This window comes from Kitasatospora sp. NPDC001660 (assembly GCF_053596725.1).
Window position 1 is genome coordinate 113927 of sequence record NZ_JBSFGU010000018.1, and the last position, 40935, is coordinate 154861.

The window sequence follows — 40935 nt, forward strand, 5'->3', positions numbered from 1 at the left end:
GCCCGGATCAGCCGGGCCAGCTCCTCGCGCTCGCCCGGGCGGCCGGGCACGGGCAGGCCGCCGTTCTGCTGCTTGGCGACGGCCTTGCGGACGCCGTAGCTGAAGGCCGCGACCTTCACCAGCGGGCCGCCCAGGGTGGCCGCGACGGTGGAGGAGAGCGCGTTGGCGTTGGCGGCGGCGTCCTGGACGTTCGCGGTGATCTCGTCGACCCGCTCCAGCTGCTCGTTGGCGCTGCGCACCGCGGCGCCCGCCTCGGTCAGCAGCGGCACGGCCTGCTCGGTGACGGCGCAGACCAGGACGGTGGCCTCCTTGAGCACCCGCGAGAGCCGGACCAGCACCACGGCGAGCAGGGTGACCAGGACCGCCCAGAACACGGCGACGAGCAATCCGGCCAGCTCTCCCACGGACACCTTTGCGCGCTCCCTCGCCTTGCTGTTCTCCAAACGGAACCCTATCGCGCCCACGCCCGCATCCCGGACCGGGATGGCGGTGGCGCAGCGGGCCGCGATCCGGTCGGGTGTGCGAACCGCCCGCGTAACCTACCGGCCGGTCACCCCGTTCTGCCAAGCGGGCGCGATCCCGCCGGCCCCGGCGCCCTCGCCGGCGCGGAATAGCTGAAGCTTGCGGATTGCTTGAGGAGGCAAGCATCCAGCCGGAAGGAGCCACCGTGGCCGTCCACACCACCGCCGACGAGTACCGCCGGGCGGAGCTCTACTTCGAGTCCAAGGCGTACCGCGACGCCGCCCTCATCCTGGAGGGCGTGCTGGCCGAGGAGCCGGGCAACCTCTCGGTCCGGCTACTGCTGGCCCGCAGCTACTACCACTCCGCCCAACTCGGCCGCGCCGAGGCCGAGTTGCACCGGATCCTGGCGGCCGACCCGGCCGAGGACTACGCCCGGCTGCTGCTCGGCCGCACCCTGGAGCGCCAGGGCCGCGCCGAGGAGGCCCGACCGCACCTGCGGCTGGCCGCCGCGATGACCGGCGAGACCTTCTGAGCCGGCGCGGCGACACTCGAACACAAAAGGGCGAGCCCCCACCACCCCGAAGGGCGGTGGGGGCTCGCTGTGGTTTCGCGAGGTGCGGAACCGCTCGCGGGTCAGCGCGAGTAGTACTCGACGACCAGCTGCTCGTCGCAGATCACCGGGACCTCCTTGCGCTGCGGCGCACGGTCCAGGCGGAAGGCCAGGGCCTTCAGGTTGACCTCGAGGTACTTCGGGGTCTGGCCCTCGCCCGCGTAGCCACCCTCACGGGCGACCTGGAAGGGGACCTTCTCCTTGCTGCGCTCGCGGACGGTCACCACGTAGCCCGGCTTCATCTGGAACGACGGCTTGTTGACCTTGCCACCGTTGACCTCGATGTGGCCGTGGACGACCATCTGGCGGGCCTGGTAGATGGTGCGGGCGATGCCCGAACGCAGCACCAGCGAGTCCAGACGGGTCTCCAGCTCGGCGACGAGCGCCTCACCGGTCTTGCCCTCGGCCTTCTTGGCGCGGTCGAACGCGCGCGACAGCTGCTTCTCGCTCAGGTCGTACTGGGCGCGAAGACGCTGCTTCTCCAGCAGACGGACCTTGTAGTCCGAGTTCTGCTTGCGGCCACGGCCGTGCTGGCCGGGCGGGTACGGGCGGGCCTCGAAGTACTTGACGGACTTCGGGGTCAGCGGCACGCCGAGCGCACGCGCGATCTTGACCTTGGGACGCTTCTGGTTCGCCATGAACCAAACCTTCCTTGCTTACGAATACGGCTTCACCAGGTGTTGACGGAGGTCGCATCTCGCGACCCGGAGAAAACCCCGCCGCCTGCGCGGTGGGATCAGCCGCTCTCCGGAGCCGGGCACGGACGTGCTTGTCACACGGATGACCCGGAATCCCGGGCCGTCCGCGACACCGAAACGGTGCGCGACGCTCCTGGTGCGGGCCCCCGGAAGGGGCCTACGGCCGATGTCCCGCTGGTGCGGCCGGTCGGTGGGGTCTCCCCCGCCGCCGTCCCGGGACGTGGCACTCCGATCGAGTATACCGGCGCGCAAGCGGCCCGATCACGGAGGGCCCGTCGTCACGCTGCCGCCCGCGCACCGGCGCCGAGGCCTAGCTGTTCTGTCCCCTGAGCCGAGCCCGCGTCCACTCCACGGTGTCCGCGTAACGGGCCTCGCCGCCGCGCCGCGTCGGCTGGTAGTACTCCTTGCCGTGCACCGCGTCCGGCGCGTACTGCTGGGTCGCGATGCCCTCCGGCAGGTCGTGCGGGTACTGGTAGCCCTGGCCGTGGCCGAGCTTGCCCGCGCCGCCGTAATGCGCGTCCCGCAGGTGCGGCGGCACCGCGCCGGCGAGACCCTGCCGGACGTCCGCCAGCGCCGCGTCGATCGCCAGGTAGGCCGCGTTCGACTTGGGCGCCAGGGCCAGCGCGATCGCCGCCTGGGACAGGATGATCCGCGCCTCCGGGAAGCCGATCATCGCCACCGCCTGGGCCGCCGCGACGGCCGTCTGCAGCGCCGTCGGGTCCGCCAGCCCGACGTCCTCGCTGGCCGAGATCATCAGCCGCCGCGCGATGAAGCGCGGGTCCTCCCCCGCCTCGATCATCCGGGCCAGGTAGTGCAGCGTGGCGTCCACGTCGCTGCCGCGGATCGACTTGATCAGCGCGCTCGCCACGTCGTAGTGCTGGTCGCCGTCCTTGTCGTAGCGCACGGCCGCCTGGTTGACGGCCGTCTCCGTGGTGGCCAGCGTGATGCTCGACTCGCCCTTCTCCAGCGCCGCCCCGGCCGCCGCCTCCAGCGTCGTGAGCGCCCGCCGGGCGTCCCCGCCGGCGAGCCGCACCAGGTGGTCCTCGGCCTCCGCGGTCAGCTCCAGCGCGCCCTCCAGGCCGCGCTCGTCGGCCACCGCGCGACGCAGCAGCGCGCGGACGTCGTCGTCGGTGAGCGACTCCAGGGTGAGCAGCAGCGAGCGCGACAGCAGCGGCGAGATCACCGAGAAGTACGGGTTCTCGGTGGTCGCCGCGATCAGGGTGACCCACCGGTTCTCGACGGCCGGCAGCAGCGAGTCCTGCTGGGCCTTGGAGAAGCGGTGGATCTCGTCCAGGAAGAGCACCGTCTCCCGGCCGGACATGCCGACCGCCCGTCGGGCGCCGTCGATGACCGCGCGCACCTCCTTGACCCCGGCGGTGATCGCGGACAGCTCGACGAAGCGGCCCTCGACGGCCTGGCTGATGACGTGCGCGAGCGTGGTCTTGCCGGTACCGGGCGGTCCCCAGAGGATCACCGAGCTGGTCGCCGCCGGTCCGCGCGAACCGGCCACCAGCCGGCGCAGCGGCGAGCCGGGCTTCAGCAGCTGACGCTGCCCGGCGACCTCGTCCAGGGTGCGCGGGCGCATCCGTACGGCCAGCGGGGCCCGGCCGGGCTCCTTGGCCTGGCGTTCCTCGGCGGCGGCGGTGAAGAGGTCCGGTTCGTCCACACCGGAAGCCTATGCGAGGGCGCCGACACGCCCGCCGGGCAGCGCTACTGCACGGGCCCCCTGCGGCGGTCCAGCAGCACGACCTCGAACTCCTCCAGCGACACGACGGTGGCGCCGACGGCGGCCGCGGCCTGCGCCCGGGCGTCGGCCTGCGGCCCGCGGGAGGCCTCCAGGCCGGCCCGGTCGGCGAAGATCGAGCCCACCGCGACCCGGCCGCGCGACCGGTCGACGAGCATCGCGCCGGTGACGAACCCCCCGGTCTTCTCCAGCACGGGCAGCGCCCGTTCCCGGAAGACCCCGGCCAGCCGGTCCACCTTGGCCGGGTCGACCTCGGCCCGCACCAGCCGGAACCCGGCGCCCGGCCCGGCCTCGCCGGGCGGGGCCGCCGCCACGACCTCCCAGACGTCGGTGGTCACCGTGCCGGCCAGCGGCGCCAGCAGCTCGGCCCGGCGCTCGCCGAGCTCCTGGTCGCTGTCCCGCTCGGCCTGCGCGGACGCCCACCACGAACTCATGGCGATCTTGCCCAGTGCCCGGTCGGCGTACAGCCCGTAGCCGAGGTAGCCGGGCAGCACGGAGAGCAGCCCGACGGCCTCGGCGCGGAGCCCGTCGAGGGTCCGGTCGATCCGGTCCGGGTGCCCGGTGGCGTAGACGGTACGGACGAACATGAGCGCGCCTCCCGACGTCGCCCGGGCGCCACGGGGGCGGGTCGCAGGAGTGCGGCACCCGGAGGAGCCCCGTCTACTCCAGTCTGGCAGCGTGGTCCGGAACGTACTTCTGGAGGTCGCGCGGGGGCCGCTGGTAGCCGCGCGGGGCCGGGCGGGGCGGCAGGTCGATCCGCGGCGCCCTGATCTCGTGGTACGACACGGTCGACAGCAAGTGGGCGATCATGTTGATCCTGGCCCGGCGCTTGTCGTCGCTCTCCACCACGTGCCAGGGCGAGTCCGGGGTGTCGGTGTAGACGAACATCTCGTCCTTGGCCCGCGAGTAGTCCTCCCAGCGGGTGATCGACTCGACGTCCATCGGGGAGAGCTTCCAGCCCTTCATCGGGTCCTCCAGCCGCTCCCGGAAGCGCCGCTCCTGCTCGGTGTCGCTCACCGAGAACCAGTACTTGCGCAGCAGGATGCCCGCCTCGATCAGCATCCGCTCGAAGGTCGGGCACTGGCGCAGGAACTGCCAGTACTCCTCGTCCGTGCAGAAGCCCATCACCCGCTCGACCCCGGCCCGGTTGTACCAGCTGCGGTCGAACAGCACGATCTCCCCGGCCGCCGGCAGGTGCTCGACGTACCGCTGGAAGTACCACTGGCTCTTCTGCCGCTCCGTCGGCGTCGGCAGCGCCGCGACCCGGGCGATGCGCGGGTTCAGATACTCCGTCACCCGCTTGATCGCGCCGCCCTTGCCCGCCGCGTCGCGCCCCTCGAAGACGACCACCAGCCGGGCGCCCTCGACCCGCACCCACTCCTGGAGCTTCACCAGCTCCTGCTGGAGCCGGAGCAGTTCGCGCTCGTACGACCGCTTCGCCAGCCGCTGCACCTTGGCCACCCGGGATCCTCCGTCCGCCCGCTGATGATCCCTCACCGTAGGCGCTGCGGACCGGATCCGCAGGTCGTGGGCACGTAAGGGCGGCAGCGGCGGCCCCCTGAACCGCCGCTGCCGCACTCCCCCGATCATCGGCCGCAAGACCGAACGATCAACCTTCACCCACACCTGCCGGACCGGTCCAATTTCCGGTTCCATAACCTTGGGGAATGGATATCGACACCCGCCTGCTGCGCAGCTTCGCCGCGGTCTGCGAGGAGGGACAACTGACGGCCGCCGCAGCCCGCCTGTTCGTCTCCCAGCCGACGCTGACCAAGCAGATCCGCCAGCTGGAGACGCTGCTCGGGGTCGAGCTCTTCGAGCGCTCGCGCCGGGGCATGGCCCCCACCGCCGCCGGCCGCGCGCTCGCCGAGCACGCCGGCGCGATGCTGGCCGGCTGGGACGACGCGCTGCGCGCCACCAGGGCCGCCGCCGCCGAGCAGGTGGCGACGCTGCGGGTGGGGTTCGAGGGCGGCATCATCAACCTGATGACCCGCAGCACGGTCGCCGACTTCACCCGCCGCATGCCCGGCTGGCAGGTGGAACTGCGGCAGAACAACTGGTTCGACCCGACCTCGGGCCTGGCCACCGGCGAGATCGACCTCACCCTCTGGCACGCGCCGCCGTACATCTCCTCCCAGTACAACGTCGCCGTGCTCGGCGAGGAGCCGAGGGTGGTGGCGATGCCCGCCGGGCACCGGCTGGCCGCACTGGCGCACCTGCGCCTGGAGGACCTGCTGGACGAGCCGTTCGTGGCCATCCCGCACGAGGCCGGGCACTGGCGCGAGTACTGGCTCGCCGGCGAGGAGCGGCGCGGGCGTCCGGTGCGGATCGGCGCGGTGGCGCACAACACCGACGAGTGGCTGGCCGCGGTGGTGTGCGGCCAGGGCATAGGCATCGCGCCGAGGACGATGAGCCGGCTGGCGCCGCGCGAGGACGTCGCGTACCGGCCGGTGCAGGACCTGAGCCCGAGCCAGGTCGGGCTCTACTGGCCGAAGGACCGCGAACTCACCCCGGCGATGGCCGCGTTCGTGCACAGCTGCCGGGCCACCCTCGGCTCCGGGAGCAGGGACCGGTTCTGACGACCCCGCTAGACCGCCTCGAAGGGCTTGGGGTAGCGGCACAGCCCGCGCGGCCCGCCGTCGTACGCGGGCAGCGCGAGCGCCTGGAAGTACTCCTCCGGTACCTCGAACGGGCCGGTCACCTCGTGCAGTTGAGCCGGCGCGAAGCCGAACCGCTTGTAGTAGGCCGGGTCGCCGAGGACGATCACGAGCTTCTCCCCGGCCTCATCGGCCGCCGACAGCGCGGCCCGCACGACGAGTTCGCCGACGCCCTTGCGCTGCCACTCCGGCGCGACCGCGACCGGCGCGAGCGCCAGCCCCTCGCCGTCCTCACCGACCCGCAGCCGGGTCAGCAGCGCGTGCCCGATCACCAGCCCGGCGCCGTCCACCGCCACCAGCGACAGCTCCGGCAGCCAGGCCGGATCGCGGCGCAGCGCGTCCACGAGGTCCGCCTCGTCCGGGCCCGGGAACGCCGCCATGTGGACCCGTCGGGTCGCCGGGGCGTCGTCCGGACATTCGACTCTGGTACTGACCGTCATGAGTGGGTCAACCCTCCCTGTGTCACACGTCGTTGTGGACCGGCCCCGGACGGCGGGTGGACCGTCCGGGGCCGTTGCAGGTTAGCCGATGGCTCGTCAGCCCTTGGGCTGCGCCTCGGACTTGGCGTCCTCGCGAACCTTGGGCTGGGCGTCCACGCCGGCCTCGCGGCGCTGCGCCGGGGTGATCGGGGTCGGGGCGCCGGTCAGCGGGTCGCCGCCGGTGGACGTCTTCGGGAAGGCGATGACGTCCCGGATGGTGTCGTACCCGCCGAGGAGCGTGACGATCCGGTCCAGGCCGAAGGCGACGCCACCGTGCGGCGGCGGGCCGTAGTTGAAGGCGTCCAGCAGGAAGCCGAACTGCGAGGAGGCCTCCTCCTCGGAGAGGCCGATCGCGTCGAACGCGCGCTTCTGCACGTCCCGCTGGTGGATACGGATCGACCCGCCGCCCAGCTCCGAACCGTTGAGCACGAGGTCGTAGGCGTTGGACAGGGCCGAGCCCGGGTCGGTGTCGAAGGTGGCCAGCGACTGCGCGGTCGGGGCGGTGAACGGGTGGTGCACCGCGTGCCAGCCCTGGAACTCGCCCTTCTCGTCCTCGATCGGCTCGAACATCGGGAAGTCGACGACCCAGAGGAAGGCCCACTGCGACTCGTCGATCAGCTCGCAGCGGCGGCCGATCTCCAGGCGGGCGGCGCCCAGCAGCTCCTGCGAGGCGCGCTGCTTGCCGGCCGCGAAGAAGATCGCGTCGCCGTTCTTGGCACCCGCGGCCGCGGCGAGGCCTGCCAGGTGCTCCTCGGAGAGGTTCTTGGCGACGGGGCCGCGCAGCTCGCCGGTCTCGGCGTCGATGATGACGTAGGCGAGGCCGCGGGCGCCGCGCGCCTTGGCCCAGTCCTGCCAGGCGTCGAGGGCCTTGCGGGGCTGCGAGGCGCCGCCCGGCATGACCACGGCGCCGACGTACGGGGCCTGGAAGACGCGGAACTCGGTGCCCTTGAAATACTCGGTGAGGTCGGTGAGTTCCTGGCCGAAACGGACGTCCGGCTTGTCGGAGCCGTAGCGGCCCATGGCGTCCGCGTAGGTCATCCGGGGCAGCGGGTTGGGGAGCTCGTAGCCGTGCACCTCGCGCCAGATGGCGCCGACGATCTTCTCGCCGAGGGCCAGGATGTCCTCCTGGTCGACGAACGAGGCCTCGATGTCCAGCTGGGTGAACTCCGGCTGCCGGTCGGCACGGAAGTCCTCGTCGCGGAAGCAGCGGGCGATCTGGTAGTAGCGCTCCATGCCGGCCACCATCAGCAGCTGCTTGAACAGCTGGGGCGACTGCGGCAGCGCGTACCAGTGGCCGGGCTGCAGGCGGACCGGGACGAGGAAGTCGCGGGCGCCCTCGGGGGTGGAGCGGGTGAGGTACGGCGTCTCGATGTCGAGGAAGTCGTTCTCCTCCATCACCCGGCGGATGATGTTGTTGACCTTGGAGCGCAGCCGCAGGCCCTTGGCCGGGCCCTCGCGGCGCAGGTCCAGGTAGCGGTAGCGCAGCCGGACCTCCTCGTTGACCGTGCCCGGCTCGTACTCGGCGACCGGGAAGGGCAGCGGCGCGGCCTCGGAGAGGACCTCGATCTCGCTGACCACGACCTCGACCGCGCCGGTCGGGATGTCCGGGTTCTCGTTGCCCTCGGGGCGCACCCGGACGTCGCCGACGACCTTGACGCAGTACTCGGCGCGCAGGCCGTGCACCGACTCCAGGTCGCGGACCACGATCTGCACGGTGCCGGAGGCGTCGCGCAGATCGATGAAGGCCACGCCGCCGTGGTCGCGGCGGCGGGCGACCCAACCGGCCAGGGTGACGGTGGTGCCTGCGTGCTCCGGGCGGAGCGTGCCCGCGTCGTGCGTGCGGATCACAGCTGCTTCTCCTTCAGGGTGGTGACGAGTGCGTCGAGGGCGACGGGGGTCTGCTCGCCGGTGCTCAGGTCCTTGAGCTGGACGACGCCCTCGGCGAGGTCCCGGTCCCCGGCGATCAGGGCGAAGCGGGCGCCGGACCGGTCGGCGGACTTCATGGCGTTCTTGATGCTCTTGACGCCGAAGGCGAGGTCGGTGGCGACGCCGGCCCGGCGCAGCTCGACCACCTTGGCGAACAGCAGGTTCTTGGCCTCCTCGCCGAGCGCGACGGCGTAGACGGAGGTGGCGGCCGGCAGGTCGAGGACGACGCCCTCGGCCTCCAGCGCGAGGTAGGTGCGGTCCACGCCGAGGGCCCAGCCGACGGACGGCAGCGCCGGGCCGCCGATCATCTCGGACAGGCCGTCGTAGCGGCCGCCGCCACCGATCGCGGACTGGGCGCCGAGGCCGTTGTGCACGAACTCGAAGGTGGTGCGGGTGTAGTAGTCCAGGCCGCGGACGAGCTTCGGGTCGTCGGTGAACGCCACGCCGTTGGCGGTGAGCAGCTCGCGGACCTTCTCGTCGTACGCCTTGCAGTCCTCGCACAGGAAGTCGCGCAGCATCGGGGCGCCGACGAGCTGGGCCTGGACGGACTCGCGCTTGTCGTCGAGGACGCGCAGCGGGTTGATCCCGGCGCGGCGGCGGGTGTCCTCGTCCAGGTCGAGGCCGGAGAGGAACTCGATCAGGGCGGCGCGGTAGACCGGGCGGCACTGCTTGTCGCCGAGGCTGTTGAGCAGCAGCGTGTAGTTGTTCAGGCCCAGCGAGCGGAACGCGTCGTCGGCGAGGATGATCAGCTCGGCGTCCAGCGCCGGGTCCTCGGCGCCGATCGCCTCGGCGCCGACCTGCGAGAACTGGCGGTAGCGGCCGGCCTGCGGACGCTCGTAGCGGTAGTACGAGCCGGAGTACCAGAGCTTGACCGGCAGGTTGCCCAGCTTGTGCAGGTTGGCCTGGAGCGCGGCGCGCAGCACCGAGGCGGTGCCCTCGGGGCGCAGCGCGAGGTCCTCCTTGCCGCGCTTGGTGAGGGAGAACATCTCCTTGGTCACGATGTCGGTGGACTCGCCGACGCCGCGGGAGAACAGCTTCACGTCCTCGAAGACCGGGGTCTCGATGTAGCCGTAACCGGCCCGGCGGGCGGGCGCGGCGATGCGCTCGCGGATCGCCAGGAAGGTCGCGGAGCTGGGGGGCAGCAGATCGTAGGTGCCCTTGGGGGCGGTGAAGGTGCTCAACTTCTCTTCCGTCACATTCCTCGTCGCGGGAAAGCCGGGGCGCCGGCCGCCCCCGCTGCCTGTCGGAGGTAGGGGTTGGTGGCGCGCTCGCGGCCGATGGTGGTCTGACCGCCGTGGCCGGAGAGGACCACGGTGGAATCGTCGAGGGGCAGGCACACCCGGGCCAGCGAGCGCATGATCGCCTCGCTGTCCCCGCCCGGGAGGTCGGTACGCCCGATGGAGCCGGCGAACAGCAGGTCGCCCGAGAACAGCACCGGGGGGAGGTCCTCGGCGCCGGGCGTCCGGAAGGTCACCGACCCCCCGGTATGGCCCGGGGCGTGGTCCACCGTGAGCTGCAGGCCGGCCAGCTCCAGCACGCTGCCGTCGGTGAGCTCGCGCACGTCGTCGGGCTCGCCGACGGTGATCTCGCCCATCAGCTGGGTGCCCATGGAGCGGCCGAGCGCCTTCTCCGGGTCCGACATCATGTAGCGGTCCTCGGGGTGGATCCAGGCCGGGACGCCGCGGGCGCCGCAGACCGGGACCACCGAGGCGACGTGGTCGATGTGGCCGTGGGTGAGCAGCACGGCGACGGGCTTCAGCCGGTGCTCGCGGATCAGCTCCTCGACACCCTGGGCCGCCTGGTGGCCGGGGTCGACGATGACGCACTCCTCGCCCTGCGCCGGCGCGACCAGGTAGCAGTTGGTGCCCCAGGCTCCAGCGGGGAATCCGGCGATGAACACGCGCGTCCTTCGGGTGTGCGGCGACAGGCGGCGGCTACCAGTGATGGTGACCTGGATGACCTGGATAACTCAGATAAGGCAGCCTACCGGCGGTCCGGCTCCGGTTGCGAACCAGATAGCGGGCGCGCGCCCGGCCGTCTGACAGGTTCACCGCGTTCTTACGGGCCCGGTCCCTACACTTGGCCGCCGATGGATGCGATGATCCGCTCCGGAAACCATCCACTCTTCCCGCACATCCTCAGGAGACACGGCCGGTGGTCAGCAGCGAACAGCGGCGGCGGCAGCTCGCCCGCGAGAAGTACGAGCGCCAGATGGAGCGCCGCGTCGCGGCGGCGGCCGCCCGCAAGCGCCGGAACACGATCCTGGGCGCCTCGCTCGCCGTGGTCGTCCTGGCCGGCGGCGGCACCCTGATCGCCACGGGCGCCTTCAGCTCGGACGACAAGGACAAGACGAACACCGCCCAGGCGGCGCCGACCCAGCCGGCGACCGACGCCTCCCAGCCGACCGCCCCGCCGACCCGCAAGCCGGTCGAGGGCTGCGCGGACCCGGCGCCGGGCAAGCCCAACGGCAAGCAGTGGCAGGCCGAGCCCGCCATGACGATCGACACCGCCGGCACGTACACCGCGACGCTGGACACCAACTGCGGCAAGGTGACGATCGCCCTGGACGCGGCCAAGGCCCCGCACACGGTGAACTCCTTCGCCTTCCTGTCCGGCGAGCAGTACTTCGACCACACCAAGTGCCACCGCCTCACCACCGGCGGCATCTTCGTACTCCAGTGCGGCGACCCGACCGCCAGCGCGACCGTGCCGGGCGGCATGGGCGGCCCCGGCTACAAGTTCGCGGACGAGAACCTGACCGGCGCGACCTACCCGGCGGGCACCGTCGCGATGGCCAACTCCGGCCCGGGGACCAACGGGAGCCAGTTCTTCCTGGTCTACAAGGACACCCAGCTCGACTCGAAGTACACCCCCTTCGGCAAGATCACCGGGGGCCTGGACGTGCTGCAGAAGATCGCCGCCGCGGGCACCCTGGAGGGCAGCCCGGACGGCCACCCGATGGCCGACGTCACCTTCAACTCGGTTACCGTCTCGAAGGGTTGACAACCCCCGGGGCCTGCCGGAACGCGTGCCAGAGCGCGTTCCGGCGCGGCCCCGGCCCGAAATCGCCCGGCCCGGATGCGGACAGCACCGGGCCTGGTCGCCTATGTTGGCGTTGTGTAGGGTGCCCGGACCCGCCTTAGCCGTCACCCTCGGCAGCAAGACACGGCGGACGGGGACGGCGGACTCTTTCGGTCCGCCGCACATCAACTGTGGACGACGGACGCGCGCCGCCCCGGCGCGGGCGCGACGTCATGTGGAGGACGCGCTATGAGCAGCGACCCGTGGGGCCGTGTCGACGAGCAGGGCACGGTCTACGTCAGGACGGCCGACGGAGAACGCGTCGTGGGTTCCTGGCAGGCCGGCTCGCCCGAGGAGGCCCTGGCCTACTTCGAGCGCAAGTACCAGGGCATCGAGGTGGAGATCGGCCTGCTGGAGAAGCGGGTGCGCACCACCGACCTGGCCGCCAAGGACGCCCAGACCGCGCTGGAGCACCTGCGCGCGCAGGTGACCGAGGGGCACGCGGTGGGCGACCTGGACGCCCTGGCCAAGCGACTGGACACGCTGGCCGGTGAGATCGAGACCCGGCGCGAGGAGCGCAAGGCCGCCCGGGCCAAGGCCCAGGACGAGACCCGCACCGCCAAGGAGGCGCTGGTCTCCGAGGCCGAGCAGCTCGCCGGCTCCACCCAGTGGCGGGAGGCCGGAGACCGGCTGCGCGCCCTGGTGGACACCTGGAAGGGCCTGCCCCGGCTGGACCGCAAGAGCGACGACGAGCTGTGGCACCGCTTCTCGCACGCCCGCTCGGTCTTCTCCAAGCACCGCAAGGCGCACTTCGCGGCCCTGGACGCCGAGCGCGAGCAGGCCCGGCAGACCAAGGAGGCGCTGGTCGCCGAGGCCGAGGCGCTGTCCTCGTCGACCGAGTGGGGCGACACCGCGGCCGGCTACCGCGACCTGATGGCGCGCTGGAAGGCCGCCGGCCGGGCCCAGCGGGACGTCGAGGACGAGCTGTGGGCGCGGTTCCGCGGCGCGCAGGACGTCTTCTTCCAGGCCCGTTCCGCGGTGTTCAGCGAGCGGGACGCCGAGCAGGTGGCCAACCAGAAGCTCAAGGAGGCGCTGGCCGTCGAGGCCGAGGCGATCCTGCCGATCACCGACCTGAAGGCCGCCAAGGCCGCGCTGCGCGAGATCAACGAGCGCTGGGAGGCGATCGGGCACGTACCGCGCGACGCCCGTCCGAAGCTGGACGGCCGGCTGAACGCGGTCGAGCGGGCGATCCGCGAGACCGAGGACGCCGAGTGGAAGCGCTCCAACCCGGAGGCCAAGGCCCGCGCCGCCGGCATGGTCGGCCTCTTCCAGGCCAAGGCCGACAAGATCCAGGCCGACCTGGACAAGGCCCGCGCCGCCGGCAACGCCTCCAAGGTCGCCAAGCTGGAGTCCGAGCTGGCCGGCGTCCAGGAGCTGCTGGAGCAGGCCCACAAGAGCCAGGAGGAGTTCAGCGGCTGATCCCTCGGCCCGCTGGACGGCGAAGGCCCCCGGAGCGCTTGAACACAAGAGCTTCGGGGGCCTTCCTCATGCCCGTGGCACGTGCGTCACTTGCGGGCCGAGGTGACGCGATAGACGTCGTACACGCCCTCGACCCCGCGGACGGCCTTGAGCACGTGGCCCAGGTGCTTCGGGTCGCCCATCTCGAAGGTGAACCGGCTCATCGCGACCCGGTCGCGCGAGGTCTGCACCGCCGCGGACAGGATGTTGACGTGCTGGTCGGAGAGCACCCGGGTGACGTCCGAGAGCAGCCGCGAGCGGTCCAGCGCCTCGACCTGGATCGCGACCAGGAAGACCGAGGACTGGGTGGCGGCCCACTCGACGTCGATCATCCGCTCGGGCTGCTGGCTCAGCGCCTCGACGTTGACGCAGTCGGCGCGGTGCACCGAGACGCCGTTGCCGCGGGTCACGAAGCCGACGATCGGGTCTCCCGGCACCGGGGTGCAGCAGCGGGACAGCTTGACCCAGACGTCCTCGACACCCTTGACGATCACGCCCGGGTCGCCCTTGGCCCGGCGGCGGATCGCCCTGCGGGTGTCGTGCGTCGGGGTCGCGGTCTCGGCCAGGTCCTCGGTGGCGCCCTCCTCGCCGCCGAGCGCCTGGACCAGCTTCTGCACGATGTTCTGCGCGGCGACGTGCCCCTCGCCGATCGCGGCGTAGAGCGAGGAGATGTCGGGGTAGCGCATCTCGTGGGCCAGCGTGACCAGCGAGTCGCCGGTCAGGATCCGCTGGATCGGCAGGCCCTGCTTGCGCATCGCCCGGACGATCGCCTCCTTGCCGTGCTCGATCGCCTCCTCGCGGCGCTCCTTCGAGAACCAGGCACGGATCTTGTTGCGAGCGCGCGGCGACTTGACGAAGCCCAGCCAGTCCCGGGAGGGGCCGGCGTTCTCCGCCTTGGAGGTGAACACCTCGACGGTGTCGCCGTTCTCCAGGGTCGACTCCAGCGGCACCAGCCGCCCGTTCACCCGGGCCCCGATGGTCCGGTAGCCGACCTCGGTGTGCACCGCGAAGGCGAAGTCGACCGGGGTCGCGCCCGCCGGCAGGGCTATCACGTCGCCCTTGGGCGTGAAGACGAAGACCTCGTTGCTGGCCAGGTCGAAGCGGAGCGACTCCAGGAACTCGCCCGGGTCGGCGGTCTCCTTCTGCCAGTCCAGCAGCTGCCGCAGCCAGGCCATCTCGTTGACGGCGCCGGCCTTGTCGTCCTTGCGGACCTGGGTCGGCGTGTCGGTGCGCACCTTGGACGCGCCGGCCACCGCACGCTGCTTGTACTTCCAGTGCGCGGCGATGCCGTACTCGGCCCGCCGGTGCATGTCGAAGGTGCGGATCTGGAGCTCGACGGGCTTGCCGCCGGGCCCGATCACCGTCGTGTGCAGCGACTGGTACATGTTGAACTTGGGCATCGCGATGTAGTCCTTGAACCGCCCCGGCACCGGGTTCCACCGCGCGTGGATGGTGCCCAGCGCCGCGTAGCAGTCGCGGACGGTGTCGACCAGGACCCGGATGCCCACCAGGTCGTAGATCTCGGCGAAGTCCCGGCCCCGGACGATCATCTTCTGGTAGACCGAGTAGTAGTGCTTCGGCCGGCCCGTGACGGAGGCGGTGATCCGGGCGCCGCGCAGGTCGCCCTGGACCTGGTCGATGACGGTCGCCAGGTACTCGTCCCGCTTGGGGGCGCGCTCGGCGACCAGCCGGACGATCTCGTCGTACATCTTGGGGTAGAGGATCGCGAAGGCGAGGTCCTCCAGCTCCCACTTGATGGTGTTCATGCCCAGCCGGTGCGCCAGCGGGGCGTAGATCTCCAGCGTCTCGCGGGCCTTCTTCTCCTGCTTCTCCCGCTTGAGGTAGCGCATCGTGCGCATGTTGTGCAGGCGGTCGGCGAGCTTGATCACCAGGACGCGCGGGTCCTTGGCCATCGCGACGACCATCTTGCGGACGGTCTCGGCCTGCGCGGCCTCGCCGAACTTGACCCGGTCGAGCTTGGTGACACCGTCCACCAGCAGGGCCACCGAGTCGCCGAAGTCCTTGCGCAGGGTCTCCAGGCCGTAGTCGGTGTCCTCGACGGTGTCGTGCAGCAGCCCGGCCATCAGGGTCGGGGCGTCCATGCCCAGCTCGGCCAGGATGGTCGCGACGGCCAGCGGGTGGGTGATGTACGGGTCGCCGCTCTTGCGCTTCTGCCCGCGGTGCCACTTCTCGGCCACCGCGTAGGCGCGCTCGATGTCGCGCAGCAGCGCCGGGTCGGCCTTCGGGTCGTTCGCCCGGATCGAGCGGAACAGCGGCTCGAGGACGGGGTTGAGCACGCTGGAGCGCTGGCCGCCGAGGCGGGCCAGGCGGGCGCGCATGCCGCCGGCGGCGGAGCCGCGGCCGGTGGGCGGGAACGAACGCGAGGAGGTCGGCGCCGGACGTGCCGGGGTGGCCCCCGAGGGCGTGGGACGGTTTTCGGGGGCGGCCGCTGCGGCCGTGGGCACAACCTCGTCGGGCAAGGACACTCCTCGGGGCACCGGGGCCGGCCCCTCGCGGGCCGCGCCGCCAGCGCACAACCGGGAGGGGATGAATCTTCATGGTACCGAGCCGGGCGCTCCGGTGTTCAGCCGCCCGGGTGCGGACACGCGAAGGCGGCGGTCAGATGATCCGACCGCCGCCTGTCGCTCAGGTCCCGCAGGCCCCTCAGACCGTGACCAGCGTCTCCAGCGGGGCGCCGTCCAGGTGCCCGGCCAGCCGCTCGCGGCCGTCCAGGAAGCCCAGCTCCATCAGCACCACGACGCCCGCCAGCTCGGCGCCCGCCTCCTTCACCAGGTCCAGCGCGGCGCCGATGGTCCCGCCGGTGGCCAGCACGTCGTCCACCACCAGCACCCGCTCACCGGGCGCGAAGGCGTCGCACTGCACCTCCAGCGTCGCCAAGCCGTACTCCAGCTCGTACGAGCGCCGGAACACCTCGCCGGGCAGCTTGCCGGCCTTGCGGATCGGCACGAAGCCCAGCCCGGCCGCGAAGGCCGCCGGAGCCGCCAGCACGAAGCCGCGCGCCTCCAGACCGACCACCTTCGTCGCCCCGAGCGCCTGCGCCCGGTCCGCGAGCGCCCGGGTGAGGGCGCCGAAGGCCTCGGCGTCGGCGAGCAGCGGCGCGATGTCCTTGAACAGCACACCCGGCTTCGGGTGGTCCGGGACGTCCCGGATCCGGCTGTTCAGCAGATCGGCCAGTGCGGTGTCGGCGGTGGTCACGGTGTCCTGTCCTTCGGGTCGGGGCTCAGCGCTTGGTGGACGGACGGCCCTTGGCACGCGAGGTGCCGGCCGACCGGCCGCGCTGACCGACCATACCCGTCGGCTCGTCCGCGATCTCCTCGCCCTCCGAGCCCTCGCCGTCCTCGGCCGAGGCGGCCTTGGCCGCCTGGCTCGCGCGGTGCTGCAGGACCCGCTTGCGCAGCGCCTTCATCTGCGGCTGCTCCTCCTTGAGCTGCGCCAGCAGCGGGGTGGCGACGCAGATCGAGGAGTAGGCACCGGCCGCGAGACCGATGAACAGCGCGAGCGAGATGTCGTTCAGCGTGCCGGCGCCCAGGATGCCGCCACCGATGAACAGCAGCGCGGCGACCGGCAGCAGGGCGACCACGGTGGTGTTGAGCGAACGCACCAGGGTCTGGTTGAGGCCCGCGTTGGCCGCCTCGCTGTAGGTGAGCTTGTTCTGCTTGGTGAGCCCCTTGGTGTTCTCCTTCACGGTGTCGAAGACGACGACCGTGTCGTAGAGCGAGTACCCGAGGATCGTCAGGAAGCCGATCACCGTACCGGGGGTGACCTCGAAGCCCACCAGGGCGTACACGCCGATGGTGATCAGGAGGTCGTGGATGAGGGCGACCAGGGCGGCCACCGCCATCCGCCACTCGAAGGCGATCGCCAGGTAGGCCGTCACCAGGATCATGAAGACGATCAGACCGGTGAGCGCCTTGTCGGAGATCTGCTTGCCCCAGCTGGGGCCGATCACCTGGGCCTCGACGGTGTCCAGCGGCACGCCCAGCTTCTGCGAGAGCTGCGCACGGATGTCGTCCGAGCTCTTCTGCTCGTCGGTGCTGACCTGGACGCGGATCTTACCGTTGTCCGTCGACTGCACCAGCGGGTGCGAGGACACGATCTCGTTGGCGGTGGTCTGCGCCTGCGAGACGGTCAGCCCCGGCTTGTTGACGGTGTAGACCGAACCGCCCTTGAACTCGATGCCCAGGTGCAGGCCCATGGCCAGGCCGATCGCGGCGACCAGGACGATGACACCGGAGATCGAGTACCAGATCTTGCGGCGGCCGACGAAATCGAAGCTGATCTCGCCCTGGTAGAGCCGGTGGCCCAGATTGGAGAAGCGTGACACGGTGTCAGGCCTCCTTCACGGCGGCAGAGGAGGGGCTACGGCGACGGCTGCTGCGCAGCGGCGGGCGAGCGCCCAGCCGCTTCGGGTCCAGGCCGGACCACGGGTGGCCGTCGGCGAAGAACCTGCGCCGGGCCAGCAGCGTGATCAGCGGCTTGGTGAAGAGGAAGATCACCACGACGTCGAGCGCCGTGGTCAGACCCAGGGTGAAGGCGAAGCCCTGCACCTTGCCGACCGAGACGATGTAGAGCACCGCGGCACACAGGAAGGACACGAAGTCCGACACCAGGATGGTGCGCCGGGCGCGCGGCCAGGCCCGCTGGACCGCCGGGCGCAGCGGGGCACCCTCGCGGACCTCGTCGCGGATGCGCTCGAAGTACACGATGAACGAGTCGGCGGTGATACCGATCGCGACGATCGCACCGCAGACCGCCGGCAGGTTCAGCGCGAAGCCGATCCCGCCGCCGAGCAGGCTCATGATCGAGTAGGTCAGGATCGCCGAGACGACCAGACCCGCGATCGAGACCAGGCCGAGGCCGCGGTAGTAGATCACCGAGTAGGCGACCACCAGCAGCATGCCGATCGCACCGGCGATCAGACCGGCCTTGAGCTGGTCCGAGCCGAGCTGCGGGGACACGGTGGTGATGTCGCCCTTGCTGAACTCCAGCGGCAGGGCGCCGTAGCTCAGCACGTTGGCCAGGTCCTTGGCCTCGGTCTGGCTGAAGGTGCCGGAGATGACGGCGCTGCCGCCGGGGATGGCGTTGCGCACGTACGGGTGGGAGACGACCTCGCCGTCCAGCACGATGGCGAACTGGTTGGTCGGGTCGGGCATGGTGGCCAGCTTGCCGGTGACGTCGGCGAAGGCGCTGGTGCCCTTGTCGTTGAACTGGAGCTGGACCTGCCAGCCGCCGCCCTGCTGGGTGTCGATGGACGGCTGGGCCTTGGAGACGTCCGATCCCTTCACGGCCACCGGGCCGAGGGCGAGCTTGGCGTAGGCGCCGCCGCGCTCGGGGTTCTGGGTGCAGGCGACGACCGGCTTGTCCTCGGGCTGCTGACCGAACTGCTGACGCAACTCGGGCTTGGTGCAGTCGAGGTCGCTGAACGCCTTCTGCAGCTCCGGCGGCACGGTGCCCTGGGTCATCGCGGCGGAGAGGTCGGCCGGGTTCGGGGCCGTGGCGGGGGCGCTCGGGGTGCCGGAGGCGGCCGCGGACGGCGCGCCGGAGGCCGGGGCGCTGGCGGTGCCGCTCGGGTTGGCGGCCACGCCGGTGGCGGCCGTGGAGGGGCTGGCGTCGGCCGCGAGGGCCTCACCGACGGCGCGGCCCTGCTTGGTGGCGCTCGCGCTCGCGCTCGGGGTGGCGGAGGCGGCGGCGGACGGCGTGCCGGAGGCGGCGGCGCTCGGGGCGGCCGAACCGGTGGCCGACGGGGCCGCGCCCGGGGTGCCGGAGGCACCGGCGGACGGGGTGGCGGTGGGGGCCGGGACCTGGAGACCGCTGGGCGCCACGGCCAGGACCGGGCGGAAGTAGAGCTTCGCGGTGGTGCCGACCTGTTCCGCGGTGTTCTGCCGGTCGCCGCCCTTGGGAATGTTCACGATGATCGTGTCCGAGCCCTGGGTCTGGACCTCCGCCTCGGAGACACCCATCCCGTTGACCCGGCGCTCGATGATCCCGGTGGCGATGTCCATGTTGGACTTGTTGATCGCCTTGGGGTCGGTCGACTTCGCGGTCAGCGTGATGCTGGTGCCGCCGGCGAGGTCGATGCCGAGCCTGGGCTTGGTGTTGCCCGTCCCGAACATGAGGGCGACCAGTCCGACGGTGACGACCAGGATGAGGGCCAGTGCCCGCCCTGGGTAGCCGTCGCGCGGGCGCGACTTGGGTGTTGCCACCTTGCTCGTTTCTCCCTGTCCATGCCACCTCCCCGACCGGACCCCCGTCCGGCTCGTGGCGGGACGGGGGCATGGCGGTCTGGCGGCCCTGAAGTCCTGTGGGCTCGCGGCACTGCGCCGCGCGGCCGGGCGGGTTGCCCGGCCGTACTACTTGCTCGCGGGAGCCCCGCCCTCGGCATCGCCCTTCTCGGCGCTGTCCTTGGTGAGCGTCAGCGGCTTGTCCTCGACCGGCGCGGCGTCGGCGTCCACGTCCTCCGGCTCGGGCAGCTCGTCCTCGGCGGGGCGGCCGTTGATGATCGCGTCGTACTCCTGGGGCTCCAGGACGGCCGCGATCGCGCTCTTGGTGAAGTGGGTGACCACGCCGGGCGCGATCTCCAGCTCGACGGTCTCGTCGTTGACCGCCTTCACCTGGGCGTACAGACCCCCGATGGTGCGCACTCCCGCCCCGGGCTCCAGCGAGGTCTGCATCGACTGCATCTGCTGCTGGCGCTTCTTCTGCGACCGGAACATGAGCACGATCGCGATGATGGGGAGGAGAAGGATGATGAAGTTCACTGCAGCCAGGGTCCTTTACGGGTCGCCGGTCGGCGGCCTGTGTGGTATTGGTCGGCCCGTCAGGTGAGAGGGGCGGTCCGGCGGAGTCTAGGCGACCCCGAACTGATCGGACAACGCCAAGCATCGCATCCTGCCGCCGAAAGTGGCGACCCTCCGCCTGCACGGTTTCCCCGGACTTCGTCCTTGGCTTCTCCGCCGGCTTCCCCGCGCGGCGCGTCGCCGGGCCCCTCGGGAACCGGGGACGCACGTCACCCGTTCAGCCCTCGTCGGGCGGGAAGAGTTCGGCCTGGGCCGGGACGATGCCGCGAGTGGGCTGGACCGGCGGGGTCAGCCCGAGGTGCTGCCAGGCGGCGGCGGTGGCGATCCGGCCGCGCGGGGTGCGGGCGAGCAGGCCCTCGCGCACCAGGAAGGGCTCGGCGACCTCCTCGACCGTCTCGGCCTCCTCACCGACTGCGACCGCCAATGTCGACAAACCGACCGGGCCGCCGCCGAACAGCCGCAGCAGCGCGTCCAGCACCGCGCGGTCCAGCCGGTCCAGGCCGCGGGCGTCCACCTCGTAGACGTCCAGCGCCTGGGCCGCGATCCCGGCGGTGACCACGCCGTCGTGCCGGACCTGGGCGTAGTCGCGGACCCGGCGCAACAGCCGGTTGGCGATGCGCGGCGTGCCGCGCGAGCGCCCGGCGATCTCGGCCGCGCCGGCCGGGTCGATCTCGACGTCCAGCAGTGCGGCCGAGCGGTGCACCACCCGCTGGAGCTCGGCCGGCGCGTAGAACTCCATGTGCCCGGTGAAGCCGAACCGGTCCCGCAGCGGCGGCGGCAGCAGGCCGGCCCGGGTGGTGGCGCCGACCAGGGTGAAGGGCGGCAGCTCCAGCGGGATGGCGGTGGCGCCCGGGCCCTTGCCGACGATCACGTCGACCCGGAAGTCCTCCATCGCCATGTAGAGCATCTCCTCGGCGGGCCGGGACATCCGGTGGATCTCGTCGAGGAACAGCACCTCGCCCTCGGTGAGTGAGGAGAGGATCGCCGCGAGGTCGCCCGCGTGCTGGATGGCCGGCCCCGAGGTGATCCGGATCGGCGCGCCCAGCTCGGCCGCGATGATCATCGACAGGGTCGTCTTGCCGAGCCCGGGCGGGCCGCTCAGCAGCACGTGGTCCGGTGCGGCCCCGCGCTTGCGGGCGGCCTGGAGCACCAGGGACAGCTGCTCGCGCACCCGCTCCTGGCCGATGAACTCGTCCAGCAGCTTGGGCCGCAGCGCCGCCTCGACCGCCTGGTCCTCGCCGTCGGCGGCGGCCGTGACCAGCCGGTCGGCCGCCGGGTCGGAGTCGTACGGGGTCATCAGCGAGGGCTCCAATGTCGACAAACGGACAGATCGTCAGATGGGCTTCAGCGGGCGCGGTTCAGGGTGCGCAGCGCGGCCTTGAGCAGGGCGCCGACGTCGGTGACGGCCTGCGCCTGCGCCTGCGGGGCGACGGCGTCGACCGCCTCGTCCGCCTCCTTCGGCGCGTACCCGAGGCCGACCAGCGCGGAGTGCAGCTGCTCGCTCCACGGCGCGGGCCCGGCGGCGAGCGGCTTCTGCGCCGGGACGCTGCCGTGCGGGGCGCCCAGCTTGTCCTTGTACTCCAGCAGCAGCTTGGCCGCCTTGGCCTTGCCGATGCCGGGCACGGCCACCAGGGCTTTCTCGTCCCCGTTCGCCACGGCCAGCCGCAGCGCGTCGGGGCTGTGCACGCCGAGGATCGCCTGCGCGAGCTTCGGCCCGACCCCCGGCGCGGCCTGCAGGATCTCGAAGACGGCCCGCTCGTCGTCGTCCGCGAAGCCGAACAGCGTCAGCGAGTCCTCCCGGACGACGAGCGAGGTGGCGAGCCGGGCCGGCTCCCCCAGCCGCAGCCCGGCCAGCGTGTTCGGCGTGCACTGCACGGCCATGCCGACCCCGCCGACCTCGACGACCGCGAGCCCGGCGGAGATGGCCGCCACGGGTCCTTGCACGAAGGCGATCACCGGCTACTGCCTTTCACGGGAGTGGATCGGGCTTTTCTGGGGGGTGGCGCGGGCCGCCTGGATCGCGGCCTCCAGGCGGTTCGTCGTCCGGCCGCGCCAGATGTGGCAGATGGCCAGCGCCAGCGCGTCGGCGGCGTCGGCCGGCTTCGGCGGGGCGTCCAGCCGCAGCAGGCGCTGCACCATGGCGGTGACCTGCGCCTTGTCGGCCCGGCCCGAGCCGGTGACGGCGGCCTTGACCTCGCTCGGGGTGTGCAGGGTGACGGGGATGCCGCGCCGGGTGGCGCACAGCATCGCGACGGCGCTGGCCTGGGCGGTGCCCATCACCGTCCGGACGTTGTGCTGGGCGAACACCCGCTCGACGGCGACCAGGTCGGGCCGGTGCTCGTCGAGCCAGCGCTCCATGCCCTGCTCGACCAGCAGCAGCCGCTGCCCGATCTCCGCGTCCGCGGGCGTGCGCACGACGCCGACCCCGGCCATCCGCAGCGGCCGCCCCGGCGCGCCCTCGACCACGCCGACACCGCACCTGGTCAGCCCCGGGTCCACGCCCAGTACCCGCACGTCACGCCCCGCCTCTCGTCCTCGACCTGCGAAGGCTACCGTCCCGGTCGGACAACCCGACCGACGACACCGGCCCGGTGGTCCAGGGACCACCGGGCCGGGCAGTGAGAACGGTCACCCGCCGTCGATCAGGCGACGGTCGGTCACTCGGCGTCGAGCTGCGCGCCGACCTCGTCCGAGATGTCGAAGTTGGCGAAGACGTTCTGCACGTCGTCGCTGTCCTCCAGCGCGTCGATCAGCTTCAGGATCTTGCGGGCGCCGTCGACGTCCAGCTCGACCTGCATGCTCGGGAGGAAGTTGGCCTCGGCCGAGTCGTAGTCGACGCCGGCGTCGACCAGGGCGGTGCGGACGGCGACCATCTTCGAGGCCTCGGAGACGATCTCGAACGAGTCGCCGAGGTCGTTGATCTCCTCCGGCTCCTGGTCGAGGACGACCTCGAAGAGCTTGTCCTCGTCCACGCCGTCGGCCTTGGGGACGATCACGACACCCTTGCGGGTGAACAGGTACGACACCGAGCCCGGGTCGGCCATCGAGCCGCCGTTGCGGGTCATCGCGACGCGCACGTCGGAGGCGGCGCGGTTGCGGTTGTCGGTGAGGCACTCGATCAGGACCGCGACACCGTTCGGGCCGTAGCCCTCGTACATGATGGTCTGGTAGTCGGCGCCGCCGGCCTCCAGGCCGCCACCGCGCTTGACGGCGCGGTTGATGTTGTCGATCGGGACCGAGCTCTTCTTCGCCTTCTGGATGGCGTCGTAGAGGGTCGGGTTGCCGGCCGGGTCGGGCCCGCCGGTGCGCGCCGCCACCTCGATGTTCTTGATCATCTTGGCGAAGAGCTTGCCGCGCTTGGCGTCGATCACGGCCTTCTTGTGCTTGGTGGTAGCCCACTTAGAGTGGCCGGACATCGCCAGCTCCTTTACGTCGCCAAATGGAAATGAAACAGCTGAGATCTTACCGGTGTCGTCACCGGTGAGGTGCACACGGTCAGCACGCGGCCCCGCGGGCTACGCGGCGAGGTGCTCCTCGACCATCCGCACGAAGTAGGCGTGCACCCGGTGGTCGCCGGTGAGCTCCGGGTGGAACGACGTGGCCAGCAGGTTCCCCTGGCGCACCGCCACGATCCGGCTCTCCGGACCGTCCGCGGCCGGCAGCTCGGCCAGCACCTCGACGCCCGCGCCGACCGCCTCGACCCAGGGCGCGCGGATGAACACGCCGTGCACCGGCGCGTCGCCCAGGCCCTCGAAGGCGATCCCGGACTCGAAGGACTCGTTCTGGCGCCCGAAGGCGTTGCGCCGCACGGTCATGTCGATGCCGCCGACGGTCTCCTGGTCCTCGCGGCCGTCCAGGATCTTGTCCGCCAGCATGATCATGCCCGCGCAGGTGCCGTACACCGGCATCCCGGCGGCGACCCGCTCGCGCAGCGGCTGCATCACGTCGAACAGCAGGGCCAGCTTGGACATGGTGGTGGACTCCCCGCCGGGGATCACCAGCGCGTCGACCTCGGCCAGCTCCTCGGCGCGGCGCACCGGACGGGCGAGCGCGTCGGCCTCGGCCAGCGCCACCAGGTGCTCGCGGACGTCGCCCTGCAGGGCGAGGACGCCGATGACTGGAGTGCTCACGGTCTTCAACCTCGTTCGATCTTCTGGAGGAATGCGTGGCACGGCCCGCCGCGCGCCGAGGCGCTGCGGCGGGCCGGCCCGGGTACGGGGGCGATTACCAGCCGCGGTTGGCGTAGCGCTCGGTCTCCGGCAGGGTGTCGCAGTTGATGCCGACCATGGCCTCGCCGAGGTTGCGGGAGGCGTCGGCGATGATCTTCGGGTCGTCGTAGAAGGTGGTGGCCTTCACGATGGCGGCGGCGCGCTTGGCCGGGTCGCCCGACTTGAAGATGCCGGAGCCGACGAACACGCCCTCGGCGCCCAGCTGGCGCATCAGCGCGGCGTCGGCCGGGGTGGCCACGCCACCGGCGGAGAACAGCACGACCGGCAGCTTGCCGAGCTCGGCGACCTCCTTGACCAGCTCGTACGGGGCGCGCAGCTCCTTGGCGGCGGCGTACAGCTCGTTGTGGTCCAGGGCGCGCAGGTGGCCGATCTCGTTCTTGATCTGGCGCAGGTGACGGACGGCCTCGACGACGTTGCCGGTGCCGGCCTCGCCCTTCGAGCGGATCATGGCCGCGCCCTCGGCGATGCGGCGCAGGGCCTCGCCCAGGTTGGTGGCACCGCAGACGAAGGGGGTGGTGAAGGCCCACTTGTCGGAGTGGTTGACCTCGTCGGCCGGGGTCAGGACCTCGGACTCGTCGATGTAGTCGACGCCGAGCGACTGCAGGACCTGGGCCTCGACGAAGTGGCCGATGCGGGACTTGGCCATGACCGGGATCGAGACCGCCTCGATGATCTCCTCGATCATGTTCGGGTCCGACATGCGGGCCACGCCGCCGTCCTTGCGGATGTCGGCCGGGACCCGCTCCAGCGCCATGACGGCGACAGCGCCGGCGTCCTCGGCGATCTTCGCCTGCTCGGCGTTGACCACGTCCATGATCACACCGCCCTTGAGCTGCTCGGCCATGCCGCGCTTCACCCGGGCGGTGCCGATCTGCGGCTGGTCTGCGGTGGTGGGGGTGGTGGACACGTGAGACCTCACTCGAAGAATGAACCAGTGCTATCGCCCTATGGTAGGCGCATGAATTGACGCATCCATGCGCCACCAAGTCCAGCCCGCACCACCGGATGCGACAAACAGGCCGTATCCGTGCACGGACCTCCGTGCACGGACGTCAGGCCGGTGCGCCCTCGGGCGTGAGGGCCGGCGGCGGTGCGTCGTCCATCTCGAACGCCATCGGGAACGGCGCCTTCCCGGCCAGCCGGAAGTACCGCACCAGCCGGTGCTGGCGCACCGCCCGCGCCGCCCGCACCGCGTCGTTGTGGAACCGGCGCGCCATCGGCACCCGCCGGACCGCCGCCGTCAGGTCCTTCACGGCCTCCTCGCCGCCCGGCTCGGCCACCAGCGCCGCCACCTGCTCCGGCTCGGCGAACACCGCCCGCAGCGCCAGGCTCAGCTGGCTCTCCGCCACCTCGCGCTGCTCGTCGTCCGCCTGCCGGGCCGCATGCGCCGCGTCCAGCAACAGCAGCGAGGCCGCCGGGTCCAGCAGCGAGGAGGTGGCCAGCTCCATCGCCACCGACGCCCGGCGGACCAGCTGCGCGTCCAGCGCCGCACGGGCGGCGTCGATCCGGGCGTGCAACCGGTCCAGCCGACCGGCCGTCCAACTCAGGTACATGCCGAACAGCACCACGGCCACGCCGGCCCAGATCCACGTAGTCACGGGCCGCTACGTTACCGGGTGTCACCGGCCACCCGATCGGCGTCAGCCCCGGACGGCCGCGTTGCGGTAGCACTCCCGGTCGATGTCCGCGATGTCCACCGCCGTGAACAGGCGCGTTCCGGGCGCCGGCTTCACGTACTGGGCCAGCAGGGCCAGGACGCCCTCGCTGAGCGCGGCCTTCGCCTCCGGGGTCCGGCCGGGGAAGATCTGGAACTCGACGAACACCTGCGCGTCGTCCGGCGTCCCGCTCGTGCCGACGACGAGCGCCTCGCTCTGCCGGAACACGGTCTTGCAGGAGTCCGGCTTGGCGTCGATCGTCTCCTCCGCGAGCCGGTTGATCGCGAGGCCCAGGCCCCGGCGGTCGAAGGTCCCGGCCAGGCTCGACGAGTAGTCGACGGAAATCTGCGGCATCGGTTGCCCCCATGCGTCAAGCGATACGGTCGCCCGACCCTAACTCCACCGACACCCGGCCCGGCCACGGCCCCCGCCGGAGTCGATCAGTCCCTCGCCAGCCCGAACCGGCTCCGCCGCCCGCTGCGCACGTCCTCCTCGACGACCGCCGCCGCACCCGCCGTCACCGTCTCGTACACCGCGAGGATGTCCGCCCCGACCGTCGACCAGTCGAACCGCCGCACGTGCCGCGACGCCGCCTTCCGCAGCTGCTCCAGCCGCGCCGGATCCCCCAGCAGCCGCAGCGCCGACCGCGCCAGCGCGTCCGCGTCCTCCACCGGGAACAGCTCGCCCGCGTCGCCCCCGTCCAGCACCTGCTTGAACGCGTCCAGATCGCTCGCCAGCACCGGAGCACCCGCCGACATCGCCTCGACGAGGATGATCCCGAAGCTCTCGCCGCCGGTGTTCGGCGCCACGTACAGGTCGACGCTGCGCAGCAGCCGCGCCTTCTCCCGGTCGCTCACCATGCCCAGGAACTCGACCTGCCCGCGCACCTCGGGCGCGAGGCCCGCCACGGCCTCCTCCTCGTCGCCCTTGCCGGCCACCAGCAGGCGCACGCCCGGCCGCTCGGCCAGGATCCTCGGCAGCGCCGCGAGCAGCGTCGGCAGCCCCTTGCGCGGCTCGTTGATCCGCCCGATGAAGCCGATCGTGCCCGGCTCGCCCTGTGCCGCACCGCCCGTCCAGCGCTCGTCCGGCTCGGCGCCCGCGAAGAAGCCGACGTCCACGCCGTTCGGGATCACCACCGCGTCCCCGCCCAGGTGCTCGACCAGCGTCCGCCGGGCGTACTCCGACACCGCGATCCGGGCCCGCATCTTCTCCAGCCCCGGCTGGAGGATCGGCGAGGCCGCGATCATCGCCCGCGAGCGCGGGTTCGACGTGTGGAACGTCCCCACCATCGGCCCCGACGCCGACCACGCGGCCAGCATCGACAGGCTCGGCGAGGCCGGCTCGTGCACGTGCAGGATGTCGAACCGCCCGTCGTGCAGCCACCGCCGCACCCGCGCCGCCGACAGGATCCCGAAGCTCAGCCGCGCCACCGACCCGTTGTACGGCACCGCCACCGCCCGCCCGGCCGAGACCACGTACGGCGGCAGCGCCTCGTCGTCCTCGGCGGGCGCCAGCACCGACACCTCGTGGCCGAGGCGGATCAGGTGCTCGGCCAGGTCCCGGATGTGGAACTGCACACCGCCGGGGACGTCCCAGTCGTACGGGCAGACGATGCCGATCTTCACGGGTTCCTCATGCTCCTTCGCGTGCTCCGGTACGACAGGGGCCGGGCCTCAGGACCCGGTCGCCTCCGCCGCGGGCTCGCCGGCCGGCTCCGGCACGTCCTCCCGCACCGGCAGGACCCGCTCCCCCGCCTTCTCCCCAACCGTCTCACGGACCGGCAGGTCGGAAAGCCAGAAGCGCTGCAGCATGTGCCAGTCCTCGGGGTGCTCGGCGATCCCCCGCTCCCACACGTCCGCCATCGCCTGCGTCATCGCCAGCGTCCGCTCCCTGCGGTCGCCCTCGGCCGGCACCGGCACCTCCGGGTGGATCCGCGCCCGCAGCACCGGCCCGTCGTACCAGAGCGTCACCGGCAGCAGCGCCGCCCCGGTCCGCTGGCACAGCGCCGCCGGCCCGGCCGGCATCCGCGTCGCCTCGCCGAAGAACGACACCTCGATGCCCGCCTCCGACAGGTCCCGGTCCCCCACCAGACACACCAGCCGCCCCTCGCGCAGCCGCCGCGCCAGGGTGCCGATCACGTTCACCCCGCCGCCGGTCAACGCCAGGACCTCCATGCCCTGGCCCTCCCGGAACGCCACGAACCGGTCGAACAGCCGCTCCGGCTTCAGCCGCTCCGCGACCGTCGTGAACGGATGGCCCTGCTGCGCCACCCACGTGCCCGCGAGGTCCCAGTTGCCCATGTGCGGCAGCGCTATCACCGCGCCCCGACCGGCCTCCACCGCCCCGCGCAGGTGCTCGAAACCCTCCACCTGCACGTCCCGGGCGACCCGGCCCCGGCTCCACACCGGCAGCCGGAACGACTCCATCCAGTACCGCAGGTACGAGCGCATCCCCGCCCGCGACAGCGCCCGCAGCGCGCCCTCGTCCAGCCCCGGACGGACCCGCCGCAGGTTCGCCTCCAGCTGGAGCACCCGCTTGCCGCGCCGGCGCCACGCGTAGTCCGCCAGCCCGTCGAACAGCGCCCGCGCCACCCGCTCCGGAAGGTGCTTCAGCACCGCCCAGCCCAGCGCGTACGCCCAGTACACCAGTCGGTCCGTCACCGCAGGACGCCCCCCATCAGCTCCCGGCCGCCACGCGGTCGGCCTCGAACGCCTCCCGGCGCACGGTCAGCATCCGCTGCAGCACCGTGATCACACTGCCCACCGCGACCAGCCACAGCGCCACCGGCAGCAGCCACTCCACGTACGGCACCCCGAACGTGTGCAGACCCGAGACCCCGGCCGCCACCAGGCTGGCCACCAGCCGCTCGGCCCGCTCCACCAGCCCCGACACGTCGCACGGCAGGCCCTGGCTCTGTGCCCGCGCCTTCGTGTACGACACCACGAGACCGCTGGCCAGGCACACGATCGCCACCGCGCACAGCAGGTTGTCGTCCCCCTTGCCCGCGTACCACATCGCGAGCCCGCCGAAGATCGCCGCATCGGCGACGCGGTCCAGCGTCGAGTCCAGGAACGCGCCCCACTTGGTGCTCCGGCCCAGCTGGCGGGCCATGTTCCCGTCCACCAGGTCCGAGAAGATGAACAGCGTGATCGTGATGGTGCCCCAGAAGAACTCCCCCCGCGGGAAGAACACCAGCGCACCGGCCACCGAACCGGCGGTACCGATCAGCGTCACGGCGTCCGGGCTCACGCCCAGCCGGATCAGGAACGCGGCGAACGGGGTCAGAACACGTGTGAAGAAGGCACGCGCGTATTTGTTGAGCATGGCCTTCCCGACCGCTCCGATCTCCCAGGTACCCGCCTGGCGCAACACTCGCGGCAGACGGCCGGACGGATCAGCCCATCCGGCGCACCCATCGTAGCCACGCCGACGACACGGTCCGGCGCACGCACCGCCCGACGGCGCACCGACCACGCCGCACGCGCGTACGACGATCGCCCGCACCGTACGACACGCGCCCCGGCGAGACCCGACCCTAGACTTTCCCAAGACAGCCTCGGCGCCACGGGAGGAGACCCCGATGCCCGACCGCAGCACGGCACGAGCCGGCCAGGCCCCCGACGTCACCGGCCCCCGGGACCTGCGCAACGTCGTCCTCATCGGCTGCAGCGGTGTGGGAAAGACCACCCTCGCCGAAACCCTCGCCCTCACCGCCGGCGCCACCGGCCGGGCCGGCCGCGTCGCCGACGGCACCACCGTCTCCGACCACGAGGACATCGAGCACCAGCAACAGCGCTCCGTCCAGCTCGCGCTGCTCCCCCTCGAATGGCGCGGCACCAAGATCAACCTCATCGACCCGCCCGGCCACCCCGACTTCGCCGCCGACCTCCGCGCCGCCCTGCACGCCGCCGACGCCGCCGTCTTCGTCGTCTCCGCCACCGACCCCGTCACCGCCCCCACCCGCGCCCTCTGGCGCCAATGCACCGCCGAAGGCATCCCCCGCGCCATCGCCGTCGCCAAACTCGACCTCGCCCGCACCGGCTTCGACGACATCCTCACCACCTGCCACGACGCCTTCGACCTCGGCCCCGACACGCTGCGCCCGCTCTTCCTCCCCGTCCTCCACGACGGCCACCCCGACGGCAGCGTCGACCTCCTCACCGGACAGACCTACGGCGACGCCACCCCCCTGCCCGACACCGCCCCCGCCCGCGACAGCCTCGTCGAGGCCATCTCCGGCCAGGACGACACCCTCATGGAGCGCTACCTCGCGGGCGACACCCTCGACACCGACGCCCTCGAAGCCGGCATGCGCCGCGAAGTCCTCGCCTGCACCCTCCACCCCGCCGTCCCCACCAGCGAGAACGGCCTCGGCGCCGCCGAACTCCTCGACCTCATCGCCCACACCTTCCCCGACCCCACCGAACGCACCCGCCCCGCCCCCGCGTGCGACCCCGACGCCCCCCTCGCCGCCCAGGTCGTCCGCGTCACCGGCGACGCCTACGTCGGCCGGATCAGCCTCCTGCGCCTCTACGCCGGCACCCTGCGCCCCGACACCCGCATCCACCTCACCGGCCCCGCCCACGCCCCCGACCAGGACGGAGACGAACGCGTCACCGCCCTCAGCAGCCCCTTCGGCAAACTCCAGCGCCCCGTCCCGCACGCCGTCGCCGGCGACCTCGTCTGCGCCGCCAAACTCACCACCGCCCGCGCCGGGGACACCGTCCACGACCCCGGCCACCCGGTCGAACTCGACGGCTGGACCCTGCCCGAACCCCTGCTCCCCATCGCCGTCGAAGCCCACAGCAAGGCCGACGACGACAAGCTCTCCCAGGCCCTCACCCGCCTCACCGCCGAGGACCCGGCCCTGCGCCTCGAACAGAACCCCGACACCCACCAGCTCGTTCTCTGGTGCACCGGCGAAGCCCACGCCGACGTCGTCCTCGACCGCCTCCGCACCCGCCACGGCGTCCACGTCGACACCGTCGAACCCAAGGTCGCCCTCCGCGAGACCTTCGGCAGCGCCGCCGCCGGCCACGGCCGGCTCGTCAAGCAGTCCGGCGGCCACGGCCAGTACGCCATCTGCGACCTCGAGGTCGAGCCCCTCCCCGCCGGCTCCGGCTTCGAATTCCAGGAACACGTCGTCGGCGGCGCCGTGCCCAAGCACTTCATCCCCTCCGTCGAGAAGGGCATCCGCGCCCAACTCGCCAAGGGCGTCGCCACCGGACACCCGCTCGTCGACGTCCGCGTCACCCTCACCGACGGCAAGGCCCACTCCGTCGACTCCTCCGACGCGTCCTTCCAGACCGCCGCCGCCCTCGCCCTGCGCGACGCCGCCGAGCACGCCGTCATCCGGCTGCTCGAACCCGTCGCCGCGGTCAGCATCCTGCTGCCCGACGACTACCTCGGCGCCGTCCTCGGCGACCTCTCCGCCCGCCGCGGCCGCGTCCTCGGCACCGAGAACGGCGGCCCCGGCCTCACCCTGCTGCGCGCCGAGGTCCCCGAGCTCGAACTCACCCGCTACCCCGTGGACCTGCGTTCACTGACCCACGGCACCGCCGAGTTCAGCCGCGCCTACCTGCGGCACGAACCCATGCCGGCCGCGATCGCCGAGCGCTACACCGACTGAGCGGCCTGCCGGTTCGGCAGCGCGCACGCCGGCGTACCACCCGGCATCCGGTGCCGGTTCCGCGCCACCCAGCGGTACACCGCGCCCGCCACCGGCCGCACCGGCGCGAGCGTCACCAGCGCACCCAGGTACGCCCACGCGCCACCCGACCGCATCAGCAACCGCGCCACCGCCTGCGCGCCCCCGTACACCCGGCCGGCCGGCGTCACCCACAGCACCTCGCGCTCCGCACGCTCCCAGCCGACCTCACCCGACCCGCCGGCCCGCGCGTCCAACGCCGCCAGATCCGCGAACTGGAACGGCACCGCCTCCCAGCCCCCCGACGCCAGCGTCTGCCGCAGATACCGCTCCGCCCACCCCACGCACGACGAGCAGAACGCGCAGTCCCCGTCGAAGACCAGCACCGGATCCTTCACCACAACCCCTTCCACCGCAGTCACGATCATCCTGCACCCGCCCGACCCGACGGGAACCACCGGGTACGGGAACCACCGGGTATCGACACCGGCGAAGCTGGGCATCATGCCTCTCGAACCAGCACGGCTCGATCGTGACGGTACTTCGGACGATCATCCGCGCAGCACCGCCACGGCACGGTAACCTGCCGCTGACAAGGGGAGGAGGGGACGCCACCGTGACGACACTCGACATGACCCCGGGTGCGCAGATACCCCGGACCGACGCCGGCCCGCAGACCGCCGTCACCCAGGCGCTCTCCTCCGCCGCCTACCGCGACGGCGAGATCGAGCCCTTCGTCAAGAGCGTCGGCGCCGCCACCTACAAGAAGCCCCGCTTCCGGCTCTTCCGAGCCAACCTCGGCGAGGCCTTCAGCGCCGCCGTCGTCGCCCGCGCCCTGGGCGCCGGCCGCAAACCCATCGTGCCCTCCTTCGGCACCGACACCCGCCAGATCGTCGAACACTGCCTCGCCGCCCAGGAGTTCCGCGCCAACCGGGACCGCCGACTCACCACCATCACCGTGGTCTTCGGCCTCCTCGCCCTGCCCGGCACCGTCATCTGGCTCGCCGCGTTCTACCTCCGCGCCTGGCTCCTCAAGGACAAGTCCCGCCAGAACGAGGTGTACGGCGGCCTCGCCCTCCTCGCCGCCGGCGCCGTCGCCGTCCTCCTCGCCCTCCGGCCCCCCGCCGCCGGGCTGCTCGGCATCTACCTCCGCATCACCATGATCGCCCCGGTCATCGGCTGGTTCCTCGCCAAACGCATCGTCCTGCGCTCCACCGTCGAACTGCGCGAACGCTGGCAGGCGCTCGTCGAGGGCAACGCCGTCGCGGCCAGCGTCGCCAAGGCCGTCCCCCGCGACGACCTCGACAAGAAGGCGACCGACCTGCGCGACAAACTCGGCCGCCTCGAAACCGAGCAGGAGACCAACGTCCAGCACTACGCGGGTCCCAAGGGCATCCTCGGCGTCGGACGCCGCTGGGGCGAGTGGCGGCTCGTCGACGTGCTGCGCCCCGCCGAGGGCCACTCCGACTTCCGCGCCTTCCACCCCTGGGACCTCGTCCGCAAGATCGCCGCGCACCTCAAGGCGCTCTCCATCAGCGAGGTCGCCAACAGCGGGATGACCAACGTCTCGATCAAGCAGTGGGCGGTGCTCGAAGTCGGCGAGAACGCCGACGAGATCGCCCGCCCCGCGGGCGCCGACATGGACGGCGACCGGATGCGCGACTTCGCCGTCCAGACCATCGCCGACAAGCAGACCTTCTCCGGCGGCGGCGCCCGGCACTACCTCGCCACCCAGTTCATCACCTTCGACGGCAAGCTGATCATCACCTTCACCGTCACCGTCACCCTGCTCGCCAACACCCTCACCGTCACGGTCGCCGGCTACGCGCTCGGCCCGGTCGCCGGGGTCTTCGGGGACAAGCCCGCTCCCAAGGAGAAGACGGTCCAGAAGACCGGCAAGTTCTGGGAGGAGCGGACCGTCCAGCTCCCCCTGATCGACAACGACGAAGTGGTGCGCCAGGCCCTCCGCGCGCCCCTCGTCCGCGCCCCCGGCCTGCTCGCCTGGCTCGGCGGCGGCCTCGGCCTGCCCGAACCGTTCGGCTTCCGGCATGCCTGGGCCAGTCCGCCGTGGAGCAGCCGCTTCATGACGGACAACGCGCTCAACGCCTCCGTCCCGGTGCTCAGCGCGGTGCACGCCGCCACCCTGGAGTTCCTGGAGGAGCACGACCTCGACACCGAGCGCTTCTTCAAGAACCGCGCCTCGATCATCAAGTCCGAGGCACAGGGCACCCGGCCGTACAAGGTCGACGAGTTCAACGCCGGGTGATCACACGCGCAAAGGGGCCCTTCGCCGGTCTCCCGGTGAAGGGCCCCTCCGCTTTTCGCCTCGCTCAGTCCTGCGGCCAGACCTCCGCCAACATCTTGCGGGTGTCCGCCAGCAGCTGCGGCAGCACCTTGGTGTGCCCCACCACCGGCATGAAGTTGGTGTCCCCGCCCCACCGCGGCACCACGTGCTGGTGCAGGTGCGCCGCGATCCCGGCCCCGGCCGCCGCGCCCTGGTTCATCCCTATGTTGAACCCGTGCGCACCGGAGGCGGCGCGCAGCGCGGTCATCGCCTTCTTGGTGAAGTCGGCCACCTCCGCCGTCTCGGCCGCGTCCAGGTCGGTGTAGTCCGCGACGTGCCGGTACGGGACCACCATCAAGTGCCCGCCGTTGTACGGGTAGAGGTTCAGCACCGCGAAGACGGACGTGCCGCGCGCGATGACCAGCCCGTCCTCGTCGCTCAGCGACGGGATCGAGCAGAACGGGCAACCGTCGTCCGGAGCCGGACCGGTGGGCTTGTTCTCACCCTGGATGTACGCCATCCGATGGGGGGTCCACAGGCGGCGGAAGCCGTCCGGCTCACCGACGCCCCGCTGCAGTTCCGGCTCAGTCGTCATGCTGATCAGCATATTCGCCCGACGGTGCTCGCGAAGCCGCGCGGGGCAGACTCCTCAGGAGCCTGCCCCGCGCTGTGGTCGTCCGACTACGGCGTCACACCTGGATGCGGTTCTTCACCGCGTCCACGATCTCCGCCACGGCCTCCGCGACCGGCACACCGTTCTTCTGCTCGCCGTTGCGGTAGCGGAACGACACCGCGCCCGCCTCGACGTCGTCGTTGCCGGCGATGAGCATGTACGGGACCTTGGTCTTCTGCGCGTTGCGGATCTTCTTCTGCATGCGGTCGTCCGAGGTGTCGACCTCGACCCGGATCCCGTGCTTCTTCAGCTCGGCCGCGACCTCCATCAGGTACGGCACGTGCTCGTCGGTGATCGGGATGCCGGTGACGGTGACCGGGGCCAGCCACGGCGGCATGGCGCCGGCGTAGTGCTCCAGCAGCACCGCGAAGAACCTCTCGATGCTGCCGAACAGCGCGCGGTGGATCATGACCGGCCGCTGACGAGAGCCGTCCGCCGACGTGTACTCGAGATCGAAACGCTCGGGCAGGTTGAAGTCGAGCTGGATCGTCGACATCTGCCAGGTACGGCCGATCGCGTCCTTCGCCTGCACCGAGATCTTCGGGCCGTAGAAGGCCGCGCCGCCCGGGTCCGGCACCAGCGGCAGACCCTGCTTCTCGGCCACGCTCGCGAGAACGGCGGTGGCCTCCTCCCAGGTCTCGTCGCTGCCGACGTACTTCTCCGGGTCCTTGGTCGACAGCTCCAGGTAGAAGTCGGTCAGACCGTAGTCGCGGAGCAGGTTGAGCACGAAGGTCAGCGTCGAGTCGAGCTCGTCCGCCATCTGCTCGCGGGTGCAGTAGATGTGCGCGTCGTCCTGCGTGAAGCCGCGGGCACGGGTCAGGCCGTGCACGACGCCCGACTTCTCGTAGCGGTACACCGTCCCGAACTCGAAGAGGCGCAGCGGCAGTTCACGGTACGAGCGGCCGCGCGCGTCGAAGATCAGGTTGTGCATCGGGCAGTTCATCGGCTTGAGGTAGTAGTCCACGCCCTCGTCGAGCTGCATGGGCGGGTACATGCCGTCCGCGTACCAGTCCAGGTGGCCGCTCTTCTCGAAGAGCTTCCCCTTGGTGGCGTGCGGGGTGTAGACGAACTCGTAGCCCTCTTCCTCGTGCCGCTTGCGCGAGTAGTCCTCCATGGCGCGGCGGATGATGCCGCCCTTGGGGTGGAAGACGGCGAGGCCGGAGCCGATGTCCTCGGGGATGGAGAAGAGGTCGAGCTCGTTGCCGAGCTTGCGGTGGTCGCGCTTCTCGGCCTCGACGAGGAAGTCGAGGTGGGCCTTCAGCTCGTCCTTGGTCGGCCAGGCGGTCCCGTAGATGCGCTGCAGCATCGGGTTCTTCTCGCTGCCGCGCCAGTACGCGGCCGCGTTGCGCATCAGCTTGAACGCCGGGATGTGCCGGGTGCTGGGCAGGTGCGGGCCGCGGCAGAGGTCGCCCCAGCACTGCTCGCCGGTCTTGGCGTCCAGGTTGTCGTAGATGGTGAGCTCGCCGGCGCCGACCTCGACGTCGGCGCCCTCGCCGGCGGTGGCGGCGGAGCCCTTGAGGCCGATCAGCTCCAGCTTGTACGGCTCGGCGGCCAGCTCCTCGCGGGCGGACTCGTCGGTGACCACGCGGCGGGAGAACTTCTGCCCGCGCTTGATGATCTCCTGCATCCTCTTCTCGATGGCCTTGAGGTCATCGGGGTGGAACGGCTTCTCGACGTCGAAGTCGTAGTAGAAGCCGTCCTTGACCGGCGGGCCGATGCCGAGCTTGGCCTCGGGGTAGAGCTGCTGCACGGCCTGGGCCATGACGTGCGCGGTGGAGTGGCGCAGGATGTCGAGGCCGTCCTTGCTGCCGATCGCGACCGGCTCGACCTCGTCGCCGTCCTGGAGGACGTGGGCGAGGTCCTTGAGCCGGCCGCCGACGCGGGCGGCGATGATCGAGCGGTCGTCGGCGAAGAGCTCGGCGGCCGTGGTGCCCGTGGTCACCACGCGCTCTTCCCGATCGGGTTCGCGGTTGATGATTACCCGGACGTCCGTCACCGGTCTCTCCTGACGTGCTGGATTAGAGGACGCAACACTTCGCTGCGCGTGACGATGGTACCGAGAGCGCCGCCCCCGCCGTCCACCGACGGCGATCTAGGCTCCTTCTCCTCCGTCCTGGAGCCCCTTGAGCAGCCGCTCCCGGTCGCCCTCCTCCCATCCGCACAGCTCCAGACCGTGCGGTCGGGTGAGCCGGCGGAAGCCGCCGCGGCTCTCCAGCCGGCCGCCGACCCGCACCGGGACGCCCGTCAGGTGGGCCTCGGCGGCGAGCCGGTAGTCGGGGTCGGCCAGCCGGACCTTGAGCTCGCGGACCTCGGCGCCGCCGAGCACCCGCAGCCGTACCGAGCCCGGCCCCGTCGGGTCGGCGCGCTTGAGGCGGACGACCACGCCGACGACGGTGACGTCCACGGCGGGCTCGATGCGCTCCAGCAGTTCGGCGGCCTCGGCCAGGGCGGGCAGGTCGCCGGGCGAGAAGTCGAGGACGACGCGGCGCTCTCCGAAGCCGCCCGGGGTGCCGGCGGCGGCCGACCAGGCGACGGCGAGCCGCGCGGCGGTCGCTCCGCGCACGAGTTCCTCGACGGACTGCACGAGCTCGCGGCTGACCCCGGCCTGGACGGCGTTCTCGAAGGCCTCGGGCCCACCGCTGACCCGGCGGTAGTCGACGGCGTCGCGCAGCGCCTCCAGCGCGCGGACGAGGGTGGTGACGGCGGCGCGGCCCTCGGGCGCGGGGGTGTAGGCGGTGAGGCCGGCGCCCTGTTCGACCACCAGGACGCGGTCCAGGAAGTCACCGGCCCAGGCGTCCAGCCGGGCGCCGAAGTAGGCGGCCCTGGTCCGTCCTGCCTTGGCCCCGGCGGCGAGCATGCCGCGTGCTGCGCTCTGGAGCCGCTCGGCGTCCTCCCAGGGCGCGGTGCCGGCCGGTCCGGGCAGTTCGCGGCGCCAGCGCAGCTCGTCGCCGGGCACGGCGAGGGCGAGCAGGATCGAGCGGGCGGAGGGGCTGCGCGAGCGGGAGAGGGCGGTCACGGCGTCGGTGAGGAGCTCGACCGCGTCGTCGAAGCCGCCGTCGACGGGGACGAGCAGGCTGGTGCCGGGGTCGTCGTCCGGGGGTGTCCAGCGGCCGTACCGGGCGGCGGGGCCTCCGCGCCGGACCCAGCCGTGCCGGGCGAGCAGGGTGGCGAGCACCGCCGGGTCGACCGTGGCCGGGTCGGGCAGGCCGCCGTCGGGCTCGCCCGGTCCGTGGGGTGGTGTCATGGGTGCGGCTCCTCCCGGCCGGGGCCGGGCGGTCACGGGCTGCCGCCCGCGCCGACCCGGGCCATGATGTCGCACAGCGCGCGGTCGTCGAAGACCTTCGCGGTGGGGACCCGGACGTTGGTGCGCCGCTGCCCGGTGACGGGGTGGCCGGCCAGGTTGACCCAGTAGCAGCAGTGCCGCAGTTCGAGCGCGTCCGGCCGGGCCTCCAGCCAGCGGTCGACCCGGCGCGGCAGCAGCATGACGACCAGGATGCGGGGCACCGCGACGCGCGACCGGGCGAGCTTGCGCAGGTGGTCGTTGTCCAGGGTGAAGCTGAAGAACGGGCCGACCGGGTCGGGCGCGATCTGCTGGGTCGCCTTGAGCTGGATCTTGATGGTGACCTCGTCGTCGACCTCGTGCACCCGGGAGCCGTGGCTGACCTGCCAGTCGATGCCGTTGTCCGGGAAGGGCTGGGAGAGCGAGCAGCCGGCCGCCGCGGCGACCGCGTGCAGGTAGCCGACCTGGAGCGTCTCCATGCAGGCCGTGACCGCGAGGTTCCCCCGCAGCACGGCCGCCGCCCCCTCGGGCTGCGGCTGTGTCAGCGCCATCGCCCCGTAGCCTCCCCCCGGGCCTGTGACCCCAGGGCCAGCATCCCCGGCACGGCCTGCGCCAAACGGTTGAACAGGCGTCAGAACCGGGTATCAACCGGGCGCGGAACGCACGTCTGAGGGGCAGTCATGCAGCACTACTGGTACACCGGCCCACTCGCCTCCTTCGACACCGAGACCACCGGCGTGGACGTCGAGCACGACCGGATCGTCTCGGCGGCCCTGGTCGTCCAGATCGCCCCGGGCGCACCCGTGCAGACCGAGACCTGGCTGGCCGATCCGGGGGTGCCGATCCCGGACGGCGCCCGGGCGGTGCACGGCATCACCGACGACCACGTGCGCGCACACGGCCGTCCGGCCCGCGCGGTGGTGGCGGAGATAGCCCGGGCCCTGGCCGCACAGGCCAGGGCAGGGCGCCCGGTGGTGGTGATGAACGCGCCCTACGATCTGACGCTGCTGGACCGGGAATTGCGCCGCCACCACGGCCTCTCGCTGACGGACGGGCTGGGCTCTGCCGGTCTGGTGGTGCTGGATCCGCGGGTGCTGGACAAGCACGTGGACCGCTACCGCAAGGGCCGTCGGACGCTGACCGACCTGTGCGCGCACTACGGCGTCGAGCTGACCGGGGCGCACGACGCGGCGGCGGACGCCTCGGCGGCGCTGGCGCTGACGCGGACGATCGGCGCCCGCTACCCGGCGGCGCTGGGCGGACTCACGGCGGCGGAGCTGCACCTGCGGCAGGTGATCTGGCACGCGGCGCAGGCACGGGGGCTGCAGAACTGGTTCGATCGGTCCGGGACGCCGGAGCGGGTGGACCTGTCCTGGCCGTTGCGGCCGGCCCGGTGCGGCTGCGGCCGGCGGCTGGAGCCGGAGCACGGCTGCGAGGCGGCGGCGTAGCGAGCTGGTCCCGAACGCGCCGCAGGCCCTGACCGGTTCCCCGGTCAGGGCCTGCATGCTGTCCGGTGGGCGATACTGGGATCGAACCAGTGACCCCTTCGGTGTGAACGAAGTGCTCTCCCGCTGAGCTAATCGCCCGGGCAACGAGAAGAACTGTAGCACCATTTGGGGCCGGTCGTACAACTCACCCCTTCCGGGGGAGGCCTGGCTGATCCGCAGAACTCCTGCTCCGTGCGGAAGGTGACTGGGCCTCAGCCGGATTCACCGCGGCTCCTTCCGACGGGAATCCGGAAATACATGTGAGGCCCAGCCGATAATCGACTGGGCCTCACATATCACAATGCATTCCGGTGGGCGATACTGGGATCGAACCAGTGACCCCTTCGGTGTGAACGAAGTGCTCTCCCGCTGAGCTAATCGCCCGGGTGCAGGGAAAACATTACCGCATCCCGGAGGGTGGTCCGAACACCCCACCTGGCGCAGGCCCCGTTCCCGGGCCGGCTCGGCTCTCGTCCGCCATCCAGGGGACGGCGAGGCCGTAGCGCGCGAAGCACCAGCCGCCGACCCCGACGCGTGCGGCCGGGCCGACGGCGGTGAGCGCCAGGTTCCGGCGGCGGCCCCGCGGGCCCATGGCGCGCTGGGCGGCCCCGGCGACCGTGCGGCGGGTCCCGCGCAGGGCCGGTTGGGCCCGGACGGACTCGGCGGCCCGGACGCCCACGCGCAGGAGGACGACCACCCGGCCGGGGCCGAGCAGCGGCAGCGTGATCACGCCGAGGACCACGACGGCGAGGCCGGCCAGGAGGATCACCACCTGCCAGGCGAGGTGAAGCGGGCGGGAACGGCGGATGAACGCGGGCACGTACGAGCCGACCGTCCGGCCGTCGTCCACCGTCGCCCGGCCGGCGGTGTCGTTCGACATGACCGCTTCACCCGTTCCCGTGTTCTTGCTCGTCTTGTCGTTTCGCACAGTCATGCCAGGAAACAAACCGAGAAGTGGCCCGGTAATGCCGGGCCAGGCACTCGGGGAAGATTCCGCAATGCGCCGTAAGGGGTACGACTCGGCTCCGAATCGGGACAGAGGGGTTTACATCGGGCTTGGAGGTGGGATGGTCCGTTCGCCGACGTGCGATTCCCCGAGCGCACACTGAGCGAAAGGCCATGGCGCTTATGAACACCACGGTCAGCTGCGAGCTGCACCTGCGCCTCATCGTGTCCAGCGAGTCCTCACTGCCCGTCCCCGCGGGCCTGCGCTACGACACCGCCGACCCCTACGCCGTACACGCCACGTTCCACACGGGCGCCGACGAGACCGTGGAGTGGGTGTTCGCCCGAGACCTCCTCGCGGAGGGGCTGCATCGACCCACCGGTACCGGCGACGTCCGGGTGTGGCCGTCGCGCAGCCACGGGCAAGGGGTGGTCTGCATCGCGCTGAGCTCTCCGGAAGGAGAAGCCCTGCTGGAGGCCCCGGCCCGGGCGCTTGAGTCGTTCCTCAAGCGGACGGACGCCGCGGTGCCCCCCGGCACCGAACACCGCCACTTCGACCTCGACCGGGAGCTGTCCCACATCCTTGCCGAAAGCTGATCCCACCCGGAGGCGGTCACGCCCCGCCGCGGCGGGGCCACACCCCCTGCCGTCATCGCAGCCGTCCTACTCGGGGGCACGGCAGCAGACTCAGCCGCGCACGACGCGGTCTCGGCTACGGCTTCGCCCGGCTGGTCGACGACGCGGGTGACGGTGACCTCGCCGACCCGGCCGGCGCCGCCCGCCTCCTCGGCGTCGACACCCC

39 protein-coding genes and 2 tRNA genes (1 of these 41 running past the window's edge) are annotated in these 40935 nt (G+C 71.9%); 8 read left to right on the top strand and 33 right to left on the bottom strand.

The window, feature by feature from the left end; translation table 11 throughout:
- A protein-coding gene (locus ACWCXH_RS21020) for a DUF948 domain-containing protein (RefSeq protein ID WP_449802946.1) crosses the window boundary here: on the bottom strand, positions 1-410 show its 5' portion. The gene continues 70 nt to the left of window position 1, outside the view; 410 of the gene's 480 nt are visible here — the first part of the coding sequence; its start codon is at positions 408-410; its stop codon lies off the left edge, out of view.
- 257 nt (positions 411-667) lie between these two features.
- Here ACWCXH_RS21020 and ACWCXH_RS21025 point away from each other — a divergent pair, with 257 nt between their 5' ends.
- Positions 668-994, top strand: a complete 327-nt coding sequence (locus ACWCXH_RS21025) for a tetratricopeptide repeat protein (RefSeq protein WP_449802947.1) — start codon at positions 668-670, stop codon at positions 992-994.
- Between the two features lie 101 nt (positions 995-1095).
- Here ACWCXH_RS21025 and rpsD read toward each other — a convergent pair whose 3' ends face one another.
- The 4 genes from rpsD to ppk2 form a co-directional block, all read right to left on the bottom strand.
- A complete protein-coding gene (gene rpsD, locus ACWCXH_RS21030; RefSeq protein WP_270148363.1) occupies positions 1096-1710 on the bottom strand; it encodes a 30S ribosomal protein S4 in 615 nt (204 codons plus the stop codon).
- A 370-nt stretch (positions 1711-2080) separates the two neighbouring features.
- On the bottom strand, positions 2081-3436 hold the full coding sequence (locus ACWCXH_RS21035) for a replication-associated recombination protein A (RefSeq protein ID WP_449802948.1): 1356 nt from the start codon (positions 3434-3436) through the stop codon (positions 2081-2083).
- A 44-nt stretch (positions 3437-3480) separates the two neighbouring features.
- A complete protein-coding gene (locus ACWCXH_RS21040) occupies positions 3481-4101 on the bottom strand; it encodes a hypothetical protein (RefSeq protein WP_449802949.1) in 621 nt (206 codons plus the stop codon).
- A 73-nt stretch (positions 4102-4174) separates the two neighbouring features.
- Positions 4175-4975, bottom strand: coding sequence for a polyphosphate kinase 2 (gene ppk2, locus ACWCXH_RS21045; protein ID WP_449802950.1), 801 nt, complete (start codon positions 4973-4975; stop codon positions 4175-4177).
- Between the two features lie 206 nt (positions 4976-5181).
- On the opposite strand from ppk2, the gene ACWCXH_RS21050 reads away from it, so the two are divergent.
- A complete protein-coding gene (locus tag ACWCXH_RS21050; RefSeq protein ID WP_449802951.1) occupies positions 5182-6093 on the top strand; it encodes a LysR family transcriptional regulator in 912 nt (303 codons plus the stop codon).
- Positions 6094-6101: 8 nt separating this feature from the next.
- Here the strand turns inward: ACWCXH_RS21050 and ACWCXH_RS21055 are convergent, their stop codons facing one another.
- From ACWCXH_RS21055 to ACWCXH_RS21070, 4 genes are all read right to left on the bottom strand, one after another.
- The gene (locus tag ACWCXH_RS21055; RefSeq protein ID WP_449802952.1) at positions 6102-6611 is read right to left on the bottom strand and encodes a GNAT family N-acetyltransferase; all 510 of its coding nucleotides are present in this window, start codon (positions 6609-6611) and stop codon (positions 6102-6104) included.
- A 96-nt stretch (positions 6612-6707) separates the two neighbouring features.
- A complete protein-coding gene (aspS, locus tag ACWCXH_RS21060) occupies positions 6708-8498 on the bottom strand; it encodes an aspartate--tRNA ligase (RefSeq protein WP_449802953.1) in 1791 nt (596 codons plus the stop codon).
- Complete coding sequence (hisS, locus tag ACWCXH_RS21065) at positions 8495-9757, bottom strand: histidine--tRNA ligase (RefSeq protein ID WP_449802954.1); 1263 nt, start codon at positions 9755-9757, stop codon at positions 8495-8497. The genes aspS and hisS overlap by 4 nt, the downstream gene beginning before the upstream one ends.
- 11 nt (positions 9758-9768) lie before the next feature.
- Positions 9769-10476, bottom strand: a complete 708-nt coding sequence (locus ACWCXH_RS21070) for an MBL fold metallo-hydrolase (RefSeq protein WP_449802955.1) — start codon at positions 10474-10476, stop codon at positions 9769-9771.
- 254 nt (positions 10477-10730) lie between these two features.
- Here ACWCXH_RS21070 and ACWCXH_RS21075 point away from each other — a divergent pair, with 254 nt between their 5' ends.
- On the top strand, positions 10731-11579 hold the full coding sequence (locus ACWCXH_RS21075; RefSeq protein WP_449802956.1) for a peptidylprolyl isomerase: 849 nt from the start codon (positions 10731-10733) through the stop codon (positions 11577-11579).
- 267 nt (positions 11580-11846) lie between these two features.
- The gene (locus ACWCXH_RS21080; RefSeq protein WP_449802957.1) at positions 11847-13076 is read left to right on the top strand and encodes a DUF349 domain-containing protein; all 1230 of its coding nucleotides are present in this window, start codon (positions 11847-11849) and stop codon (positions 13074-13076) included.
- 86 nt (positions 13077-13162) lie between these two features.
- Here ACWCXH_RS21080 and ACWCXH_RS21085 read toward each other — a convergent pair whose 3' ends face one another.
- From ACWCXH_RS21085 to pgsA, 16 genes are all read right to left on the bottom strand, one after another.
- Positions 13163-15595 (bottom strand): RelA/SpoT family protein, encoded by a 2433-nt coding sequence (locus ACWCXH_RS21085; RefSeq protein WP_449802958.1) that lies wholly within the window; start codon positions 15593-15595, stop codon positions 13163-13165.
- A 184-nt stretch (positions 15596-15779) separates the two neighbouring features.
- Positions 15780-16331 carry an adenine phosphoribosyltransferase gene (locus ACWCXH_RS21090; protein ID WP_449802959.1) on the bottom strand — a complete coding sequence of 184 codons (552 nt, stop codon included), beginning with the start codon at positions 16329-16331 and terminating at the stop codon, positions 15780-15782.
- A 25-nt stretch (positions 16332-16356) separates the two neighbouring features.
- Entirely contained in the window at positions 16357-17460 is a 1104-nt protein-coding gene (gene secF, locus ACWCXH_RS21095; RefSeq protein ID WP_449802960.1) for a protein translocase subunit SecF, read from the bottom strand.
- Positions 17461-17464: 4 nt separating this feature from the next.
- Entirely contained in the window at positions 17465-19339 is a 1875-nt protein-coding gene (secD, locus tag ACWCXH_RS21100; RefSeq protein WP_449802961.1) for a protein translocase subunit SecD, read from the bottom strand.
- A 147-nt stretch (positions 19340-19486) separates the two neighbouring features.
- Complete coding sequence (gene yajC / locus ACWCXH_RS21105) at positions 19487-19894, bottom strand: preprotein translocase subunit YajC (protein ID WP_449802962.1); 408 nt, start codon at positions 19892-19894, stop codon at positions 19487-19489.
- 256 nt (positions 19895-20150) lie between these two features.
- A complete protein-coding gene (gene ruvB / locus ACWCXH_RS21110) occupies positions 20151-21230 on the bottom strand; it encodes a Holliday junction branch migration DNA helicase RuvB (protein WP_449802963.1) in 1080 nt (359 codons plus the stop codon).
- Positions 21231-21277: 47 nt separating this feature from the next.
- Positions 21278-21889, bottom strand: a complete 612-nt coding sequence (ruvA, locus tag ACWCXH_RS21115) for a Holliday junction branch migration protein RuvA (protein WP_449802964.1) — start codon at positions 21887-21889, stop codon at positions 21278-21280.
- Positions 21890-21892: 3 nt separating this feature from the next.
- Positions 21893-22447, bottom strand: coding sequence for a crossover junction endodeoxyribonuclease RuvC (gene ruvC / locus ACWCXH_RS21120; RefSeq protein WP_449802965.1), 555 nt, complete (start codon positions 22445-22447; stop codon positions 21893-21895).
- Positions 22448-22590: 143 nt separating this feature from the next.
- Entirely contained in the window at positions 22591-23349 is a 759-nt protein-coding gene (locus tag ACWCXH_RS21125; RefSeq protein WP_049651428.1) for a YebC/PmpR family DNA-binding transcriptional regulator, read from the bottom strand.
- Positions 23350-23448: 99 nt separating this feature from the next.
- The gene (gene pdxT / locus ACWCXH_RS21130) at positions 23449-24063 is read right to left on the bottom strand and encodes a pyridoxal 5'-phosphate synthase glutaminase subunit PdxT (RefSeq protein ID WP_449802966.1); all 615 of its coding nucleotides are present in this window, start codon (positions 24061-24063) and stop codon (positions 23449-23451) included.
- 94 nt (positions 24064-24157) lie between these two features.
- A complete protein-coding gene (pdxS, locus tag ACWCXH_RS21135) occupies positions 24158-25069 on the bottom strand; it encodes a pyridoxal 5'-phosphate synthase lyase subunit PdxS (RefSeq protein WP_449802967.1) in 912 nt (303 codons plus the stop codon).
- Between the two features lie 145 nt (positions 25070-25214).
- Entirely contained in the window at positions 25215-25760 is a 546-nt protein-coding gene (locus ACWCXH_RS21140; protein WP_449802968.1) for a hypothetical protein, read from the bottom strand.
- A 42-nt stretch (positions 25761-25802) separates the two neighbouring features.
- Positions 25803-26171 (bottom strand): 5-carboxymethyl-2-hydroxymuconate Delta-isomerase, encoded by a 369-nt coding sequence (locus ACWCXH_RS21145; RefSeq protein WP_449802969.1) that lies wholly within the window; start codon positions 26169-26171, stop codon positions 25803-25805.
- Between the two features lie 86 nt (positions 26172-26257).
- A complete protein-coding gene (locus ACWCXH_RS21150) occupies positions 26258-27442 on the bottom strand; it encodes a glycosyltransferase family 4 protein (protein ID WP_449802970.1) in 1185 nt (394 codons plus the stop codon).
- 48 nt (positions 27443-27490) lie between these two features.
- Positions 27491-28477: a phosphatidylinositol mannoside acyltransferase gene (locus ACWCXH_RS21155; RefSeq protein WP_449802971.1), complete on the bottom strand. Its 987-nt coding sequence runs from the start codon at positions 28475-28477 to the stop codon at positions 27491-27493.
- 16 nt (positions 28478-28493) lie between these two features.
- Positions 28494-29141, bottom strand: coding sequence for a phosphatidylinositol phosphate synthase (gene pgsA / locus ACWCXH_RS21160; protein ID WP_449802972.1), 648 nt, complete (start codon positions 29139-29141; stop codon positions 28494-28496).
- Between the two features lie 256 nt (positions 29142-29397).
- Here pgsA and ACWCXH_RS21165 point away from each other — a divergent pair, with 256 nt between their 5' ends.
- Positions 29398-31446, top strand: a complete 2049-nt coding sequence (locus tag ACWCXH_RS21165; RefSeq protein ID WP_449802973.1) for an elongation factor G-like protein EF-G2 — start codon at positions 29398-29400, stop codon at positions 31444-31446.
- On the opposite strand, the gene ACWCXH_RS21170 is transcribed toward ACWCXH_RS21165, so the two are convergent.
- Positions 31434-31892: a thiol-disulfide oxidoreductase DCC family protein gene (locus ACWCXH_RS21170; protein ID WP_449802985.1), complete on the bottom strand. Its 459-nt coding sequence runs from the start codon at positions 31890-31892 to the stop codon at positions 31434-31436. The two genes, ACWCXH_RS21165 and ACWCXH_RS21170, sit on opposite strands and share 13 nt — an antisense overlap.
- 188 nt (positions 31893-32080) lie before the next feature.
- Between ACWCXH_RS21170 and ACWCXH_RS21175 the strand changes: the two genes are divergently transcribed.
- Entirely contained in the window at positions 32081-33730 is a 1650-nt protein-coding gene (locus tag ACWCXH_RS21175) for a hypothetical protein (RefSeq protein ID WP_449802974.1), read from the top strand.
- 64 nt (positions 33731-33794) lie between these two features.
- On the opposite strand, the gene ACWCXH_RS21180 is transcribed toward ACWCXH_RS21175, so the two are convergent.
- The 4 genes from ACWCXH_RS21180 to ACWCXH_RS21195 all read right to left on the bottom strand — a co-directional run bounded on the left by ACWCXH_RS21180 (position 33795) and on the right by ACWCXH_RS21195 (position 38252).
- Entirely contained in the window at positions 33795-34355 is a 561-nt protein-coding gene (locus ACWCXH_RS21180; RefSeq protein WP_449802975.1) for an HIT family protein, read from the bottom strand.
- A gap of 82 nt (positions 34356-34437) precedes the next feature.
- On the bottom strand, positions 34438-36417 hold the full coding sequence (thrS, locus tag ACWCXH_RS21185) for a threonine--tRNA ligase (RefSeq protein WP_449802976.1): 1980 nt from the start codon (positions 36415-36417) through the stop codon (positions 34438-34440).
- A 96-nt stretch (positions 36418-36513) separates the two neighbouring features.
- Positions 36514-37665 (bottom strand): hypothetical protein, encoded by a 1152-nt coding sequence (locus ACWCXH_RS21190; RefSeq protein ID WP_449802977.1) that lies wholly within the window; start codon positions 37663-37665, stop codon positions 36514-36516.
- Positions 37666-37697: 32 nt separating this feature from the next.
- Positions 37698-38252 (bottom strand): DUF4365 domain-containing protein, encoded by a 555-nt coding sequence (locus ACWCXH_RS21195; RefSeq protein WP_449802978.1) that lies wholly within the window; start codon positions 38250-38252, stop codon positions 37698-37700.
- Positions 38253-38381: 129 nt separating this feature from the next.
- On the opposite strand from ACWCXH_RS21195, the gene ACWCXH_RS21200 reads away from it, so the two are divergent.
- Positions 38382-39149: an exonuclease domain-containing protein gene (locus tag ACWCXH_RS21200; protein WP_449802979.1), complete on the top strand. Its 768-nt coding sequence runs from the start codon at positions 38382-38384 to the stop codon at positions 39147-39149.
- A gap of 66 nt (positions 39150-39215) precedes the next feature.
- Here the strand turns inward: ACWCXH_RS21200 and ACWCXH_RS21205 are convergent.
- The 3 genes from ACWCXH_RS21205 to ACWCXH_RS21215 all read right to left on the bottom strand — a co-directional run bounded on the left by ACWCXH_RS21205 (position 39216) and on the right by ACWCXH_RS21215 (position 40068).
- Positions 39216-39287 (bottom strand) — tRNA-Val (locus ACWCXH_RS21205).
- Positions 39288-39500: 213 nt separating this feature from the next.
- Positions 39501-39572, bottom strand: a tRNA-Val gene (locus ACWCXH_RS21210).
- 16 nt (positions 39573-39588) lie between these two features.
- Complete coding sequence (locus tag ACWCXH_RS21215) at positions 39589-40068, bottom strand: PGPGW domain-containing protein (protein WP_449802980.1); 480 nt, start codon at positions 40066-40068, stop codon at positions 39589-39591.
- A gap of 248 nt (positions 40069-40316) precedes the next feature.
- Here ACWCXH_RS21215 and ACWCXH_RS21220 point away from each other — a divergent pair, with 248 nt between their 5' ends.
- Complete coding sequence (locus ACWCXH_RS21220; protein ID WP_030056266.1) at positions 40317-40730, top strand: SsgA family sporulation/cell division regulator; 414 nt, start codon at positions 40317-40319, stop codon at positions 40728-40730.
- Positions 40731-40935: the final 205 nt, after the last annotated feature.

Excerpts from the sequence above, each read along its gene's own strand:
- ACWCXH_RS21165 (WP_449802973.1), top strand. The coding sequence starts at position 29,398 with ATGCCCGACCGCAGCACGGCACGAGCCGGCCAGGCCCCCGACGTCACC.
- ACWCXH_RS21040 (WP_449802949.1), bottom strand. The coding sequence starts at position 4,101 with ATGTTCGTCCGTACCGTCTACGCCACCGGGCACCCGGACCGGATCGAC.
- ACWCXH_RS21055 (WP_449802952.1), bottom strand. The coding sequence starts at position 6,611 with ATGACGGTCAGTACCAGAGTCGAATGTCCGGACGACGCCCCGGCGACC.
- ACWCXH_RS21050 (WP_449802951.1), top strand. The coding sequence starts at position 5,182 with ATGGATATCGACACCCGCCTGCTGCGCAGCTTCGCCGCGGTCTGCGAG.
- rpsD (WP_270148363.1), bottom strand. The coding sequence starts at position 1,710 with ATGGCGAACCAGAAGCGTCCCAAGGTCAAGATCGCGCGTGCGCTCGGC.
- ACWCXH_RS21220 (WP_030056266.1), top strand. The coding sequence starts at position 40,317 with ATGAACACCACGGTCAGCTGCGAGCTGCACCTGCGCCTCATCGTGTCC.
- ACWCXH_RS21190 (WP_449802977.1), bottom strand. The coding sequence starts at position 37,665 with ATGACACCACCCCACGGACCGGGCGAGCCCGACGGCGGCCTGCCCGAC.
- ACWCXH_RS21200 (WP_449802979.1), top strand. The coding sequence starts at position 38,382 with ATGCAGCACTACTGGTACACCGGCCCACTCGCCTCCTTCGACACCGAG.
- ruvB (WP_449802963.1), bottom strand. The coding sequence starts at position 21,230 with ATGACCCCGTACGACTCCGACCCGGCGGCCGACCGGCTGGTCACGGCC.
- ACWCXH_RS21080 (WP_449802957.1), top strand. The coding sequence starts at position 11,847 with ATGAGCAGCGACCCGTGGGGCCGTGTCGACGAGCAGGGCACGGTCTAC.
- ACWCXH_RS21180 (WP_449802975.1), bottom strand. The coding sequence starts at position 34,355 with ATGCTGATCAGCATGACGACTGAGCCGGAACTGCAGCGGGGCGTCGGT.
- ACWCXH_RS21125 (WP_049651428.1), bottom strand. The coding sequence starts at position 23,349 with ATGTCCGGCCACTCTAAGTGGGCTACCACCAAGCACAAGAAGGCCGTG.
- ACWCXH_RS21195 (WP_449802978.1), bottom strand. The coding sequence starts at position 38,252 with ATGGCGCTGACACAGCCGCAGCCCGAGGGGGCGGCGGCCGTGCTGCGG.
- ACWCXH_RS21145 (WP_449802969.1), bottom strand. The coding sequence starts at position 26,171 with ATGCCGCAGATTTCCGTCGACTACTCGTCGAGCCTGGCCGGGACCTTC.
- pgsA (WP_449802972.1), bottom strand. The coding sequence starts at position 29,141 with ATGCTCAACAAATACGCGCGTGCCTTCTTCACACGTGTTCTGACCCCG.
- ACWCXH_RS21215 (WP_449802980.1), bottom strand. The coding sequence starts at position 40,068 with ATGTCGAACGACACCGCCGGCCGGGCGACGGTGGACGACGGCCGGACG.
- ACWCXH_RS21170 (WP_449802985.1), bottom strand. The coding sequence starts at position 31,892 with ATGATCGTGACTGCGGTGGAAGGGGTTGTGGTGAAGGATCCGGTGCTG.